This is a genomic window from Bifidobacterium porcinum, from assembly GCF_055378475.1.
This window is the reverse complement of sequence record NZ_AP029603.1, coordinates 576,714-634,384: the sequence shown is the minus strand read 5'-3', so window position 1 is coordinate 634,384 and position 57,671 is coordinate 576,714. Positions and strand designations below refer to the sequence as shown.

The following is a 57,671-nucleotide window of genomic DNA, read 5'->3' as shown; positions in this document are numbered from 1 at the left end:
GCACTTCGGCGAGCGCTTCACGGAAGCGGGCCATCTCGTCGTCGGTGCCCATGCACACACGCAGCCAGCCGTCCGGGCCGACCACGCGGATGAGGATACCGCGGTCAAGCAGCTCCTGGAAAATCCGCTCACGGTTGTCGAAATGCCCGCCGAACAGCAGGAAGTTCGATTCGGAATCTGCGACTTGAAGCGGGACACCCTTATAGGTCTGGCGTTTGAGCCATGCCGCGGTCTGGTCTCGTACTTCACGCAAGTGGGCTACACGGCTGAGCTGCTCGTCGGTGTGTTCGAATGCGGCGAGGGCCACGGCCTGAGTCACGGCGGACAGATGGTAGGGCATGCGCACGATGCGCACGCTGTCGATAATGCCCTTCGAAGCGGCGAGGTAGCCGACGCGTGCGCCCGCATAGGCGAAGGCCTTGCTCATGGTGCGGCTGACCGCGAGGTTCTCATGCTTGTTGATGAGTGTGACCGCGCTCGGCGTGCCCGGGTTGCGGAACTCCACGTAAGCCTCGTCAATCACGAGGATCGGGTGGACTCCGGGCGCCGCGCCGGCGACATCCGCCTGTTCGCAGGCCGCAAGCAGGCGCTCGGTGTCTTCGAGCGGCAGCGGCGTGCCGGTCGGGTTGTTCGGGCTGGTGAGCAGCACCATGGACGGCTTGATGTCGTTAATCGCCTCGATGGTGCGGTCCACGTCCAGCGTGAAATCGGCGTTGCGGTGGACGACCTTCCACCCGGTGAACGTGTCGCGCGCGTACTCGGGGTACATCGAATACGTGGGGTCGCAGCTCAGCGCGGTGCGGCCGGGGCCACCGAAGGCCTGGAACAGCTGGAGCATGATTTCGTTCGAGCCGTTCGCGCCCCACAGCTGGCTGATATCAAGACGCGCACCGGATTCCTTGGCGAGGTAGTCACTGAAGGCCTGACGCAGCTTGATATGCTCGCGATCCGGGTAGCGGTTGAGCGTGGGGGCGATATCGCGGACACGTTCGACGATGGTGTCGATGACGTCCGGATTCGGCGGGTACGGATTCTCATTGACGTTGAGGCACACCGGCACGTCGAGTTGCGGGGCGCCGTACGGCTCCTCGCCGATCAGGTCGTTGCGCAGCGGGAGGCTGGAGGGGATGGTGTTCTCGCTCATCGTAGTCCTGCCTGCTCTTCCTGCTGCTTGATGGTCGTCTTGTCGTACGGGTCGGCGATGAAGCGGCTCAGCACGCTCTCACCATGTGCGGGCAGGTCCTCAGAAACGGCGAAGGTGTTGATGCGGGCGGCGAGTGCCTTCAGGCCTTCCTCGTCGTATTCGATGACTTCGACCGGCTTCATGAAGGTGTGCACGCCTAGGCCGGAGGCGAAGCGCGCGGTGCCGGAAGTCGGCAGCACGTGGTTCGAGCCGGACATGTAGTCGCCCAGCGGGACCGGAGAATACGGGCCGCGGAAAATCGCGCCCGCATTCTTGATGCGCGGTACGACGGCATTCGGGTCGGCAGTCTGGATTTCCAGGTGTTCCGCGGCATACGCATTAGCGGCGTCGATGGACTGGTCGAGATTGTCGGTCAGGATGATGCCGGACTGGCGGCCGGTCAGGGAGGTGGCGACTCGCTCGGCGTGCTCGGTACGCGGGACGCGCTGGTCCAGGCTGGCCTGCACCTGCTTGGCGAAGTCCTCGGAATCGGTGATCAGGACGGAACCGGCGAGCTCGTCATGCTCGGCCTGACCAATCAAATCGGCGGCGACCCAGCTGGGGTTCGCGTCTTTGTCTGCGATGATGGCGATTTCCGTAGGTCCGGCGACTGCGTCGATACCGACGATGCCGGAGACCATGCTCTTGGCGGTGGCGACGAAGATGTTGCCCGGACCGGTGATCTTGTCGACCGGTTCGCACAGAATCTCGCCGTCCTGCGGCTCGGAGCCCTTAGCCCCGTAGGCGAACATGGCGATTGCCTGAGCGCCGCCGACCGCGTAGACCTCGTCGACACCGAGAATGGCGCAGGTGGCGAGAATCGTCTTGTCAGGCAGACCGTCGGCGGTCGCCTTGCTCGGCGGGGTGGCGATGGCAAGCGATTCGACGCCGGCCGTCTGGGCGGGCACCACGTTCATGATGACCGAGCTCGGGTACACGGCCTTGCCGCCGGGCACGTACAAGCCGACACGCTGGATGGGGATCCAACGCTCCGCAACACGGGCGCCGGGTGCCAAATCAGTGTGGAAATCTTGCGGCACTTGGGATGCGGACACCGCACGGCTGCGGCGAACGGATTCTTCGATGGCGGCACGCACTTCGGGATCAAGCTCGTCAAGCGCCTGCTTCATAGCCTCGGCCGGCACACGCAGATGCTCGGGACGCACATGGTCGAACTTCTCCTCGAAATCACGAAGGGCCGCAGCACCGCGGTCACGGACATCATCGAGGATCGGGCGCACCAGATCGGTGGCTTCCTTCGTGCCCATCTCGGCACGTGGCATCGCCGCCAGCATCTCGGCACGGGTGAGGCGCTTTCCGCGCAGGTCAATGATTCGCATGGTATTGTCGCTCATACCCTCACATGGTAGCAACGGGCGAAAACCTTGCACGGAAAAATCCCGGGGTGCTGTCACATGCTGAGATGACGGCCGGCGCGACAGGGCGTGACGGGACGCGTCTACGGCCAGCCCTTCCCCGCCGCCAACCCCATCACGTCTCCATGCGGCTCCCAAATCACACGGCAGACAGATACCTACCGACAGCCAGCCAAACCCCGGACTATCCCGTCACCGTGCGACACAAAGTCGCACCGCGCGCCGATACGCCAGCAACCACCCGGCCATCAACCGGCCGCCGCCCCTCAGGCGGCTGGCAGACAGCTCGGTCCGAAGAGAATCTTGATCTCCGCGAACAGCGAGGTGTCACGCTTGACCCGGAACCGGTCGCCAAAGGTCAGCACTTGCGCATCGCCCTTCTCCCCCATAATCGCCAGCTTCACCGGGCAATACCCCGGGTGGTTCATGAGCACATGTCCCAGCTGCATCACATGGTCCCGATCAAGCGCGACCGGCGGCAGAGTAATCACCACAGGCCGCGAATCGTCAGCTTCCAGCGACGGCACCTGCATTTCAGTGGCGCGCAGGCTCACTGTCTCGTCGCGCACCTCTACCTGTCCGCGTACCTGCACGACCTCGTCGATCGTCAATTGCGCGGCGGCGGCTTCATACACCTTGCCGAAGAACATGCACTGGATGGAGCTTTCCATATCCTCCACCGTCACGATGGCCCACGGATTGCCCTTCTTGGACACACGCCGGTCCACATTCGTGACGAGCCCGGCAATGGTGACCTGCTGGCTGTCGCCCATGGTCTTCGCCCGGTCAATCAGATGCGCAATCGACATTTCCCTAAGGTTCGCCAAGATTGCGGTCATGCCGCTCAACGGATGGTCGGACACGTACAGGCCGAGCATCTCGCGTTCAAAATTGAGTTTGGTCTTCTTGTCCCACTCCTCGATGTCCGGCACCACGACCGAAGCGTCGCCCATCATGTCCGCGCCGCCGTCATCGTCATCGGCGAACAGGTCGAATTGCCCTTCCGCCTGCTTGCGTTTGAGCCCGATCACCGAGTCGATGGCCGTTTCATGAATCTCATACAACGCCCGGCGATTCGGGTCAATCGAATCGAACGCGCCCGCCTTGATCAGCGATTCCACCAGACGGCGGTTCAAGGCGGTGACCGGCACGCGGCGGATGAAGTCCATGAAATTCACGTACTTGCCGCGCGCGGTTTCACGTTCGGCGATGATATCCTCAACTGCCTTGTCGCCCACGTTGCGGATGGCGCCCAGGCCGAAACGCACGACATCGCCGACTGCCGAATATTCGAGCCGCGACTCGTTGACATCCGGCGGCAACACCTTGATGCCCATGCGTCGGGCCTCGCCGAGGTACAGCGCGGTCTTGTCCTTATTCGTGCGTTCGTTCTGCAGCAGCGCCGCCATGAATTCGACCGGATAATGCGTCTTCAGATACGCCGTCCAGTACGAAATCAAACCGTATGCCGCGGAATGCGCCTTGTTGAACGCGTACCCGGAGAACGGAACCAGGATATCCCACACCGCCTGCGCGGCTTCCATCGAATACCCGTGCTCCTTCATGCCCTGGAAGAACGGGACTTTCTCTTTGGCCAACACTTCGGGCTTCTTCTTGCCCATCGCTCGACGCAGCACGTCTGCCTTGCCCAGCGAATAGCCTGCGAGGATTCGTGCAGCCGACTGCACCTGCTCCTGATACACGATCAGGCCGTAGGTCTCGCCGAGCACTTCTTTGAGCGGCTCGGCCACCTCCGGATGGATCGGAGTAATCTTCTGCAAGCCGTTCTTACGTTTCGCATAGTTGTTATGCGAATCCATATCCATCGGGCCCGGCCGGTACAGCGCAATCAATGCGGAAATATCGTTGAAGTTATCGGGCTTTAGAGTTTTCAGCAGCGATCGCATGCCGTCGGAATCAAGCTGGAACACGCCCAAGGTGTCGCCCCGGGCGAGCAGCTCGTAGGTTGGCTTGTCGTCAAGCGGAATCTTCGTGTAGTCAATCGGCTCTTTGCCGTTGTTGCGGATGTTCGTCAGCGTATCGCGAATAACCGTCAAGTTGGACAGCCCGAGGAAATCCATCTTCACCAGGCCGAGCGTTTCGCACGTATGGTATTCGAAGGTCGTGGTGATGGTGCCGTCGGTGCGTTCCAGCAGCGGAGACGTGTTGGTGATTGCCTCGGAACCCATGATTGTCGCACACGCGTGCACACCGGTCTGGCGGATCAACCCTTCAATGCCCTTGGCTTCCTCGGTGATGCGCTTGGCGTCCGGGTCGGCGTCATACAGTTCGCGGAATTCACGAGCCTCGGCATATCGCTTCGACGTTGGGTCGAAGATGTCGTGCAGACTCGCGTCCTTGCCGTTCTTGCTCGGCGGCAGGGCTTTGGTGATGCGCTCGCCCACGGAGAACTCGTAGCCCATGATGCGTGCGGAATCCTTGAGCGCCTGCTTGGTTTTGATGGTGCCGTAGATCACGCATTGGGCGACTTTGTCGTGCCCGTACTTGTTGGCCACGTAGTCGAGGACTTTCATACGCCCGTCCGGGTCGAAATCCACATCGATATCCGGCAGGGAGACGCGTTCGGGGTTAAGGAAGCGTTCGAAAATCAAGCCGTGCTTGAGCGGGTCGAGTTCGGTGATGCCCATCGCGTAGGCGACCATGGAGCCTGCTGCCGAGCCGCGGCCGGGACCGACCATCACGCCGTGCGATTTCGCCCAGTTGATGTAATCGGCGACGACGAGGAAGTAGCCGCAGAACTGCATCTGGCAGATGACGCCGCATTCGTAGTCGGCCTGTTTGAGCACTTCGATTGGCGGATTGCCGTTGTACCGGCGTTTGAGGCCCTCATCGACATGCTTGAGGAACAGTGAGGTCTCGTCCCAGCCTTCAGGGCAGTCAAAGCGAGGCATGAACGCGCCGTCCTCGTGATCGTCGAAGATCACGTTGCACCGGTCGGCGATGGCGAGCGTGTTGTCGCAAGCTTCAGGCAGTTCTTTGAACAGGTCGCGCATCTCCTGCGCGGATTTGATGTAGTAGCCGGAACCGTCAAATTTGAACCGGTCGGGGTCGTCGAGCCGCGAACCGGAGTTAATGCACAGCATCGCGTCCTGCGCATCGCGGTCCTCCTCATGCACGTAGTGGGAGTCGTTGGTGGCGAGCAGCGGGGCGTTCAGCTTCTTGGCGATGGTCAGCAGGTCTTTGGTGACGCGCTGTTCGATTTCCAGCCCGTGGTCCATGAGTTCGATGTAGAAGTTGTCTTTGCCGAAGATGTCCTGCATTTCGCCGGCGGCGCGCAGGGCCTCGTCGAATTGGCCGAGTCGCAGGCGCGTCTGGATGATGCCTGACGGGCATCCGGACGAGCAGATGACGCCCTTGTGGTAGCGCTGGAGCACTTCCTTGTCCATACGCGGGTAGCGCATGACGCGACCCTCGAGATTGGCGACGGACGAGGCTTTGATGAGGTTCACGAGGCCTTCGTCGTTTTCCGCCCACAGGGTGAGGTGGGTGATCAGACCGCCGCCGGAGACGTCGTCAGGATTGCGTTCGTGATGCGGCTGCGGCACCCAGTTGGTGTCCCAAGAGACGCGGGTTTTGTCTTGACGCGCGGTTTCCGGTGTCACATACGCTTCGATGCCGATGATCGGCTTGATGCCTTGGTCTACGGCGTTGCGCCAGAGCTCGTAGGCACCGTGCATATTGCCGTGGTCGGTGATGCCGACGGCCGGCATGCCGAGTTCCTTGACGCGCTTGACCAGATCCGGGATTTTCGAGGCACCATCAAGCAGCGAGTAATGCGTATGGTTGTGCAGCTGGACGAAGTTTCCGGAATCTGTCATGCCGTCCACTCTAACCAAGCGAGTTGACCGGCGGCGTGGCGTGCTTGGCTTCCAGCGAATCCAGCGCGTGTTGCAAATCCGCAGGGTAGCGCGACTTGACGGTCGTCCACACATGGGTGCGCGGATGACGGAATTCCAGTTGCATCGCATGCAGCCACTGGCGTTCGAGCCCCAGTTCCTTCGCCATCACCGGGTTCGCCCCGTACATCGGGTCTCCTACCAGCGGATGTCCGATGGACGAGAAGTGGACGCGGATCTGGTGGGTTCGCCCGGTTTCAAGATTGACCTTCACCAGTGTGGCTTCGCCGAAGCGTTCGAGCACATCCCAATGGGTGATCGCCTCCTTGCCGGTGGGGGTCACCGTAAAGCGGAAATCGGAGACTTTCGCCCGCCCGATTGGCGCTTCGATGGTCGCCTTGTCTTCCTTGAGATTGCCTTGGACGAGCGCATGATAGGTTTTCACGACTTCATGTTCGGCGAATTGCCGGCGCATCTCTTTGTAGGCGAGATCCGACTTGCATACGAGCATGAGCCCGCTGGTGCCCACATCCAACCTGCTGACGATGCCCTGCCTACCGGCAGCCCCGAGCGAGGTGATGTGCACGCCACGCTGCAACAGACTGCCGAGGACGGTGGGGCCGGTCCAGCCGACGGAGGCATGGGCGGCGACACCGACCGGCTTGTCCACCACGATCACGTCGTCGTCTTCGTAGACGACCGCCATGTCCTCGGCGAGAGGTTCAGGCTCTTTACGCTCCTCGACTATATCGAATTCGACGATATCGCCTTCCATGAGGGTGCTTGATTTGGCCATCTCACGGTTCAAACCGCGCACCTGGTTGGTTTCGATGAGTTCAGCAGATTTGGCGCGCGATATGCCGAGCATCTTGGAGACGGCGACATCAAAGCGCTTGCCGATCAGGGCGTCAGGAGCAGGTGCAAGACGACTCATCGGGCCTCACTCCCCTGGCCGTTCACCTCGCTATCCTTGTCGGCGGTTCCGGCGTTGTCGGCATGTTCGACGCGCAGTTCAACGTCCTTTTGGGTGCCGTCTGCGTATTCACCCTGCTGCGATGTTTGTCGCGGCATGACGACCGGCTCGTCATGGCCGGGCACGTCACCATCAGTGTCTTCGCTGTCAGGCTCATCACCCATGATGGCCTTGCGACCATCACGACCGCTGCGGAAGGCGACTCCGCGAAGCACAAGCGCGACGACGCCAATGCCGGCAAGGGTAAGGAAGATATCCGCGACATTGCCGACCGACCAACCATAGTCGATGAAATCGACGACGCGACCGTCAAGCCCATGCTGCGCGTACGCGACACGGTCAATCAAATTGCCGGCGGCTCCGCCGAACGCCGCTCCCAGCATGACCGCCCACTCGTGCGAATCGGTCTGAGCGGATGCGAACGCCAGCAACACGCACGCCACGATGGCCAGCACGGAGATGATCCATGTATGTCCCGAGCCAAAACCGAGCGATGCGCCCGGATTATGCACAAGCACAAACCTCAAGGCATGCGGGATAACCTCGATGATATTGCCGTCCGACAGCGTCTGCTTCGCCCACGCTTTTGTCCCTTGATCGAGGACGAGCACCATCACTGCCACAACAGCAAAGACGGCCACGTACTTGCTACGCGACCGTCTTGTCACTTTCGGTGGATGCATTGATTCCAACCCCGGAAACCGTTACCTGACCGGAACGCGATCAGTGGCGACGCGGGCTGGACTGGGACTGGTCCACTTTGCTGTAGTTGTTGGAATCGGACACCTGATTCATCAGCTGGCCAAGGAAATCAGTGAGGCGAGTGCGATACTCGGTCTCGAACTGCTTGAGCCCTTTGATATTGCCTTCGATGACCTTGACCTGGTTCTCAAGCTCATCGCGAACCTGCTTGGCGTAGTTGTCCGCACCGGAACGGGTCTTGTTGTCATAGTCGGCGGCACGACGCTGCACCTCAGCTTCGTAGTTGTCGGCTTCCTCACGCTTATTCTTCGCATACAGGTCGGCGTCCTGACGAGTCTTGACGGAGTAGCCGTCGGCGTCGGAGTGAACCTGCTTGTTGTACGCGTCGGCATCAGCACGAGTGGTCTTGTTGTAGTCGTCAGCCTCGGTGCGGGTACGGCTCGAGTAATCGTTGGCCTTAGTGACAAGCTCTTCGTACTTGGCTTGGCTCGCCTCGGTGATTTCCTTGGCCTTGGCCTTGCCTTTGTCGACGTACTGGTCGTGCAGCTGCATGGCCAGGGTGAGCATTGCGGTGGCACGCTCCGGCTCGCTGGAAGCGCTCTGCGCAGCGCCTGCGATCTTCTGGAGGCTGCCGGTTTCGGTGCTCGGCTCGACCTTCTCGATTTGCGCGCGAAGCTTGTTCTCACGCTCACGGGATTCCTCGAGCTGACGCTGGAGTTCCTTGACCTGCGTGCCGGTCTGCTGCTGGACGGCAAGCTGCTGACGTGCAGTGGCCAGTTCGCGGCTGAGGTTCTCCGTGTTGGCACGGAACTGGTCGCGTTCGCGGGTGACGGCATTCAGCTGCTCGGCGACGTCCTTGTTGCCGGCTTCCTTTGCCGCCTGCGCGGTAAGCTGGTCGACCTGCGTGCTGAGACGATCGACCTGGCTCTTGAGCTGGTCATTCTGGTTCTTGAGCTGTTCGCTCTGGGCCTTGGCCTGCTCAATCTGCTGGTTGAGCCCGTTGGCCTGCTCGGTGAGCTGGTCGTTCTCATGCTTGAGCTTCTGGGCAAGAGCGGTGGCTTGCTCGCTCTGACGCTTGAACTGATCGTTCTGCACAGCGAGTGCGCGGTTGTTCTCTTCAGCCTTGTGCAGCTGCTCGGTCGCGGTCTTCGCAGCCTGGTCCGCAGCAGAGGCATTGCCCGCCGTAGCTGCAACAGCCTTGAGATCGGTGTTTTCCTTCTTCAGGGACTCGATCTGGTTATTCAGCTCGGAAATCTTGGCGTTGAGATTCGCCACATCCTGGCCAAGAGGCTGCGTGGCCGGGCCGTTCTGCATCGCCTGCTTGCCGAGAGCTTCGACCGTCTCGGTTACCTGGTCAAGGAAGTCATCGACTTCGTCGACGTCATAGCCTTCCTTGAAGCGTACCGTTTGGAAGGTATGCTCCCTAATATCCTTTGGCGTCAAAAGAGCCATAAATCTCCACCTCGCTTTGAGTAATGCCTCGCTGTGACGGTATCTATATCGATGCTAGCACGACCCATATGAATTCCTGACCGATTTCGCGCTCTTTTTTCGTGTCTCGGTCATGATATCTGCGTTTCATCTGGCGAACCGCCAATCTGTCTTCAGCATTTACGAGGATGCGCAGGTACCCACGTTTCTTCGTATATGCTCGCAAACATTCGCATCAGATGAGCGCCCGCAGCAATCCGAGCGCAAAATACAGGACGATGAAGCTCAGGTCGATGGCGATTGGTCCCAACGGCAGCGGCGGGATGTAGCGCCGAAGCCACCGCAGCGGCGGCTCGGTCAGATCGTAAACCAAATTAATCAGATCACCGGCGATGCGCCCAGGACGCCATTGCGGGGCAAGCATGAACACCCAGTCAAGAATCATGCGGATGAACAGCACGGTGATGTACGCGTCGAGCAGCAGGTTGATCACGAAAATAGCCAAAGATACAAGCACAGGCCCAGCATAGCAGGAGGGTTTCGATGGTTACGCGCTCATCGAAGCCCTCATATGGTGACGGGTATTGGGTTCTGTGCTACCAGTCGGTGTCGATAGGTGCCAAGCCGTAGCGGCATCAGACTGCGTCAGACCGCGTCAATCAGCGAAGAGGTCGTGTCCGGCAGCCTTGGATTCAGGCTCCTCGACCTTGATGTTGATCTGCGCGGGGCTCAACAGAAAGACCCGCGGAGTCACGCGCTCGATGGATCCGCGCACGCCGAACACCACGCCCGCCGAGAAATCGACGATACGATAGGCGATCGCTTCAGGAACCCCGGTGAGATTCAGCACGACTGGCACGCCGTCGCGAATCGCACGGCCCACGAGCTGGGCATCGTCATAGGTTTTCGGGTGAATCGTAGTGATCCGGCTGACACGTGCCGGGAACTGGCTGGCTCCACGGCTCGGCGACGATGCCGACGAGCTTGTGGGCTGTGACGTTGACATCGGCGCCACCGTGTGGTCGGAATCAAAGGTTGATTCCTTGTCGTCTTCCTCCTGGTCGAGCAGGTCGTCATCGTCGTCGACGACATCGGACATGCCCAGATAGGACATCGCGTTCTTCATGAACCCAGCCATCTCAGCTCCTTTTACTTACTCGTGCCTTGCGCCGTTCACCGCAGGAAATCCGGGATGTCCAAATCGCCCGGATCGTTCGACGGCACAACGCGGTGCTCGGTGGTCGCATCTCCGTCATCGCCATACTGACCGTAGTTGCCATACCCGTAGTTGCCAGCAGCGGGATTCTGCTGAGGGGCGACGTAGGGAGCGGCAGCCGGGCGTTCAGGCGCCGGCGATGCCGGGTTCTGGGCGCCGGCGTCGATGAGGTTTCCGCTGGCCGGCTGCGCTTGCTGCGGCTGGGCTGCGGGGGTTGCCGCCGGTTGCGCCGGCTGTGCGTTGGCGGCAAGCGGCTGGGCTGCTGCCGAGGCACCCGCGTCCGCGGCTTCCTTGCCCGCTTTGTCAAATCCTGCCGCAATGACGGTGACACGCACCTCATCGCCATAGGCGTCGTCGAGGGAAAGACCCCAGATAATCTGTGCTTCGGGGTGGATGGCCTTCTTGACCAGTTCGACGGCGTTGGATGCTTCGAGCAGCTTGAGGTCGGTCGGGCCGGCGATGTTGACCAGCGCGCCTTGAGCGCCCTCGATGCTTTCCTCAAGCAGCGGCGAGCTGATGGCGATTTCCGCGGCCTGGGTGGCCCGGTCTTCGCCCCGCGCGGAGCCGATGCCAAACAGCGCGGTTCCGGCGCCACGCAGGATGGTGGTGACATCGGAGAAGTCCACATGAATGTACGGGTTGTTGGTCATCAGATCGGTGATGCCCTGCACGCCGGCGAGCAACGCGGTATCTGCGGTTCGGAACGCATCGACAATGCCGATGGACTTGTCGGACAGCTCGAGCAGACGGTCGTTCGGAATGACGATGATCGCGTCGACTTCCTTGCGCAGGTTCTCGATGCCCAGCTCGGCAGAGGCTTCACGACGCGGCCCTTCGAAGCTGAACGGCTTGGTGACCACGGCGATGGTCAGTGCGCCCTGCTGCTTTGCGGCGCGCGCGACAATCGGGCTGGCGCCTGTTCCGGTGCCGCCGCCCTCACCACAGGTCACGAAGACCATATCAGAGCCTTTCAAGGCCTCTTCGATATCAGACTGATGGTCTTGTGCGGCCTTCGCACCCTTCTCCGGGTCCGCACCAGCGCCGAGCCCACGGCTGGTGGCATCGTTGAGCGCGATCTTGATGTCGGCGTCCGAGCGCATCAGATCTTTCGCATCAGTGTTGATGGCCACGAATTCAACGTTCTGCAGACCTTCGACGATCATGCGGTTGACAGCATTGCCACCGGCTCCGCCGACCCCCACGACCTTGATATTGGTCTTGTCGTTGAAATTGTCTGTCTGGGCAATCTCGCTCACCATTGTCTCCTGTCACTTACGGTTATGCTCAACTGTAGCGCAAAACCAGTAACACATACGTTATTTCTTGGTATGTACCGCGATTTTTTCACGTGTCGCGGAGCAGCCAAGAGTTCTGTCAATAGCTTACGTCCATCGGATCGTCGCCGAACAGCGTTTCTCGTTGTTCGTGTGTAGTGGTCCTGGACTCAAGCCATCCATACGGCAGGTGTACCTTTTTCGCGTATCGCACACGACCACGCGGTTTGTCGATGATTCGCTGCGGGTACGGGGCTTGTGGATCGAGCGTATCCATGACGCGCTTGACATCCGCAATATTTTCACATTCCATGAAGGCTTTACGTGTCGTGCCACCGACCGGGAATCCTTTGAGATACCAAGCGATATGCTTACGCAGATCATGAACCGCCATGCGTTCGTCACCGTCGTAGAACTCGGTGAGCAGCCCGGCATGACGAAGAATCACCGCACACACCTGGCCGAGATTCGGGTTCGTCCTCTCGTCACTGCCTTCGAAGGCGTGTTTGATATCGGCGAACAGCCACGGCCTGCCCTGGCATCCCCGACCGATCGCTACACCGGCACAACCCGTCTCGCGCACCATCGCCAACGCGTCATCCGCGCCCCAGATATCCCCGTTACCGAACACGGGAATGTCCAGACGCTCCACCAATTCGCTGATACGGCTCCAGTCAGAATGGCCGCCATAATATTCGGCGGTGGTGCGGGCGTGGAGGGTCACGGCGGCACAGCCCTCCTCCTGAGCGATATGCCCGGCCTCAAGGAAGGTCTCGTGCTCGTGGTCAATGCCGACGCGGATTTTCGCAGTCACCGGAATACCTGCCGACCCGCACACGGACACCACGCGGTGGATGACCTCAGTGAACAGGTCGGTTTTCCATGGAAGCGCAGAACCGCCACCGCGCCGGGTGACCTTGGGCACCGGACAACCGAAGTTCAGATCGACATGGTCGGCCATATTGTTGTCAACGACGATGCGCGCCGCCTGCTCGACGATAGACGGATCGACCCCATACAATTGCAGGGAACGGATTTTCTCGCTCGGTGCGAAACGGCACAGGCGCAGGGCTTTGGGATTGCGAGCCACGAGTGCACGGGCGGTAATCATTTCGGCGACATACAAGCCGTCCGGCCCGTACTCTTCGCAGATCACGCGGAACGGCCAATTGGTCACCCCGGCCATCGGGGACAGCATGACCGGCGTCGGCACATGGATGCGCCCCAGGTCCACGGGATGAATCTGCACCGGACCGGCGGTCGCCGTGGAACGGGGATCTTCGCCGAGTCTGGAATCGCCACGCTCGTCGATGATGTCCTCGTCGTGCTTGCTCATACCCTTGGATTCCTTTCCCGTAAGCGCTTACTTCCCATCCCGGCGCACCCGCCAACTGATTGTGCGGGTGCACCCCTCCACCCGACACATCCACAAACTGGCTACGCTGAGAGGCTTCCCAGCATAACCAGTTTGTATAAAGATGGCGCGCGCGATAGCGATATCAGTACAGGCCGCCAGCCTCGGCGATCTTCACCGGCTGGGTCTCGTCGATGCCGCTTTCCTTAGAAACGTCCACGCCACCGTCGGCCGCCTTCACGCCAGTCACGCTGGCTGGGCCTTCCGGATAGCGCACGCGCTTCTCGCTGACACGGTCGGCAACATAATCGGCGACCTTGTCAAGGCTGACACGCTCCTGCTGCATGGTGTCGCGCTCACGAATTGTGACCGCGTTGTCGTCAAGCGTGTCGAAATCGACGGTGACGCACAGCGGGGTACCGATTTCGTCCTCACGACGGTAACGACGGCCGATGGCACCTGCCTCGTCGTAGTCGATCATCCACTCGTGCTGACGCAGGTCGGCGGCGAGGTTGTGGGCAATGGTCTGCAGCTGCGGCTTCTTGCTCAGCGGCAGTACCGCGGCCTTGACCGGGGCCAGACGCGGGTCGAGACGCAGCACCGTACGCTTGTCCACGCCACCCTTGGTGTTCGGAGCCTCGTCCACGTCGTACGCGTCCACGAGGAAGGCCATCAGGGAACGGGTCAGGCCGGCGGCCGGTTCAATCACGTACGGCACGTACTTCTCGCCGGTGGCCTGGTTGAAGTAGCTCAGGTCCTCGCCGGAATGCTTCGCATGGGCGGACAGATCGAAGTCCGTACGGTTCGCGATGCCTTCCAGCTCACCCCAATCGGAACCCTGGAATCCGAACTTGTATTCGATATCGACCGTGCGCTTCGAATAGTGCGCGAGCTTCTCCTTCGGATGCTCGTAATGACGAAGGTTCGCCGGGTTGATGCCCAAATCAAGGTACCAGCGGGTGCGGGTATCGATCCAGTACTGATGCCAATCCTCATCAGTGCCGGGCTCGACGAAGAACTCCATCTCCATCTGCTCGAACTCGCGGGTGCGGAAGATGAAGTTGCCAGGCGTGATCTCGTTGCGGAACGACTTGCCCATGTTCGCAATGCCAAACGGCGGCTTGGAGCGGCTCGCCATCATCACGTTCTTGAAGTCCACGAAAATGCCCTGCGCGGTTTCCGGGCGCAGATAGTGCAGCGAGTTCTCGTCCTCGACCGGGCCGAGATGAGTGCGCAGCATCATGTTGAAGTCACGCGGTTCCGTCCACTTGCCGCGCACGCCGCAATCCGGGCACACAATATCGGCCAGACCGTTCTCCGGCATCTTGTCGCCGTGCTTTTCTGCGTAGGATTCCTGCAACTTGTCGGCACGCTGGCGCTTATGGCAGTTGAGGCACTCGATGAGCGGATCGTTGAACACGGACACGTGGCCGGATGCAACCCACACTTCCGGCGGCAGGATGATGGAGGTATCCACGCCGACGACATCGCCACGGGTGACGACCATGGAGCGCCACCATTCACGCTTGATATTGTCTTTCAGCGCGACGCCGAGCGGGCCGTAATCCCACGCGGAACGGGTGCCGCCGTAGATCTCGCCCGCGGGGAACACGAACCCGCGACGCTTGGCGAGGGAGACGACTTCATCGAGTTTAGAACTAGCCACAATGCACCTTCTGGTTTGACGGTTTTGGGACGTATGACGGAAGTCAAGCTTACCGATACGTTCTGACACGAAGCCGGTGCCGGGTGCCGGGTGAGGATTGACTCACAAACCAGCCGCCGGGACAACCAGAAACGGCCACCAGCCCCGATAGAACTGCCACCATGTGAGGATTGGCTCCCACACCGACCACCGGGACAGCAGGAAACGACCATCAGGACGGATAGAACCGCCACCGTGTGAGGATTCGCTCACACAGTGCCGCATCGCGTGCAGTCAGTGCGTTGCCGCAAGCCATTTGGGGCAGGATTTCAGTCACCACCAGAAATACAGCGAGGCGGGCGGGAACCCACTCAATAGGTTTCCGCCCGCCTCGTTCACAGAGCAGTCAAACCGGACGGTCCGACCCGCAAAACCAGTCAAACCAGACGGTTTAACCATCCAAGTCAGTCAAACCAGCTCAACCAGCCGGTCCAACCGACCAAGCCAGCCCAGAGCCAACAGCCACACCGTCTGGCGGCCGCTCTCGGCTCAGACGCCCCGCAGCACCACTCTCGTAGCACCACTTCCGCAGCGCATACTTGGACACGCCGGAGGTCGCGTTCTCGATCGCATCGGAGGACGCGTTGGTCTGGGTGGACCCGGAGCTGAGAATCGCGAGGATGTTGCTGTTGATGGTCACGGTGCTCTGCGAGTCGTCATCGGCGACCGAGTAACTCACGCTGGTCGGCACTGCGATGCGGTCGATGCGCTGCATCTGGTCGACAAAGTTGCGCAGCGCGTCATACCCGCCTTGTGCACTGATGGTCACCGGCACGGCAACAACTTTCTTCGCACTGATTTGCACGGACGCGTCACTCGGCAAGGTGGCAGCGGCAGCGGTTCCGAAGCTCACGCTCTGGATGGTGGTTCCGGAGCTGGTCACCGCACCGTCGAGCGATGCGATGAACGCCGACTGGTCGTAGCTGGTCGGTAACCACGAGCCAGTTGACTTCGCCGTACAGCGCAGCGACGCGCGCCACGTTGATGTCGTAGGAGGCGACGAGCACGTCCTGGATTCCCTTGAATTCCGCCTTACGAGCGGTCAGGGTGGTCTGCTGGAGCCGTGCGTCGTCGGTTTCGCCACGTGCCGCGACAACGAACTGGTTGGCAACGAGTCCCGCGATGAAGCACAGCACCAGCACGCCGACGGTCACGAAGCCCATGATCTTAGCGATCCGACGGTCCTTGTTGATCGCCGCAACCGACTTCGGCAGGAGGTCGACGCTCAGGCTCCACTGGTCGGGAGGGGGTGAGCTTGCCAGTCTTCTTGGACTTGCCGAGGCTGGACAGGTCGACGTTGAGGATGTCCCCTTGGCCTTCTTGCCATCCTTCTGGTCATTGTTCTTGTCTTGGCGGCGCGGCGCGGACTTTTCGCCTTTGCCGCTGTGGCTACCTTTGCTGAATGCGCTCATCGTGGCCTCTTTCCTAGTGCAAGCCCGAGGACCGCCGCATATTCGGGTCCGTGGACGTTGATGTTCTGCCGCTTGGCGTCCTCTCCGACGATGAAGTGGGTGAAGGGGTCGCCGATGGTGACGGTCTTGTTGGTGGAGCTGACGAGCACGGGCGGGAAGCCGGCGAGCATGGAGCCCGCTCCGACCAGGACGATATCGTCGGCCACCATTGCCGGGGGTCGGTGTTGTACACGTTCAGGGTGTTACGAATACCGACAATCAGCTGTGCCGTGGTGTCACGGATGATTTCCTCGGCTTTTTCGAGTCGTTCATCGCCGATGACGTTCTGCAGGCTGATACGGTTCTTGATTTCGAGTGCGCCTTCGAACAGGATGTCGAGTGCCTTGTCCACGGCCTGAGTGATATCGTCTGCACCGGACGGTACGGCTCGCAGCGCGACCGGGTGCCCTTGCAAGAGGACGATGACATCGGTGCTGTTGGAACCGACATTGACGACAGCGATGGCCTTGTCGCATGATTGGTCGCGGAAGATGCGTGCCAGCGAGAACGCGCTAACGTCCACGGACCGCACCGCGAATCCTGCATTCTGAATCGCCGTGGTGGTCCTCTCGGCGCCGGTGTGCAAGGTCGCCACGACCATGCCGTGGAGCACGGCGCCTTGCGCCTGCTCTTCACGGGTGAGCGGCACGAAATCGATGATGGAATCGTCGACGACCGCGCCGGTCGGCAGGACGATCGTGCGGTATTGCAGTATCTACGGCCGTTCCGTGTAGGGATTGGCGATGACGGCCGCGCGAATCGCGTCGTTCGGCAGCGACTGTGTCGTGATTGGCTTCATGGCTTTCTCCTTTTCCTTTCTCTTTCCTGTGGACTAGTTAAGCCCGCAAATCGTTAGGTACCAGTTGGCGATTGGCGCGCCTACGTAGATGCCGATCCACGCTCCGATGAGCATGTACGGCCCGAACGGGACTCCGCCTTTCATGTTGATGCGTTTGCGCGCCACCTGGATGAGCGCGAAGGCTCCCCCGACGATGAACGCTGCGGACGCCCCGACGATGAGCTGCCTCAAGCCGAGCCACCCGAGGATGAGCCCGACGATAACGGCGAGTTTCGCGTCGCCCAGCCCCATGCCGTTCGGCCAGATAAAACCGAGCAGTACGTAGAAGGCTGCGAGAGCGACCGCGCAGATGACGGCACGCAACAGTGGCGTCCATGAGCCTGTCCCCCATGAGGCAAGGGTGAGCAGGGCGAGTATCAGCAACATGGACGGATACGTCATGATATCGAGGATGAGTTGCACGTCGATATCAATGAACGCGATGACGATGCTCAGCCATGCGAAGTAGATGGCGGCAGGGAGCAGCCACACCGGATACAGGTGGAGGGCCGGGCCGAGTACGGCGAGCATGGTCATGAACCCGCCGAGCAGTTCAACCAGCGGATATCGCCCGGAGATCGGCTCTTGGCAGTCACGGCATTTGCCGTGCAGCACCAGGTACGAGATGAGGGGTATGTTGTCGTGCCAACGAATCGGGGACTTGCAGTTGGGGCAGAAGCTCCGCTTTGGGTTGACCAGGCTGATGCCGTTGGGCACGCGCCAGATGACCACGTTGAGGAACGAACCGATAAAGCACCCGATCACGAACGCGACGACGGCCAGCACCACGGTGGTGACACCGTCGCCGTACGCGCTCGTGTCCAGATGCGGTACACCATAGCCGACCAGAACATCACCGGCGGCAAGGATGGAGGAAGTCAACACTACCGATCACCACTTCTAGTTCGCAGCGTCCACATACTTGCTGAATGCGTAGCTGATGGAGGCATTAGCCGTTACATTATACGAGGTACCGATTCCCGTCTTATCCGCTGGAGCTATCCTTGTCAGGTGCGTCCAACGTTGTGGGTAATACTTTGCGCCAGTCGCATCGTACATAGCTCCTCGACACTTCTGCAGTTGAATCCTGGGATTTTTCTGGTTGTCCGGAAGCCCTTTCGTCTCTGTTAAGCATAGTGCTCTAGGGCTCACCAAGGTCGCTTCTCATCTGCCACGGATGAAGCAAGGACAAACGTGTAATTAAACTTTGCCTTTTCCGGTTCGGCTCCTTCATCAGCGACCTTTTCATAACGATAGAAGGTCGCTCTATCGTCAGAAGTTGTACAATTGCCAAATTTGGTCACTAACTTCGAGCCTTCGCTCGTACCATTCACAACGAAACAACCAACACCTGTATTTGCTGTGAACATTAAATTAGTCTTGCTCGAAGCTGCTGATTGAGCCAAGCCCGTGGCGGTATCGATAACCGTTTCCCCGCCTTTTGCATAATCAGCATAGTCGTTTTGCCATGAATTATCACCTATGTTCTGCCAAGATTCGTCTCCAGATACTAGCGGGCACTGCGGCTCACTGGCACGCTGCATAGGTGATCGACGCTGAACCCGTGGCGCTTGACGCCGCAGAATTCCTCGAACTGAATGTCACCTGGGTATTCAATGTAACCAGTTTGCTACCCGAATACTGGCCGACACTCGCACTGGCCGCACCGGAATCATTGCCGGACGACGGCGCCGAATAAATCAACACCGTGTTCTTGTCGGCGGAACCGCTGCTGCCACCCGTCGTGGCATATCCAATCGAGTTGGAATACGTGACGAAACGCTCAAGCCGCTGGGTTGCCATCATTACCGTAGACGCCGATTGAGCACGCACCGCAGTCGAATTTGTAGACCGGAGGTACTGCATGACACTGGCAGTGAACACTGACGAGAACAAGAGGAATATACCGAGCGCCACCATGAGTTCCGTCAGAGAAACGCCCTTTTGCTTATCGGTGTTCCTCAGCTTGCGCCAACGAGATGCAAACTTTCCTGCTGATCCTTCATGCTTTGCATCACAAGATCTGCTTCGCATGCTTACTGTTGTCGCCGGCTGTTCAACATTGCTCATACCACTATCCATACTGTTCACCGCCTCACTTGCTCTTCAGGGTGTCGTCATTGCTGCCATCGAAAATCGCGGCAGTGCTGTACCAGCAAGTCTTGCCTTGATGCTGGCTGTCCGGCCAAGTGACGAGCACAACCACGCGGGGCATCGGCGAATAGGTCGGACTAGAAGCGGTACCAGTGTTGAACGGGCCGGTCGGGAACTTCGTGGCGTCCGCGATGGATGCTGCATCAACGGCTTTGTTGCCTTCGCCGACATATTTGTACGCACCGACAGCGCCGGATGAAGTCACCAGACCTTGCTTCGACGCGGACAGGCAGGAAGCCTCGGCAGACAGGCGATAACATTTGCCGACAACCGTGCATACGGTATACGTGGCGCCTTCCCTGCTGGTCGTTGGTCTCGACCTTGGCCTGGATCGCCGTGGCGCTCGGAGAATCATTCCACCCCAGATCCATGGTATCTGAAGCGTTCTCAATCACATTGAAATCGGTAGCCGCCTTGAGCGCCCCCTGCGCCCCCGACTTGGACATGCCCGACGTGAGCGTAGAGAAAATCGTGTTGCCTTCTTTGCCCTTCACGCTTTCCTGTACCTGCTCCAACCCGATTCGGCAAGACCAACCGCGATGGCACGCTGCTGGTGTGCGTAAGAAGAATGCACGACGGTGACGGCGAACTGGGCAGCCGCCAGTCCGACGAGCGTCAACATGCCAATCGCCACGATGACCTCAACCATGGTGAAGCCGCGCTGCATACGTTTGAGCAGCGCCCGCCTCCTACCGTATGTATGGCCCACGGTTGTTCCCCTCTCTTATGCCGGGCGTCAACCCGTGCCGGGAACTTGTTTTCTCTCTCGTTTTCCGTATTACCCTGCTGCCAGTCAATGACCGCCAGATAATAGGTGAGCCCCGCAAAGCCTCAACCCTGCAGGGCGAATTGATGTCACGGCTTATGCGGATGCCATTCCAAAGCGCCTGTGGTGCTCTCGTGCTTGTATTCGGAATCACCCAAATCGCTGCCCCCTCGACGGTGTAGCAATCACCGCCGTTGGTGTCGCTGTAGCTGATGGTCACCTTGATGGTGTTGTCTTTGGACACTGTAATGGGGATGCCGCTGATGGTGCCGCCGGCCTGCGTAAATGTGCATTCCTTGTCGCTGCATGTCGTCGAAGAATCATTGGTCTTCATCGTCAGCTTTTCGCCGTCTTTGAGCTTGGTCATGGCGGTGGCGATGGTCACCTGGGCGTTGTTGCACATCGTTCTGCACGGATGAACGCCATGCCGACTTACGCTGATTCAGATAAATAGGGACCGCCACCCATACGAAGAAGACCGCCGTCACCAGTTGAATGCTTTTTATTCCCCACTCGTATGGGACGCCGAGACGTGCTGGAATCGCGAGCAACAGCCACCACAACGGCGGGTGTCCTTCGTAATGCGGGCGTACCAGCAAGAGATCATGCCATGAGCAGTCGCAGGCGATCAACCATGATTGCGCCTCATCGAACCAAGGTTCGTGGAAGCACATCACCACGATGACAACGACTGCGTACACAGCCAACACGACCCATTGTCAACAACGCGACTGGCCGTTTTTCATCTTCACCGCCAGATGATGCATGAAGTCCTTCTCCTCTCAGTTTGCCCGGCCGTAGCGAGACGTGCGCGTTGCAACGTCGACCCCGATAGTGTGATCGCAATCCGAGCGAGACCGATCTACACCAACCACACATCCACGCCGGCGCAAGGCGACCGAAAGACAACCGTGTCAGTGTCCCGGGAGATTCAGTGCTGTCAGCAACGCCTGGAAAAGACCTACGTCATTCGGACTCGGCAGGACATACGTAATCTCTTAATATTATCCGGAACCCTGAACCTCAGCGGCGTGCAATCTGCACGCGCCAATCCGCCCCGAATCCACCCCGTGTCCTCGGGCGTCCATACGATGGCTCACATAATCCAATGCAGGGGAGCCTGCCGCAAGGCAAGGCTGAGAAAGGCACCGTGCCTGACCCTTAGAACCTGTTGGTTAGAACCAGCGTAGGGAGCAATGATGAGCACAGACGCATCACCAGATATCACCGGCAGTACCAGCGCAGCCCTGAACGGAACACCGTTGCCAGCGGACGACCCCGAGCGCCAGCTGATTGCGAAGGCTGTGCGCGAGGTGAAGGACACCACGCCGCTCGCCCAATCATTCACGAACTTCGTGACCGTCAACCTTGTCGCCAACGCGCAGCTCGCGGCAGGCGGCACCGCGGCGATGAGCTACCTGCCGGACGATATCATCGACACCGCGGCAATCGCCAAGGCCACCTACATCAACGTCGGCACCCTGCTGCCGTTTTTCAAGGACGCGCTCGGCAACATCGCGCGGTCGCTGCAAGCCATGCACCACCCGTGGGTGCTTGACCCGGTCGCCGCCGGCATCGGACGCACCCGTTCCGCCATTCTGTGGGCATTCCGCTCCGCTCCTCCGACCATCGTACGGGGTAATGCATCGGAAATCATCGCGTTAGCGGGAATCTGGGATCTCAACGTCCCATCCGCTGGTTCCGATACAGGAGCCAAGGAGGGAACCACACGACCGGCAGGCGTCGAAGCTGTCGATGACGTGGACAGCGCCACAAACGCCGCAATCGTGATGGCGCGATATTTGCGCAGCTACGCGCCAAATCACCGTGCCGCTGTCGCCGTGTCCGGCGCCACAGATCTTGTCACCGACGGAGACACCGTGTACCGGTTGCCCGGCGGCAGCTCGATGATGACGAAAATCACCGGTGCCGGATGCTCGCTCGGCGGGGTCACCGCCACCTATCTCGCCGTAGCCGATCCGCTTACCGCCGCGCTGGCTGCGAGCGCACTGTACAACCGTGCCTCCGAGCAGGCTGCGGAAGGCTGCACCGGACCAGGAAGCTTCCAAACCCGATTCCTTGACGCGCTGTGGAACGTCACCGCCGAAGACATCGCCGCATCGCCAATCATCGTGTCACATGTCCCTACGTCGCAAAACAGCGTATCTCCAGACACCGCAGGCACGGCCTGACAAGTCGCAATCGAACCGCGCCAAGCATGTAGACGTTGCTCCATAGCCAAGGAAACACATCCGGCATGCCCGCAACGCCGTCGCGGTGAGACCAGCGGCGAGCAATGCATACGCAAACGTAATCATCCCATCGCCATATTTAGGTGAGATATCGCTGATATTGAGCGAATGAATCGTTTGCATAATATCAATGCATTCGGCAGTAAGCCCCAGCACGATACTTCAGAACTGCAGAACCAAGGGTCACAATCGGCCCAATAACAGAAAGAAACACCATGACCAACTACCCCTACGCCTCCATGCGGGACACCTTCGACTTGACCGCCTACTGCATCCTCGGGTCGCAAGATACCAAGGGACGCCCGATCGGCGATATCGTCGATGACGCGCTGCAAGGCGGCGCCACCTTCATCCAGCTGCGTGACAAAACCGCAGATGCCAAACAACTGACCGAAACCGCACGGGATATCGCGCAGATCATCGAAGACAACGACAAGTCCGACACGGTCGCCTTCGTCATCGACGACCGTGTGGACGTCGTCTGGCAGTGCCGCAATCTGGGTATCAAGGTCGACGGCGTGCATATCGGGCAGGACGACATGGACCCGCGCGAGGCGCGACAGCTGCTCGGCGACGACGCCATCATCGGCCTGAGCGCGGAAACCGAAAGCCTCGTCAAACTCATCAACGAACTGCCGAGCGGCTGCATCGACTACATCGGCGCTGCGCCGCTGCATCCCTCCACCACCAAGCCTGATGCCATCGTCGTCGAGGATGACGGTAGCAAGCATTTCCTGAGCATCGACTTGATCAACACCATCTGTACTGCCAGCGATTATCCGGTCGTCATCGGCGGCGGCGTGACACTTGCCGATATGCGCGATCTGGCCGCATCCAAGGCAGCCGGCTGGTTCGTAGTCTCGGCAATCGCCGGGGCTGAGGACCCGAAAGCCACCACCCAAGCGATGGTGGATGCGTGGCGCAGCGTACGCGGCAGCGGACATCACGGATACGCGGCGCGCACCATCTCGAGCGCACCGGCAACGGGGACAACATCTGTGGGGGACGCCAATGAGGTGACGGACGGCAATCCGCCCGCCACCTCACTCAACTGTTCACAAGCCGCCAAATCCGGCAACTTCACCAACGCAAAAGCTGCAAAGGAAGCCGCACGACTCGCCAAACAGCAGCGCGTCGACATCGCCGCACGCGGCTGCACACAACGCGACAAGGCGCACATCCGCAAAACCGAGCGCATCCATTTCGAGAACGAATCAGGCAGCTACGACCTCGACGTGCCCTACACCGAAATCAAACTCTCCGACACCCCCGGCGTCGGCCCGAACCCGCCGTTCCACGATTACAACACCGAAGGCCCCTCATGCGACCCGAAAGAAGGGCTCGCGCCACTACGTCTCGACTGGATCCGCGACCGAGGGGACGTCGTCGAATACGAAGGCCGCGAGCGCAACCTCGCCGATGACGGCAAGCGCGCGGTCCAACGCGGCAAGGCGACCAAGGAATGGCGCGGCCGCAAACACAATCCGCTCAAGGCCTCAGGGCATCCGGTCACGCAGATGTGGTATGCGCGGCACAACATCATCACGCCGGAAATGCGGTTCGTCGCAGCCCGCGAGCATTGCGACACCGAGCTGGTCCGTTCCGAACTCGCCGCCGGCCGTGCGGTCATGCCGTGCAATATCAACCATCCGGAAGCCGAGCCGATGATTATCGGGTCGAAATTCCTCACCAAACTCAACGCGAATATGGGCAATTCCGCCGTGTCGTCGTCCATTGATGAGGAGGTCGACAAGCTCACGTGGGCCACGAAGTGGGGCGCTGATACCGTGATGGACCTGTCCACCGGCAACGATATTCACACCACGCGCGAGTGGATCCTGCGTAACTCCCCCGTTCCGATTGGCACGGTGCCGATGTACCAGGCGCTGGAAAAAGTCGAGGATGATGCGACCAAGCTCAGCTGGGAGCTGTTCCGCGACACTGTAATCGAGCAGTGCGAACAGGGCGTGGATTACATGACCATCCACGCTGGCGTGTTGCTGCGGTACGTGCCGCTGACCGCGAACCGCGTGACCGGCATCGTCTCGCGCGGCGGTTCAATCATGGCGCAATGGTGCATGCAGCATGAGCGGGAAAGCTTCCTGTACACGCATTTCGACGAATTGTGCGAGATTTTCGCCAAATACGACGTGGCGTTCTCCCTCGGCGACGGCCTGCGACCCGGAAGTCTCGCCGACGCGAACGATGCAGCCCAAATCGCCGAACTCATGACGCTCGGCGAACTCACCCAGCGCGCATGGGATCATGACGTGCAGGTCATGGTCGAAGGACCGGGGCATATCCCCTTCGACACGGTGCGTATGAACATCGAAATGGAGCAGGCGATCTGCAAGGGCGCGCCGTTCTACACACTCGGCCCGCTGACCACCGACACCGCGCCCGGCTACGACCACATCACCTCGGCGATCGGCGGCGTGGAAATCGCACGCTACGGCACCGCCATGCTCTGCTACGTGACACCGAAAGAGCATCTGGGACTGCCGAATAAGGACGATGTCAAGCAGGGGGTCATCACGTACAAGATCGCCTGCCACGCGGCGGATATCGCCAAACACCACCCGCACGCGCAGGACCGTGACCTCGCGATTTCGAAGGCGCGTTTCGAATTCCGCTGGCTTGACCAGTTCAACCTGTCGTATGATCCGGACACCGCCATCGCCTACCATGACGACACGCTGCCTGCGGAACCTGCGAAAATGGCGCATTTCTGCTCGATGTGCGGACCGAAGTTCTGCTCGATGGCGATTTCGCAGAATATCCGCAAGAAGTACGGGAATGCTGCGGCCCAGGAACGAATCGTGGCAGGGGTTGACTCGCGCGGCGGCGCGGCAGGCGTGCAGGTTGGCGCGAATGTGAGCGGTATGAAAACTGCTGACGATGGTGATGGTACTGTTCTGACCGCCGCCGGTGCCGCCGCACCGACCGGCGCCAGTGCCGCTACCGGTGCGGAAGGAATCCACGCATGAGTGACACATTGCCGGTGCAAGCGCCTTCGCATGATTCGCTCAGCGGATCAGCGAAGCATGCAACCGAGACCCTGCCGGCCGTTCTCACCATCGCCGGCAGCGACTGCTCCGGCGGCGCAGGCATCCAAGCGGACCTGAAAACCATGCTCGCGTGCGGGGTCTACGGCATGAGCGCCATCACATCCATCACCGCGCAAAACACCCAAGGTGTCAGCGCGGTCGAAGACGTGAGCCCCGGTATCCTCGCCGCCCAGTTGGATGCTGTATACACCGATATTCCGCCTGCCGCTACAAAAATCGGCATGGTATCCAACGCCCGGCTCATCGAAGTGATCGGGGATGCGCTGCGAACGTATCAAGCCGCAAACGTCGTGCTTGACCCCGTCATGGTTTCTTCCAGCGGAACACGGCTGCTCGACGAGAACGCTGAAAGCGCCTTGACCGGCCTGTTCGGACTGTGCCGGCTCATCACCCCGAACATTCCCGAAGCAGAAGTACTCTGCGAGCTGGCTGCCGGCTCAATCGACACCCCGGATGCGATGGCGGACGCCGCCAGACGCATGGCTGCGCGCTACGGATGCGCGGTCTTGGTCAAAGGCGGGCACAGCGTGCAGGGCGCAAACGACGTGGTGGCCGAACCGGACGGTGACGTGACTTGGTTCCGCGGCGAGCATATCGACAATCCCAACACACACGGGACTGGATGCACGCTTTCGAGCGCGATTGCGAGCGCACTGGCACGAGGAGAGACATTGACGTCGGCGATTCGCGACGGCAAGGCTTACCTGACCGGTGCCATCGGCGCGGGACTGGATTTGGGTCACGGTTCGGGGCCTATGGATCACGCGTGGCGATGGCGGTGACAGCGGAAGTGACGACAGAGGTGCGACAAGCGTGATCTGACAGTGACAATGACGATGATGGTGACGATGACCGCGGCTGTGGTCTCGGCAATGTCCTCGACAGTGGCGAACGTTCCTCGTCATCGTGACCGGAGATAATCGATGTCGACAATAATCAACAACAATCAGCCGTGAATCCGCGCAGCCCCAGAACGACTTCTTGCGGATTCCCATGAGAAAGGACGAATCATGACCCTCGATCGCAATGCGGAACGTCAGCAAGTACCTGTCGATCCCGAAACCGGCAAACCATATATCAACACCGTTGCCGCCGTCGCTATCAGTCCCGCCGGGGCAAGCCCCGAAAAATCGACGTATGTGGCGCAAGCGGTCGATGTCATCCGCCAATCCGGGCTGCCCAACGAAACCAACGCCATGTTCACCAATATTGAAGGCGACCTCGATCAGGTGCTCGCCACCATTCGCGATGCGACCATGAAGCTCGCTGGGCAGGGATACCGCACTGATGTGGTCATCCGGCTGGACATCCGCCCCGGATTCAGCGGGCAGATTCACGCCAAGCAGGAACTCGTCAACGAAATCCTCGACGGGAAGGCCGAACAGGCGAAGTGACAGCGATCTTGCCGTGGTGTGACAGTGGCGTCGCACCACGGCGAGATACCGACCAATCCGGCAATGCCACCCGAGATATCCAGCCGGGGTACAACGCAACAATCACACCGCAGCAAAACACCAACCAATCCAACGCCGCAGCCGGACATATCCCACCGCCACGCAACACAACAGTCGCACCGCAGCAAGATTCGCAATACCCCGCGCACAGCGAATTTGACAACACATCGCTTACAATGGTCGCCGGTAGCAACAGCAAGAAGAAAGGCCAAGCTATCCATGACCACCATGCAGGACGTCGCTGACATCGCAGGAGTGTCAAAAGCCAGCGTATCCCTCGTACTCAACGGCCGTGACGCCGGACACGTCAAGCCGCAGACCGCGGAACTCATTCGACAGACCGCCGCAAAGCTCGGCTATCATCCCAACCAACTGGCGCGCAGTCTACGCACCAGCCGCACGCATATGCTCGGCTTCATCAGCGAAGAAGTCGCCACCACCCCATACGCAGGCGGCATCATCCTCGGCGCGCAAGACGCGGCCAGCTCATACGGGTACGTGCTTCTCACCGTCAGCACCGACGGCATGGCAAACGAAGAGCAAGAGCTCACCGCACTCCGACGGTACGGTGTCGACGGATTCCTGTATTCGAAAATGTCCAACCGCATCACCGACGTACCTCAAACCCTCACCGATTATCCGCTGGTTCTTCTCGACGCCACCGACCGCAACAAACGATTCCCCAGCGTCGAACCCGACGAATTCCGAATCGGATACGACGCCACCAAACGGCTGATCGACGCAGGATGCAAACGAATCGCATACGTCGGGTGCTCGGAGCCGCTCATCGCACAACCCCGACGCCTGCGCGGATACCAGGCCGCGCTCAGCGACGCCGGGATGCCAATCGACGACGCGCTACACGTCGACGTGCTCAACAACGGGCCGGCATTACGAGCAGTCAGCAAACTGTTCGACGAGCAGCAGCCGGACGGGTTCTTCTGCTTCAACGATGCCCGCGCATGGTACGTGTATGAATGCGCGGCGCGACGGGGGCTGACCGTGGGACGCGATATTTCCGTGGTCGGTGTGGATAACCACCGCGTGTTCGCCGAAACCCTCGAACCGCTCTTGACCACAGTCGAACTGCCGCATTACGAGATGGGGTATTGGGGGGCGTGTCGGCTGATTTCCATCATCGAAGGGCATGACGTCGACACCTCGGTGTGGCCGGAGACGACCGCTCCCCTGCCGCCGCTCGACGCGCCAATCCCCGCGACGATCCACTGCAAGCTCATCGACAAGAAGTCGGTGCGCGAGTAGTGCGCATGGTCGCGGAAGGCGGCGATACGGTGGGCGAGATTGTTGCGATCGGCTGTCATATCCGTCGATCGCGCAGTGGCAAGATACCAAATCAACTACCAATGGAACCCGGCCAACCACGCCGTAGCGCGACCGTCCGGTCACACCACGACAAGATGCCCCCTAATCACCCTAAACCGAACGGCATCACCATGCCGTGCGGCCGACCGGTCACACCACAGTGAGATATCCGATTCCCCGGCTGCGTCTCGTCACACCTCCGGCCACACCCCGGCTACACCCCCGGCTACACCCCTCCGAACATGCCGCCGGCCACGCCGCACCGCACTCCATTCCGCCGCATCGCAGCGTACCGTTTCTCCACAAGTTGCACGCACAAGCCGCACGACACGCCGCACGTAAACCGATTGACGTAAACCGTTTTACCCCCTATTGTTATCCATACAGCAAAGCGCAGCAGCCTTGCCAAACCAGCTCGCTACTGGCACCGACAAATCAACATCAATACAAGCCAAAGGACAATGACGCAACCGCATAGCAGCGGAATCTACCAGAAAGAGACCATCATGGATAAGACACACACCAAGAAATCGCCATCGACATGGAGCAATCCCTCCTACTTGCAAAGCTCGTTCGGCATCTTCATGTTCTTCTGCTCGTGGGGCATCTGGTGGTCCTTCTTCTCCCGCTGGCTCACCGATCCCACGCACGGACTGGGCATGACCTCTGCACAGCAAGGTGAAATCTACTCGATCAACTCGCTGGCGACGCTCATCATCATGTTCGCCTACGGCACGATTCAAGACCAGCTCGGCATCAAGCGCCGCCTGGTTGTTGTTGTTTCGGCGATCGCGGCATGCGTCGGCCCGTTCGTGCAGTTCGTGTATGCGCCGATGCTCAACGCCGGCGGCACGGTCCGCATGATCGGCGTGCTGCTCGGCTCGGTGGTGCTGTCCGCCGGATTCATGGCGGGCTGCTCGCTCATCGAAGCGGTCACGGAACGCTATTCACGCCATTTCGGCTTCGAATACGGCCAGTCACGCGCCTGGGGCTCCTTCGGCTACGCGATTGTCGCCTTGTGCGCCGGCTTCCTGTTCAACATCAACCCGATGCTCAACTTCTGGGTCAGCTCGCTGTTCGGGGTGGGTATGCTGTGCGTCTACCTGTTCTGGGTTCCTTCCGAGCAGAAGGATGAGCTGCGCAAGGAAGCCGACCCGAATGCCGCTCCGACCAACCCGTCGCTCAAGGAAATGGTCTCCGTCCTCAAGATGCCGACCCTGTGGGTGCTCATCGTATTCATGCTGCTGACCAACACCTTCTACACCGTGTTCGACCAGCAGATGTTCCCGAACTATTACGCCTCCCTGTTCCCCACCACGGAAATCGGCAACGCGACATACGGCACGCTCAATTCGTTCCAGGTGTTCCTCGAGTCGGCCATGATGGGTGTCGTTCCGATCATCATGCGCAAGATCGGCGTGCGCAACGCGCTGCTGTTGGGCGCCACGGTGATGTTCCTGCGCATCGGCCTGTGCGGCGTGTTCCACGATCCCGTCGCCGTGTCCATCGTCAAGCTGTTCCACTCCATCGAGGTGCCGCTGTTCTGCCTGCCTGCGTTCCGCTACTTCACCTTGCACTTCGACACGAAGCTGTCCGCGACCCTGTACATGGTGGGCTTCCAGATTGCATCCCAGGTCGGTCAGGTGATCTTCTCCACTCCGCTGGGCGCGCTGCATGACCATTTGGGTGACCGTCCGACCTTCTTCACCATTTCGGGCATTGTGCTCGCGGCGTTGATTTACGGCATCTTCGTGATCAAGCGCGACGATCAGGAAGTCGGTGGCGATCCGTTCTACACCGACAAGCAAAAGCGTGCAATGGAGGCGGCAGCCGGTTCTCAGAGCTGACGCTCGGTCTGACATGCAGGACAGGTGTCGGTTCAGGACTGACGTCATTCGGTACCGACGTTCAGAACCGACATCTACGCCGAACGGCCGTCTTCCCCTTCGCTCCAGAATCCTTTGATTCCCGACTCCTTCTCTGACCGCTTCCGCAAGCGGCACGCTTCCCAAGCCATCGCCCGTCTTGCGGAAGCGGTCAGCGCCACACAACCACATCATCAATCACAACAATCACATCAATTACATCAATCAAATCAAGGATGATTATGACCAACACCACTCACACCGAAGGCTCGCAGAACACCGCGACGACCTTCGCTTCCGGTTTCACTCCAGCGCAGCCAGTGCTCACACCCATCCGCGACCATGCACTGCAGCTTGAACAAGCGGAGGCGGGCGTCCGCAAACTCGCCGCAACCCGCAACGACCGCTGGTACCCCCTGTTCCATATCGCTTCCAACGGCGGCTGGATCAACGACCCCAACGGGCTGTGCCACTACAAAGGCCGCTGGCATGTCTTCTACCAGCTTCACCCGTACGGCACGCAGTGGGGCCCCATGCACTGGGGACACGTTTCCTCTCCCGACATGCTGCATTGGCGGCGCGAACCGATTATGTTCGCCCCGTCGCTCGAGCAGGAAAAAGACGGCGTGTTCTCCGGTTCGGCAGTGATTGGCGATGACGGCAAGTTGCGCTTCTACTACACCGGGCATCGTTGGGCCAACGGGCACGACAACGCCGATGGCGACTGGCAGGTGCAGATGCTCGCCGAGGCCGACAACGATGAGCTCACCCACGCCACCAAGCGCGGCATGATCATCGATTGCCCGCTCGACCGCGTCTCGCACAACTATCGCGACCCGAAAGTGTGGAAAACCGGTGACACCTGGTACATGACCTTCGGTGTGACTTCCAAGGAGCATCGCGGCCAGATGTGGTTGTTCTCTTCGCATGACATGGTGCGCTGGACCTACGAGCGCGTGCTGTTCGAACACCCCGACCCTGACGTGTATATGCTCGAATGCCCTGATTTCTTCCCGATTCGCGACTCTCATGGGCGGGAACGTTGGGTCATTGGTTTCTCCGCGATGGGCGCCAAGCCGAACGGATTCATGAATCGCAACGTGAGCAACGCCGGATACATCATCGGCGACTGGACACCTGGCGAGGCCTTCGAGCCGGACAGTGAGTTCCGTCTGTGGGATTGGGGGCACAACTTCTACGCCCCGCAATCCTTCGTCGACGGCGACCGGCACATCATGTACGGCTGGATGAGCCCGTTCACTCCGCCGATCCCCATGGAAGACGACGGTTGGTGCGGCAATCTCACCCTGCCGCGCGAGATCACGCTCGGTGACGATGGCGATCTGCACACCACTCCGGTGGCGGAAATGACGGGGTTGCGCGAACACACCACCGAATTGGGCCCGACCCGGCTGGATACCAACGAGCTGAAGACCATCATGACCGATGCACAAGCGGTGGAAATCGAAATGACCATCGACCTGCGTGAAACAACCGCGGAGCGCGCGGGGCTGCGTGTCCACGCGACCGATGACGGCGCATTCACCGCAATCGGCTACGATGCGCAGACGCAGCGAGTGGTCATCGACCGTCAGGCGGCGGCGCGAGGCGATCGCGGGTACCGTGCCGCGCCGCTGAGCGAGCAGGAACTGACGTCGGGATTGCTCAAGCTGCGTGTGTTCGTCGACCGCGGTTGCGTCGAGGTGTATATCAATGACGGCCGTCAGGTGATGAGTTCCTACAGCTACCCGTCTGCCGGGCCGCGGGCGGTTATGCTCGCCACCGAATCCGGCGGCATGGTGGTGCGCGACCTCACTGTGCACACCCTCGCATCGATCGGGCTTGCCGACAAGCGGTGATTTGCATACTGTAATCAACAATCAACTGCGGGTATTGGCGCGCGGTGCGATGACTCAGCCGCACCGCGCGCCAATACCTTTTGTTCCACCCGCGCAACCAGCGGTATCTCGCCGCCATGCAACCGCCCCGCCGCACCACGGCGGGATATCCCCCGGTCCGACCAAGAAACCCGGCCAACCACATCACTCAGCGACCAACCAGTCGCACCGCGGCGAGATATTGCTGTTCCCTCTCCTGTCCAGTCCGCCACGTTCCCCTATCTCGCCAATCTTGCCTATCTTGCCCATTATTTCCCCAGCGATTTCTGATATTCCGCGGTTGTTGCTCACCTGAACGGTTAATCCTGCGTACAATGGGGGGTATGGTCACCATGAAGGATATTGCAGCAAAGGCGTGCGTATCAATCTCCACAGTCTCACTGGTCATCAACCACCGCGACAAAGGTCGCGTCAAACCCGACATTGCGGCGACTATTTGGAAAGTCGCCGAAGAACTCGGATATCATCCGAACGCCATGGCCCGCTCATTACGCAGCGGCCGGACACACACCATCACTTTTATCAGTGACCAAGTCGCCACCACCCCGTACGCGGGCGAAATCATTCACGGTGCCGAAGATGCAGCCCGCCAACTCGGGTACATGATGTTCATCATCGATGCCGACGACGAACGCGACATCAGCGGCGACATCGACCGCATGCTCAGCTGGGGCGTGGACGGTTACATTTACGCCAAATTCGCCAACCGGTACATCAGCGTGCCGCCGACACTCGACGATATGCAGGTCGTCGTCGTCAACGCCGAGGAGCGCACCGTCATCCACCCGCGAATCGAGCCGGACGAATTCTCAATCGGATACGACGCCACAACACGACTGATCCACGCCGGATGCCGCCGCATCGCATACATCGGCTGCGATGAGCCTGCCATCGCCCAAGTCGGACGGTTCAAAGGGTATCGTCAGGCGCTGAAAGACGCGGGAATACCATTCGACAAGCGGCTGACCAGCAGGGTCTCCCACGGTCGCCCCGCTCTCGAAGCCGTGTGCAAACTGCTGGACGACACGCATCCGGACGGCGTGTTCGCGTTCAACGACGCGCGTGCGGTCTACGTGTATGATTACGCGTTCCAGCATGGGCTGACCATCGGCGAGGACCTGTCAGTCATCGGCGTGGACAATCATGAAGTCATCTGCGATACCACCGTACCGACGTTAACCAGCGTGGAACTGCCCCACTACGAAATGGGCTTCTGGGGAGCGTGCAAAATCATCTCCATGATCGAAGGCACCGACCCGATCGCGCAGAATCGTGTCACGCCATCATACAATGCCGCGTCCATGCCGCCGTTGGATACTGACGGTCCTGCGCGCATTCATTGTGCCATCGTTGAAAAGGAATCCATCGTCGGCGGCCCGCGCACGCACGACGATTCCGAACCGGCGCAGACCGCTGGGAGCAACGCGAATCCGAGCTCATCTGCTCCTGCCGACGGCTCACGACTCACTCAGCGTCGATAGAAGCCTCTGCCGACACTTACGACACCCTGAGCATCGGCAGGAGCAGACATAGGTCACCCGGCATCGGCACACAGTTGATGATTGTGACGCGGATCAACACAGACGCCGGCACCAAACAGACCAACTAGGCGGGCCAAGCTTTACTTCTTCACTCCACCGAACCGACGATCACGATGAATGTAGTGATCAATCGACCGCCAGAACGCCTCACGCCCATAGTCAGGGAACAATTCCGGCACAAAATCGTATTCCGCGTAAGCCGCTTCCCACGCAAGGAAGTTCGAGGTACGCTGCTCCCCCGACGTGCGGATCACCAAATCGCAGTCAGGAATATCCGGGTTATACATGTGCTCGGCGATCATCTTCTCAGTCACACGATCACCCTTGATTTTGCCCTCGCGCACCTCACGCGCGATATCCGCACACGCGTCCGCGATTTCGGCACGACCGCCATAATTGATGCAGAACACCACGTCGATGACCTTGTTGTTCTTCGTGCGTTCCATCGCCATCTCAAGTTCATCAATCACCGACTTCCACAACCGCGGACGACGGCCAGCCCAACGCACGCGCACACCCCACTCGTCCATCTGGGCGACACGACGATGGATGATATCGCGAGAAAAGCCCATCAGGAACCGCACTTCCTGCGGCGAGCGCTTCCAGTTCTCCGTGGAGAAGGTGTACAAGCTCAAATATCTGACGCCACATTCAATTGCGGCAGCGATCGTGTCGAACACCACCGGTTCGGCAGCCTGATGGCCATCGGTGCGGATCAGCCCGCGCTGCTTCGCCCAGCGGCCATTGCCGTCCATAATCACGCCGACATGACGCGGCACCTTGTCCTTCGGGAAATCCGGGATGATTGATGGGTCAGAGAATGGGGCCGCCGGCACATCCAGCGACTTGTAATCCACATGTTCGAAAGCCATGATTACGAATCTAACAAGCGCAGCGAACGAATCGGCCGTTCCATATAGTATTCTCCCCATTCCTCGACAAGTTTGCGCGTGTCGGCACGTTCCGCGAGCGTGTCAAGAATCGCCCAATCACCCTCCACCAACGCCTGAAGCTGTTCGCGTGTATCCAGCGTGATCCGCCACGAGCCAGGGACATGATCTTTCACGCACATCACGCCGCCCGCGGGAACAGAGAAGAAATCCAGATCATCACGTCCGCCACATACCACGCACGCATCAAGACGAGGCGTCCAACCGGCGTGCGACAACGCGCGCAACACATACGAATCCCCGATCGCCGCACACGGGTGCGCATGACGGGACAGCGCATTCAACGCCCCCGCCAACAGCAGATACTGGGCGGCAGAAGGCTCATTCTCCGTGGAAATCAAACGGTCGGCGGTCTCGACTATCTCGCATGCAGCCGCATACGCTTCAAAATCGCCGACAATACCCGCAGCATACGTTGAAATCGAAGCCGCCTGCGACACCACGTCGAGAGAACGGCCTTCAGCGATCAACAGGTCATCGCGCATAAACGGCTCGAGTCTGCCGCCGAATCTTGATTTGACACGACGGACGCCTTTCGCCACCGCCCGGATCTTGCCATGGTTGCGCGTGAGAATAGTGACGATGCGATCCGCCTCGCCGAGCTTGATGGTGCGCAGCACCACGCCCTCATCACGATACAGGGGCATAACGCCGACCTTCCGCTGCGCGACATGCCGTCCGACAGGCGACGCGAACCCGACACCGCACGCGATATCTCATCCGTTGCATTTCAGTTGATGATCTTTCAGTACATAAACCTTCAGTAGATGATCGTTCAGTAGATGAACAATCCCCAGAACGCGAAGAACAGCAGCACATGGAACATGGCGAACGCCGTCACCCAGAACAGCACCCGGGCGAAGCGCTTCGAAGCGAGCACCGGTTCACGGCCGCTCACCACATCGCCAATCGCGCCTTTGCGCGGAGGCAGCTGCGCAAGACCGCGGGTTTTCGCGACTTCAATCAGCCGTGTGAACACGCGCGACCACGCCCACACCACCAATGTGCACACCACTTGGATGACTGGCCAACTCCAATACATCATGCCCGGATCCTCCGCCGGCGCGCCACCCCACGCGAGTTGCACAATACCCATCACCACTTGGCCGAAGCCGCCGCAGAATAGGAGGAACGTGGCGAGCGTGGTAATCGTCAGACTCAGGAGAGCCCCACCGAACCCGTATTTGAAGCCGAGCGCGGGCCCTTTCCCGCGAATCATGAACACGATTTTCCGTATCAACGCCACTATGCCGATTATCAAGGTAAGCAGCAGCGTGACCAGCATCGCGATATGAATCCAAGCCCCGTACAGGGTCAGACCGCGATCGGCGTGCAAATCCTTCGGAACAGCAATCGACTGGTAGAGTGTCGTTCCCGCCGCCCGTTCACTGGTCTGTTCAAGCCCGGCAGCGGTGCCGACCATCCAAGAAACCATGTCTTTGACATAATCGTCCGCGAATCCGGTGCCGGAATCCGCCTCATTGCCCAATCGCAGGACATGATTCGCCACCGGATAGCTGCGAATGGTCACATCCCAATTGCCCGACCGGTGCGCCAAATCGAGAATCTCCCGAGCCCCTTCGACCTGAGCGGTCATCACATCCTTCGAACCATAGGCGACGAAAGTGGGGATGGAATAGGCGGCAGGCTGTTCGATGTCGAGATCGAAATTCTTCAAACCGAACAGGGTGCCGTCCATATCGAACACACGGCGCACGATTGACTGGTATCCGCTATGCGCACCGACCAGAGTGAAATCTTGTGAAGCGAGGAAGCCGAGCGACTGTCGCGGGGAGAACACCATCGGGCTGAGCAGCACCTGGAACGCGATCTTCGGATCCAGCCGCAACAGGTACGAGCTGATCCATGTGCTTTCGGATGTCGCATAAATGCCGACTTTGGCGGCATTGACTTGTTTCAGCGATCGCAGATAGTTGATTGTCTGATCGTAGATTTTCGCGGAGGCCGGATAGTCCCGGGTGATGTCTGTCGTTGACCATATCGGTTTGTCGATGACCGCGGTCACGAAACCGGCCGATGACAACGAATAGGCGACATCGCCGAACGAGTTGTCACAGGTTCCGTACCCGGCGCCGTGCATGAACACGACACCTGGACGGTTCGACCCGGCGCCTTTCGGCTCGCGGATCAGCACGCGTATATGCTGGATTTCGCCCGTGGATGGGCGTTTCGCATCGAGGGTGATATAGCGCTGAGTGACCTTGTAGGTGCCGACCGACGGCAAGGCATGGCCTGTGGTGTTGTTGAACGTGACTGATGTGTCGCCGGTGAGCATGGACATGGTTTGCCCAGTCGGCTGGATGTTCGCGCTGACGGCGGTGATATGGGAGACGCCTACGAGAATGCCGAGCAGAATGATGAAAATGGGAACGCTGACGGCGAGACGATGTCCGCGGGACCATGCGACGGGCTCCTGCTTGGGCTGGCGGGCGCGCTCGGCAGTTGTGTCGGTGGGTAGCGTCTCAGCGGGTAGTGTGCCGGTCTGGCGAGCAGTCGGTTCAGCGGCATGCATATCGGACCGATGGACGGCTTCTTGGCCGGTTGAGGAGCTGCTCTGGCGTTCTTCCTGATTCGACACATCAACTATTCTAACGAGAACCATGGCCGTTCAGCCGGTCGCAAGAACCAGACCGGAATCACCTAAATCGGCAATCCCGCGCTCCCCCTCAGCTTCTGCCGACGCTCAGCAGTGCCTCAGTGTCGGCAAAACCTTCTACCGACACTCACAGCACCCTCAGCGCCGGCAGAAACAGAACCACAACCCCCTGCCGACACTCACAGCACACTCAGTGTCGGCAGAAGGTGGGGGTCGACGGTGTGTTGGGTATGCGACTGGGACGCTCCATTCACTTACGCGTTAGGGTGGGTCCCGCCGGTAATCGGGACGACAACCGGGCCACTTTTCGCGACGGGCGTGCCGCTTGCTGCACTTTCGATCTCCATCCGTCCAGCGATCTCGCGCGCATGCTCGAGCAACGTCGGAACAATCTGGTCTTCCGGTACGGTCTCGATGACCTTGCCCTTGATGAAAATCTGCCCCTTGCCATTGCCAGAAGCCACGCCCAAATCAGCCTCGCGCGCCTCCCCCGGACCATTGACGATGCAGCCCATGACCGCAACACGAATCGGCGCTTTGATGTCCTTGAGCCCTTCCGTCACCTGCTTGGCAAGCTCAATCACATCAACCTGTGCACGCCCGCAACTCGGGCAGGAAATAATGTCGAAATGCCGTTGGCGAAGCCCCAGATACTCGAGAATCTTGCAACCAACCTTGACTTCCTCGACCGGAGGCGCGGACAGGGACACGCGAATCGTGTCCCCGATGCCTTCCGCGAGCAGCGCACCGAACGCAAGGCATGACTTGATAGTGCCCTGCCACGCAGGCCCGGCCTCGGTCACGCCCAGATGCAGCGGCCAATCGCCCTTGCTGGCGAGCAGACGGTACGTCTGGACCATGGTGACTGGATCATGGTGTTTGACGGAAATCTTGAAATCGTGGAAGCCAACATCCTCGAACATGCGGGCTTCCTTTAACGCCGAAGCGACGAGGGCCTCAGGGGTCGGCCCGCCGTATTTCGCATACAGCTCCTTGTCAAGCGAGCCGGCGTTCACACCGATACGCAGCGAAATGCCCGCATCCGTAGCCGCCTTGCAAATCGAAGGCCCGACCTCGTCGAACTTGCGGATATTGCCCGGGTTGACACGTACCGCGGCGCACCCGGCGTCAATCGCTTGGAACACATATTTGCTTTGGAAATGGATGTCGGCAATCACCGGAAGCGGGGATTTCGCGACGATGGCGGGCAACGCGTCCGCATCATCCTGACTGGGTACTGCGACGCGAACGATGTCGCAACCCGCCTGCGCGAGCTCACCAATCTGGCGCAACGTGGCGTTTACGTCCACCGTCGGCGTGTTGGTCATCGACTGCACGGAAATCGGAGCCCCGCCACCCACCGGCACCGGACCGACCATGATGCGGCGGGACTTGCGCCTCGGATGCAACGGGCTTTCGCTGATATCAGGGGCTCCTGTCTTGCGGAACCCCGTCTCGCCGCTTGCGGTCAATTCATCGTCTTGAATGCTGATGCTTTCCTTCACACCTGCTTGTTTATCAAAACATCGGCACGTTGGCGCGCTTCATGCTCAACTTGCCCCATTTCCTCCACGGATGCGAACAGCGGATTGCCGCGAAGCTCCGCATCCATCTGATCGATCACCGCCTTGACCGTGTCCACAATGCCCAGATACGGCAGCTGGCCGTCGAGGAACGCATGAACAGCCTGCTCATTCGCCGCGTTCAGCACCGCTGTATGTTTCTCGGAGGCGGCGAGGCACTGCCGGGCGAGGTTCACCGCGGGGAACGCCTCGTTGTCCAACGGTTCGAATGTCCATTGCGCAGCTTGCGTCCAATCGCACGCAGCAGCCACGTTTCCGAGACGCTCGGGCGCGGACAGTCCGAGCGCAATCGGCAGGCGCATGTCCGGCGGCGACGCCTGGCAAATGGTCGCGCCATCACAGAATTCGACCATGGAGTGCACGATGGACTGAGGGTGTACCGTCACCTCGATGCGTTCTGGCGGAATATCAAACAGCCGACTCGCCTCAATGACTTCCAAGCCTTTGTTCATCAGGGTCGATGAATTGATCGTCACCACCGGGCCCATATGCCACGTGGGATGGTTCAACGCCTGTTCAGGGGTGATTTCGGTCATATCCTCGCGGCGCATCCCGCGGAACGGCCCACCTGAAGCGGTGACGATAAGCTTCGAGACTTCGCTGTGGCGCCCCGAACGCAACGACTGCCAAATCGCGGAATGCTCAGAATCAACCGGGTTGATCTGCTGGTCACGCACCTGGGCGCTGAAGAGCAGATGACCGCCTGCGACCACGGATTCCTTGTTGGCCAACGCCAGTTGCGATCCCGCTTGCAATGCAGCGATGGACGGCTCAAGGCCAATGGATCCCGTGATGCCGTTGAGCACGGTATCGGCTCCGCACCCGGCAAGTGCGATAACCGCCTGACGCCCGGCGTGAATGGCCGTATTCGAGGCACCAGCCTGTTCGAGCGCTTCACGCAGCGTCCCGACCTTGGATTCGTCCGCAATCGCGACCTGCGGGACGTGGAATGCCGCCGCCTGCTTGGCCAACAGGCCGATATGTCCGCCTCCTGCGGCAAGACCGGTCACCGTGAACCGGTCCGGATGGCGGGCGATGACGTCAAGCCCCTGCGTGCCGATCGATCCTGTGGATCCTAACACGATGACAGTGGATTGTCTGATCACAGTGGTGCTTCCTACTCCTCACGACCGGCTCGAAGCTCCATGTTCGGCGCCAGCAGGTCGGTATTCGCCTCCGGGAGCACACGACTCCCCTACCGCTTCACATGATACACTCAGACGGCCATCAATCAAGGATTTCCAACGGAGGCGCGGGATGGTGGGCATGGGATTACGAACAACGCAGTCACTCCATCACCGCCCGCAAACCAATCCAAGGATGTGTCATTCCTGATATTGTCGATCAGAATACCCCATCCCTGATTGGCTCACGGTATCTCCGCAATGCATCGCGGATTGCCTTCACTTTACTTGCGACGAATACGAATTCCTGCGCACCCGGTTCGATGAACGAATCCGGGATTCTCGTTACTCCTGCTTGCTTCCCGACTGGCCGTCGTCACCCAAGGACGGGAACGACAAATCGGGGATATCGAAGCCGAAACCCGATGCTGGTCTAGTACCGTGGGAATTTTCTTCACCAGCATCCGGGAACAGATTCACGGAAGGCGCAGGCGTCGCGGTTTCAGCATGGTCATCGGTTTGAGGCGCTGCAAACGATGCTGGAGTCCCAGCTGCGTGCGCCGCAGGAGTCTGTGTCGGGGCCGCAGCAGCGGTCGGCGCGGGTTCGAAGGAAGAAGAAGGCGCTGCCGACGCTGGTGTCGAAGCGGCTGCACCGGAGAACACACTCGGCTGTGCAGCAGACTGCGATTGGGTTCCTGCTGAGAAATCCCCTACCGGGAAAGCCGGAATTGTGGAGGATGATGCACTTGCGGATGCCGGGGCAGCAGCGGAAGCACCGCCAAAACCAGAGGCATTCCCGGATGGGAATATCGAGGGAGCCGGCGTGGGCTGCGCGGAAGGAACCGAACCGGCTGCAGCGGCATATGCATCAGACGGCTGGACAGAGCCAGAAGTCTGCTGGGCAAACTGATCCGCCGACGGCGACGTCGGTTGGAATGACGGCGGTACGACTGCCGGAGAATCGGTATATGCCGATGCCGGATTGCCCTGCTCGGCGGGCGTCGCGGCAGGGACCGCCTGCTGCGTGTTCTGGGAGAAAATCGACTGGTTGCTGCTGGCCAACGCCGCCAATGACGGGCTGCCTTGGGCGTTCACGGATGCAACGGCTTGAGGCGCAGGGCTTGCCGTCGCACCGAACAACGAGCCGTTGGTCTGCTGCGTGCCCGCCTGCTGCCCTGCACCGGCGGGAGCATTCTGCTGGTCCTGAGGCGTGACCGGGGACACCGGCGTTGCCGATGCTCCCGCGCCGAAAGCCGGCTGATCAGTCTGGCTTGGAGTGAAAATAGCCTGTTCGGCTTGATGCAGCGCGTCAAACGACTGCGGGGTCGCGGACGCGGCAGCATATGCCGCGGCGCCTGAGCCGGGGGCGAATTGCGGCAGAGCGGCATCACCCTGCTGCGCGAACAACGGCTTGACTCCGCCATCAGATCGCGGCTGGGCGGCCTGTTCTTCCGACCCTCCCACATAATCCGCGACACGGGCGTAAGACTCAATGCGGCTGAGTAGCTGAACGCACGCGTTGATGTAATAATCCACCTGTCGCTCGTCATACCCGCGCTTGCCGCGACGCTGGGTGAAAATCACGTTCGCGACACGCTGGGCGTTCAAATCGATGTCTTTCTTGGACTGATCACGATCGGCACCGTCAACGCCAAGCTCTGCAGCGGCTTTGTCGACGATCTGGTCGACTAGGCGATCCACCTGCTTGCGGTCATAGGACGGCTGCTTGCCTTTCCCCGCGGCGAAACGTTTACGCTCAGGCCGCTGCGCATGCGTGGCGATCTGGCGGTACAAATCTTCCGTCTCAGCTTTCCACGCCACACGGCCATGCTGGGTGATTTCCCACGTCGTCTGCTTGTCGACAACCGCACGCTCAAGCCGCGCCAGCGCGGCGTCCACCTGGGCGATCGCATAGCCGCCCTTGCGCATTTCGAAGGATACGTTCTGAATGTCCTTCTGCGTCAGCTGCATGCCTTCGCTGTCATACAGCTTGTGCGCACGCTCAAGAAACTCGTCGACCTGGGGCACGTCATAGCCCCACTTGCGCTTGCTTACGAGCGCAATACCTGACGCACCCTGTTCGGTTTCAGGTTTCTTAGCCATTGACTACCGACCTCCTAGACGTATATTCCTAGGCTCAACTGTACGTGATTGTTTAGACTCTTTTGCTGGAAAACCCATAAACCATACCGAAAAGCGCGTTATTTCGGCACGCTCCCAGCGGTGCGTCCGGACGGGAACACGCCGGGATGCGGCGCTCCCGGCGTATCATGCAGTAGAGTGGAGATTTGCGGGCGATTAGCTCAGTTGGCTAGAGCGCCACCTTTACACGGTGGATGTCGGGGGTTCGAGCCCCTCATCGCCCACTTTCCCGCAGCCATTGCAAACATTGGGATTGCATGATTTGCGGATTTCCATCTCCCCGCGTCGGTAGAAGCTTCTGCCGACGGTCAGAACGCTCTCAGCGTCGGTAGAAGCAGGAGGAGAGACATGAACAAGCGCCCGGGAACGGTCAGCTGACAAGCAATTCCAAGAGCAGGGCACACACCCACGTATCATCCCCACTTCCACAAACTAGCTACGCTCAGGACACCGCCAGCGTCACCAGATAGTATGAATCCACAAACCAGCTACGCCAAGGCCCTCGCCAGCGTAACCAGTTTGTAGAGGAGTACGAATCAGCTATGACTAAGACGCCGCCGGCGTAGTTGCTCGCTAGGGATCAGTGGGAGGAGCCTTTGCCGAAGGCACGCAGCTGAATGCCGTTCCAGTCCTTGCTGACCGTCAACGGAGTAGCGGCATTCATGCCCGCGGTCTGCGCGGCGGACTGCACCGTGCTTGCATTCGGAGCGCCTTCACGACCTGGCTTCGGGCACAGCACCCACATCGGGCCGTCATCCCCCAGCACCGCGTACGCATCGACAATCGTGTCGGCGAGCTCGTCCTCGTCGTCACCGTCACGCCACCAGATGATGACCCCGTCAACCGCGGAATCATAATCCTCGTCAACGAGTTCCTCGCCCGTCAACTGTTCGATCTTCTCACGAATCGAATCGTCGACGTCATCATCCCACAGCCATTCCTGCACGATGTCCCCGGAACGGAACCCGAATTCTTCAGCGTTTTGAAATGCCGTTTCAATCACGTTGCACAATATAGCAAGACACGCGAACTTATTGGTTACTTACGACTGTTTTTGGACACTTTATCTGCCAAGTCACCTGCCATGTCACCGCACATCGCAGCTCACACCGTGCAACGCGGCAGGCTGTTCCCCTTGCCTTCACCGATGGCGACAAGCGCCTTGTACGCCTCGTCGAGCGTGGACACCTTCACATCGCGCAGCCCCGACGGCACATGGCCGACGACCTCGTCACAGTTGGACGCGGGAGCAAGGAACCACATGGCGCCGTCACGCTTGGCACCCTGCATTTTCAACCGGATTCCGCCAATAGCACCGACTTTGCCGTTACTTTCCATGGTCCCCGTCCCCGCAATCGTCTTGCCACCCGTCTCATCGCGAGCTGTCAGCTTGCTGATTACACCGAGCGTATACATCATGCCGGCGGACGGACCGCCGATATCGTCAATATGCATATCAACGTTGACACCGGAAACATCCACACCGAGTTTCTTGGCATACGCGAGCGCCTGTTTGGTGGCCGCTTTCTGCGACGAGGACATCTCTTTATTGGCTTCCTTATCGTATTCCTCGGAGGTCTGGCCGGGAGTGAACACCGCCTCGCTTGGTAGCACGGTCGTGTCGGGGCGGAAATACATGACAAGCGTCGCGATATTGGGTACCGGATACCCCGGCACACCGGAAGCGTTGACCGTTACCATGAGTAGTTTGCCCGACTGCTTGTGTGTGCGAGCGCCGGATATCGCGATAATCTGCTTGCCTGACGACGTGCCAAGCACGTTGCGTGTAGGACCGGGCGTTTCAATCACATACGGACTGGGCATGAGCAGGACAAGCCCGCACAGCAGAACGCAGAACGCGCCTGCATAATAGCCGAGGCTGCGTCGGTCGAAATCGTTGCGTGCGCGGCGCAGGAACGCTGCGGCGGCTTGAATGGCGCGTGTGAAACTCATACCGCCATACTAGCCAGTCACCTGCCGTCATGGCCATATGAGGGCGGCATGGCAGGCAATTGCCATTGCCAAACGCCGGCCCCTCCACCGACCACCATGAATTGCTGTCATCACCGTCCGCATGGCGGCATTTCACAGCTCTCGCCACAATCCGCTCACCATCAGCGAACAATGAGGCGGCTGACTGTATCATTAGGGGTACTTACGCGCCCACTCTCAACCGAAGGATGACAGGTCATGGACGAACACGCGATACACCAGTGGCTCATCGATTGTTTTGGCCCGATCCAGGGAGAGATGGCTTGGCAGCAGCTTTCCCAACTGCCGCAGGAGGTCCGGGACCAACTGGCGCAGCAGGATCCACAGAAGCTGCCGAAGCCTGACGAGGTGCGGGCGATGATGAAAGCCTTCACCGAAGGCGGGCTGAATTCTTTGGCCGAAATGCAGCAGACCGTCGAACGCGGCCCGATCAACGTGAAGCTCGCGGCCACCATCGCGCTCGACCGCGCCAACGACGAATCATCATGGCAATCCGTCAACGCGCAAGACGCCGCCAGCGTACGGCGTGCCACCAGCGAGGCGAACCTGTGGCTGGACAGTGCCTGTGCATTCGACCCCGCCCCGGGCGAAACCGAAGTGCTCACCCGCGCCGACTGGGTCAACGGCACGCTTGATTCATGGGCGAAATTCGCCGCGCCGGTCGCATCCGCGATGAACGAGGCTCTGGCATCGGTGGTTTCTGAACGGCTCGGAGACGCATTCGACGGCGATATCGCCGGTATTTACGCGGGCCCTATTCCGCTGCCGATTCCAGAAAATCTCAAGAATCCGTCACAAATTGTCAAACTGCTGGCGAACACGTCATTCGCCATGCAATTGGGCCATGCCGCCGGCGATTTGTCGCATGAAGTCCGCGGCAGTTTCGACCAGGGCGTGCCGCTGCTCAATAATCCGGCGGGCGGGTTGATCGCGCAAAACGCCATTGAATACGCACGTTCGCTTGATATCAACCAAAGCGAGGTGCTCGCTTTCCTCGCGTTGCAGGAAGAAGCGCATGCCAGGCTGTTCGCTTCGGTTCCTTGGCTTATGCCTCGATTCGAGGCGCTGATCGGCAAGTACGCACGCGGAACGCGCATTGATTTGGACGCGATGGAAGAGCAGCTGCGCGATGCGGAAATCATGAACCCGGATTCCTTCTCCGGCGCGGTGAACCTCACCAACGTGGCCATCCCCGATACACCGGAGCAGCGTGAGGCGCTGGCAAGCCTCGAGGAGCTGTTGACGCTCGTGGAGGGCTGGACCGATTGCGTCACGTGGAAGGCCGGTATGGCGCACCTGCCGCATTTGGATCAATTGCGTGAAATGATGCGTCGCGAACGCGCGGTCGGTGGGCCGGCGCAACGGACTTTCGAATCGCTGCTGGGATTGCAGCTGCGCCCCAAGCGCATCCGGGAAGCGGCGGATCTGTGGGCGCGAATCGACGCGGATTTCGGGATGGAACGCCGTGACGCGAAGTGGTCGCACCCTGATCTGCTGCCGAAACTACCCGGCGAACATGCCGGCGACGAAGGTACGTCGGGTGCCACGGCTTCCGGCGCTGATGCGGATGCTGCCAGACAGACGGGTGCTCAAGGAGCTGAGAGCACAGGAATCGATTGGGATGCGGAACTGTCCAAACTGTTGGATGAGGACGCGCGCAGCCAGAACGAATCCGAAGCGGGGTCGGACGCGGAATCCGCCCAGAACAATCAGCACAGCCCAAATGGCGAGGATGGCCAGAATCCGGGGCATCCGGCCCAGGACAGCGGCAATCACATGGATGATGCCGGCGAGGGTGACACTGCTCAAGGCGGTGATGCTCAAAGTGGTACCGCTCAAGGCAGCGCCGACAATGGGAATGGCACCGGCGAGGACGACTAATTCCTAAGACTCCGACGACCATAACGACAGACGGGATGATGTTGCCACTTGCGGTCACAGCCCACCGCTAGACCGTTCTGCGGCATCATCCCGTCAAACCTTGAGGCGTCATCAACCTTTACCTGACGCAGCTGGTCAGCCGCCGGTCGTCTAAATTCATATGTCGGCAGTCACACCAGAAAACGGCTCGGGCGTCGCCGTGCGCCGGTATCGCTCGACTGCCGGGATGCAAACGACAAGTGCAATGTATCCTCAGCACGAGTGACCCCCACGTACATCAACCGACGTTCCTCCTCAAGCGCTTCACCGGGCGCCGGAGACCCGTACGGCAACAGCCCCTCCGAGCAGCCGACAATGAACACGTGCGGGAATTCCAGACCCTTCGACGCATGAATCGTGGATACCGTTACAGCAGAGGAATCCTTCACAATCCCCTTGGCCTCAAGCAGCGCCGCTTGTTCCTGCGTTTCATCGGCAAGCGGCGACGACTGCCAACCGGCATCACGACGCACACGGAACCGCAATCCTTGCGCTCGCAACGCGGCACATACATGCGGCTGTTGAGCGTTGATGCGCGTCAGCACCGCGATATCAGATGCCGACACGCCTTGCGCGACAAGCCTCGCAATCCGGGCGGCGACACCCTGGGCTTCCTGCTCGTCGTCGTCGTATTGGGTGCGAACCACGCGCACCCCTGCACCACGGCCGGATTCCAGACGCAAGTAGTGCTCGCGTTCGGGAGAAGCGGCAAGAATCCGGTTCGCATACCCCACAATCTGCGGTGTCGAGCGATAATCAGTGCGCAAACTGATATCCGCAGCGACAGGCGAGAATTCCTCGGTGAAATGCAACAGGTCATAACTGCTCGCCCCGGCGAACGAGTAGATGGTCTGTGCCGGGTCCCCCACCACGCAGATGTTCCGGTTGTCACCCAGCCAGCGGGTCAGCAGACGATGCTGAAGCGGCGAAACATCCTGATATTCGTCAACGGTCAGCCACCGGATCGAACGGCGTATGGCACGCGCGGCATCCGCGTCATCGTCAATCACATGACACGCCATGAGCAGAATGTCATTGAAATCAATATGCCCTGTCGCCGATTTCTCCTGTTCATACGCTGTATATACGTCAGCAAAACGGTCAGGTTCCAAGCCGATAGGCGGCTGCCGGTGAGTGGCGGCACAAACCCTGCCATAATCGTCGGGTGCGATGAGCTGCACTTTGCACCAGTTGATTTCAGCGAGCACATCGCGTACTGCGGGCAATCCGGTCTGGGTGGGGTCAAGACCTTCTGGATTCACCGTGCGACGCAACGCCCGCGCGGTAAGCTCCTGCGGGCGGTCGGTGACATGAGGGAACGGCGCGCCGCAGACATCCGGCCATACGCGACGAAGCTGGTGGAGGGCGGCGGAATGGAATGTCGCCGCGGTCACGTCATCGCCGACACCAAGCGTGCCGAGCCGGGCACGCATCTCGGCGGCGGCTTTCACGGAGAAGGTGACGGCGAGGACTCCTCGGGCATCCCAGGCGCCCGTTCGGCAGCCGTAGGCGATGCGCCGCGTGATGGTACGCGTTTTACCGGCGCCGGCGCATGCCACGATCCGCACCGGGCCCTCCAACGCCGTGGCGGCTTCGCGTTGCGCGTCATCGAGGCCTGCGAGCGCATCATCCTTAACCGAACCATTCATACCTCGCTATTGTGTCAGCCGGCGGGCCCGCGTGCAAACTTGACACGGATGGCAGGATAGTGGATGGTGTCCCTGCTTGGTGTTGCACATGGCGATTGCGAGCTGGCGCACGGCGGGCGGTGGGAAGCCAAGAGTCGAAGCGGCGCTCAGTTGGAATCTTGGACTATACCGGTTGTCGAATGCCAATCAGCGATTCAGTCCGGGCAGCAGGGCGCAAATCGTCGGATATGGGAGCGCTGCCCCCCAGGAAATGGCGGAATACCAAGAGATGAGATCCACCGGTTATTCCATGCTAGGACATGCGCCAGGACCAAATCCGAAATCGGCGGCCGAGCATGAATCCAGCCCGCAGAACAGGGCACAAACCGGTATGCGCGAGAATGCCGGACATAGGAAAACGGCGGAATACCAAGAGATGCAACCCATCGGTCATCCCGCAGCAGGGCATACTCCGGACCCAAAACCGAAATCGAGGCTCAAACATGGATCCAGTCCCGCGAGACCCGCGGACACGGGAGTACAGAACCGTAAGGAATGGCGGAATACCAACAGATGAAGCCCGCCGGCCATTCCGCGGCAGGACATGTATCAGGACTGAATCTGAAATCGGCGGCCGAACATGAATCCAGTCCGCAGAAACAGAACGGAACCCATACATGTAAGGCATCCGACTTGAAAAAATGCCGGAATACCTAGGCGAAGCCCAGCCGAATGACCATCATCGATGCATACTCGGCCGAGCCGACAGACCGCAATTGAGCCATACCACGCCAAACCGGACTTTACCGACAATCGCCATCAAGTCATTCCATCCATGCCACGCCCGTATTCCTGTACACGGTTCTTCCGCCCAACATGCCGAATCCTGCTCGATTCAGGCGATTGTCTGTATTACTGTGGAACTGTGAATCAGCGAAGCGATTTTATGCTGGCGGCCTTGGCGTCGGCCGTCATGCCGGACATTTCCGTGGCAGGCGTACGCGCCAGCAACCAAGGCAACGCCACCGACGAAGCCCGAGGCATCGACCATGCCGTCGTACAGGATTCCTCAGGACGTCTGTATGACGTGCATGCCAGCGACACCGAAGCGGGTCGCAAGCATCTGCGCGGGCGTATCAAGGCAGCCCAGGCGCTGCAGCGGGCGAAGGAGCCTGCTGCGCTCGGTTTCGCCGTCGACCGTGTACTCGCCAGCTCCGACGGGGACGATGAGCATGGTCCAACCGGCACGACCGCGGTCATGGTTTCGCCGCATTTCGATGGCATGTCACGGCCACTTGACCTGCTGACCTTGGATGATTGCGCCAGCGTCGGCACGGCGATCGGCGCGATTCACCGACTCAATCCGGCGTTCATTCCGCAAGAGCATTATCCAGCGTATGCAACGGGCCAAATCAGGGCGCAACTGGTCGCGTGGATCAAGCGTCTCAGGCAAGCCGGGCATATCCCCCAGGAAATCACGTCAAGCTGGACGGCGGTACTCGACACGGATGGCCTGTGGTCGTTCTCAACATGCCTGGTGCATGGCGGCTTCCATGATGGTGACATTCTGTTCTCAGGCTCGACGATCACCTCGATCGTCAACTGGCAGGATATGCAAATCAACGATCCGGCACGCGATCTTGCATGGATTTTCGGCAAGCTTGACGAACCGCACCGCAATGCGGTGTTGGCGGCATACGGACGTATGCTCGGTTCGCGTCTGGATAGTCTGATCATGTTGCGGGCGAATCTGTGGCTGCAGATGGAGCAGGTCGGCGAATTCATTCAGGCGCTCAGCGATGCAGACAGCCAGAAAATCATCCAGTTCAAGGCTCAAGTCGAGCGGCTCGCCCACCAGCTGAGCCTTGCGACCGGATCGCGGTCCCCTGCCGCATCAATCCACCGTTCCGACGGCAAGCCGCCGAGCACCATCACAGTCGGCACTCTGCTGGATGCCGGGGAGCGGCGTGACGCGATGCTGCGCGAGGAAGCCCGACGCAAGGCCGCTGCGCAGGAAACGGACAACACCAATGATGCTTCGGCACAAGCCGGGAACGCCGGCAACGGTAGCAACGGCGAGCCGAACGACCAGACCAATGAGACCGACCGCACCGGTTCGGCGCAAATCGCGCGTGCGACCATCAAACGCGACGAGACGGCGGACAGCACGAAATCTTCACCGGTACACGCAGAGAACGCCGGAAACGCCAGAAACGGTAGCGAAGACAGCGGCGACAGCACGGCAAGCCGCCCTGCTACCAACCCGCACAGCGAGGCGCCGACGATTGCCATCAAACCGCCGAGCTTCGCAATTCGCGGCATCCAGGTGAATAACGCGTCGGGCACCATCCAGACCATCGACGACGACACACGCAGCGAGACAATCACGGTTGCAAACGCCCAGGGCACGCAAAGCGTTGCCCGAGACGATATCCAAGCCGGAACTGCATACCAGACGAACGATGGCGGCACTGATGTAGCACGCCCGGAGGAAGGCCGTGGAGGGCAGTTGGCACAGCCCTCCGCACGCAGTGCGCAATCAGCGCAGTTTCAAGTGCAGGAAGCGACCCGGCACATTGGACAGAACGGCAATGTGATCAGCGAAACGCAGTCGTATGTTTCCGCCCGCGTCCGCGTGCGCAAAGACAGTGATGCCAACGTCGAAGGGTTCGCCGACAGCGACGCCGAAACCGTGGCGTTCCGGGCCGCCGAACAGCAGTCCGACGGGCAGGATGACAGGCAGAACGGGCAGCCCGGCGACGATGAGCATGCTCCGGAAACCATTCTCATCCCCCTGCTTGAGCGTGAAGAGCGCGCGATGCGGGACGCCCGGGAAAGCCTTGAGGCCGCGTCCCGTCAGCAACGCCACCGCGACGAAGCATCCGATGCCTCCGACAATCCACAAGATACCGGCGATCAGGTGTCTGACGGGCGATCGGATGCTCACGACAACGGTGACGGTCACAGCGAATCCGTTATTTCAAGCGGCGCAGACGACAGCCATGGCCATGCCGACCAGGCAGACAAAGCTGATCAGGCCGAGCAGGAATAGCGCGATCAGCAAGACCGCCCAGCCGGGCAATCGACCGATGCCAACCGTGGCGAAGGGGCTGCCGCCGGGCAGTCCGACACCACGCCGAAAGCGTAACCGCACGCCAACGGGCACAATAGAACACAAGAATCACAGGACATAGCCGCACGACACCCCGGTTTCCTTCCGGGAAGGCACAGGATGGGCGCGCGGATCAACGACAGGAGCAGACATGGACATCGAACTGGGCATCCAGAACGTGGCACGGCCGGTGAGCTTCACTTCCGATGACACCGCCGAACATATCAGCGCGATCATCGACGACGCGGTCGCCAATGGCAAGATCATCGACCTCGTGGACACCAAGGGCCGGCATATCGTGGTTCCGGGCGCGGCGCTCGGCTATGCGCTGATCGGTTCCGAGACCAAGCACGCGGTCGGTTTCGGCGCGCTGTGACTTCGCGCCGGAGCATGAGACGCGCGTAGTTTCTGGATGTACGTGAGCTGCGCAAGGCATGTGATTGCACAATTCACGTAGGCATACGGTACGCATTCTGTTGTGTGACTGGACTGCTGCTGCGGAGCCTGTGCAGGGCTTCGCGGACTGAGTTATGTGACCCCCGTTGCGCGGACGGTATTGCGCAGACCGTGGTCGCACAGCAACGACAACAATGTCCGACCTCCTCACCGGGAGGCCGGGCATTGTCATTACCGTACGTTGTCGCCTCGCATCATTGCGTTACATCGTTGTTTTCCCGCCATCCTGCCGTCGAATTGAATCGGACGTTGGATTTGATCGCCACGGGCAACAGGCATGCTGCCATTGCCCCCGACACTCTGGACCACGAATCAAATCAGCGGAATTGCGCCTCGCTCAACGATGCTCCTGACTGTTTCATCATCGGTCAGGTTCTCCCCCAATCGGTTCGGTTTGCCACCTTGCCCGTGCCAATCGGAGCCGCCGGTGACGAGCAGATGGTGGCGTGAGGCAATATCCAGCAGGCGCCGACGCTGCTGGGGCGGATTGCCACGATGCCACACTTCAAGCCCGTCCAGTCCGGCATCGATAAGCTGCTCGATCTGGTCGTCCGACAACAGCACGGCATTACGGCTGGGATCACCGGCATGCGCAATGACACTGACTCCCCCGGCTTGTTTGACGGCACGAACCACATCAGCGGCATCCGGCGACGGAGTGGGAATGTAGTAAGGGCTGCGCGAACCGACAGCGCCGTTGAACGCCGCCGAGCGATCCGGATACGCCCCCGCAGCGACCAACGCATCCGCAATATGCGGCCGGCCGACCGTCGTCTCATCGCCTTCGCGAATCTGAGCGAGCACATCATCCCAAGTAATCGGGTAATCCTTGGAAATCAGCCCGACCATGCGCTTCGTGCGCTCAAGTCTGGCCTGACGAAGCCTAGCGAACAATCCACTGATCTCGCGATTGTGTGGATCGTACTGGTATGCGAGCATATGAACCGACACGCCGTCCGCGTCTGCCGTCACTTCAGTGCCCCGCACCAGATGCAGGCTGCACTCCGTGGCAGCCGTTGCCGCATCATTCCAACCTGCGGTGGTGTCATGATCAGTGATCGCAACCCCGTGCAACCCCAATGCGCACGCTTCACGAACCATATCCGCAGGTGTCTGCCGCCCGTCGGAGAAGACGGTGTGACAGTGCAAATCCCACCCTTCGGATGGTGGATTATCAGCGATATGTGCAAGAGTCATATCACCATCGTAAGCTGGATATTCGCAACCGGCCAACGACACGCGCAGAAGCGCGGCGCGCACGGCACATCGGTAATCAGCGTTACCAGCGAGGAAGGCGGCATCGTGAGCGAACAGACGACACCAAAGCCACAACAGCAGCGGAATTCGAACGCTTCGGCAGAGCAGAATGCGGTGATTCCCGGCTGGCGACACGGCAGCACATGGACGTATCTGATTATGCTGCTCGCTTCTGCGGCGGCTCTGTTTGTTTCGTTCATGCTGTCCGCCGAGACGCTTCGACTCGCACGCCGGCCGAATCAGCTGCTCGCCTGCGATATCAACAATGTGGTTTCCTGCTCGCAGGTCGCGCAATCCTGGCAAGCGGAGCTGGTGAAACTGGGCGATTTGAGCTTCCCGAACGCCTTCTTCGGCATTGCGGCGGAAAGCGTGTTCGTGACCATAGCAGTGATTGGTCTGGCTCGTGTGCGCGTGCCGCGCTGGTTCGCGACTTGCACGTGGCTCGGCGGGCTTGCCGCGCTGCTGTTCTCCTACTGGCTGACCACGCAGTCGTTGTTCGTGATCCACGCATTGTGCCCGTGGTGCTTGGCTCTGATGTTCTCGACGACCATCCAATTCATGGCGTTGAGTCATGCGACGGTTACGGTGCAGGATATTCCCCATGGCAAACGCGGTTTGCGCACCTATTACCGTCTGAATTATGACCTGATGGCGGATGTCGTGTGGGTGCTGGCGATTATCGCGCTGATTTTGGTGAAGGACGGCAGCGCAATTTTCAGGTAAGCTGAGCCGCATTCGGCAGTATCGCACGGTGGGTGGGCACACGGGCCACCCCAATCTCAAGCGTGCGTGCTGAATGCGCCCTATGATTGCGTCCGCTCGTTGCGAGGATTAGAGGAGCACACCAAGCGAGTTACAGCAGATCGATGCGACCGACCAGTGTCGCCGAACCGGTGAGGAACACCCGGTCGTCGTGGACATCAACTTGCAGGGTGCCGCCGCGCACGGTAATCGTCCAATGGTGGATGCCGGTTTTGGCCAACAAGGTGATGCCTGTGGCGCACAACCCGGTTCCGCATGACAGGGTCTCCCCTACTCCGCGCTCGTTGACGCGCATGGTGGCCTTGCCGGTATCCGTACCGGCGTCTTGGGAATCGATGCGGACGAATTCAGCGTTCTGATCGGACTCAAGTACCGGAGCCACCACCGGTTTGGTAGCAAGATCCAGCGCTTCAACCGCTGGCAGGGTGGATTCCCCGTCTTCAAGCACGCTGACCACGTGTGGATTGCCCATATCCACGAATGTTCCGCATGCTGACCCGTCAGTCCCAGGAATCGTCACGTTGAAAGCATCCGTCTCCCCGCGTTTCCACGGGCCCATGTCCACACGGAACACATCGTGACCGCATGGGGCCATATCGCCGAGCGAGACGAGCGTTTTCACCCCAGCACGGGTTCCCAGACGGAATGGCTCGCCGCCTACACCTTGCGCATATCCGAGCCGTTGCGCGAACAAGGCCGTGGCACGCGTACCGTTGCCGCACATTTCAGCGAGGGAACCATCCGCGTTGCGGTAGTCCATAAACCATTCAGCGCCTTGGGCATGAAGGTCTGCTGCGGTATCAGCGGAAACGTCTCCCACATGCTCGGGGTGGGTCAGGCGCAGCAGGCCGTCTCCGCCGATGCCGAAATGCCGGTCGCACAGGAAACGGACCTCGTCTGCCGTCGGCTCGAATTCGCCGTCGGGATCAGCGTATATGACGAAATCATTGCCGGTGGCGTGCGCTTTGTATACCGTGTGTGGAATGCTCATGCCATCACTGTAGCGTTTTGACGCGAGGATTGCTGACAGCGCATCGCATAGCGGGCGGATGCGGATGTTGATGAGCATAGGCAGACGAGAAGCACTGCAGCGTCGGCCGTCACAACGGTTGCCGGTCGGTAATCTCAGACGACGTGGATTTCATTCACAGTCCCTGCGTACCCCGCGCCCATCGCAATGGTTGTCACAATCCAACAATCGAGAAGCGAGCAACTTCAGGAATACGACATACCGATCATTCATGGCTCGCGAGTTTCGCCTTGAATTTGTAGACAATCATGACGACTTCGGTGGCCCCTGCCGCAGTAACGGTCATCGCCGTGCCGTCCGGGAACAGCGAGGCAGGCAACCCGGTCGCCTGGACACCTTCGACGCACCAGTCCTCCTGAAGAATGGTATGGCTGGAGCCATTGGCATCCTCCACCCCGATGCTCACCGGCTTGTTCATGGTCTGCTTGCACATGAATACCGCGTAATACATTTCATCGTCGGCAACGTCTTGCGAAAATCTAATGGAACCGTTGCCCCGAAACTTGCGCGAACCGAGTTCGGTGTGCGGACGATACTCGGTCATCATCTTACTTTCCGCATAGCTGCGTAACCCGGGAACGGTGAAGTCCGCATAGGTTTTCAGATAATCCGGCTGCACCGGCTCCGATGAGGAAGCGTCGGTAGACGCGGACGTGGTACCGTCCGCGGACGATGCTCCGCCCGGACTGCATGCCGTGGAGCACAACACCATGCAGAGGCAGCTTGCCACCGCAACGATGATTTTCAAGGCGTGCATGCTTGCCGACTGGTATGCTCCCTTGCTGTTCATGACAACCTCCTTGTTGTCGGACGGCGCCTTCAGAAGGCTCCTGTTCCAATTCCGCGAGAATCCTCGGTGATTTCCGCGATACCATTCAGCATAGCCCGCAGTATCGCGCCATGTAAACACCACCGGCTGCCGTTTTCGACCATGCAACCGGTACAACCTGTTCGAAGCTGTCCGACAGGGAGCCGAATCCGAGTACACAGCGCAAGCCTGTAAGCCGATCATCGGGGTTTGCTATCCTCAGATGCCGGCAGCTGGTATCGTTCAACCGTTCCAGCGGCCCGGCGAATACCGCATGTCGACAGGCTGGGCTGCCGGCCCCTGCAACCGCCAAGTTCTGGCGACAGTGGTTCTTGCGATAGTGGTAATGGTCAAACGCGCCGGACCCCTGTGAGCAGGCGGGCTAGCGGTCTTGCCAATGTCACGCGTGTTCGAGTTCGCCGCGCTTCTTGCTTTGTGCGTACATCACACCGATTTTGCGCGCGTACCAGATGAGCGCAACCGTGCCAGCGAGCGCTACAACGATCAGCACCAGCATTGATGCACTGATACCGGTTTTCGCCAAAGCCCCTGCAATGCCACCGGGCGTTGATGTGGCAGTCTTCTTAGTGCCGGAAGACGCAGCACTTCTCTTGCCGTTGCTCGTTGTGGCGGACGACGGAGCAGCCGTCGCAGCGGCGTTCACTGTGCCTTTCGATGATGTCTTATTGTTTGGCGCGTTTTCGCGATTGACCATCGCGTCAGCGGCGATCTTGTTTGTCGCCGCTTGAGCGAGCGCGGCTTTGGCTTTCGCCAACTGTTCCCTGCTCTGCGCTAATGTCGCAGCACTCTTGACAAGCTTGGCATCGGCATCGGCCTTTGCTACGGTGGCATCTGTCAGTTCAGCTGCTGCCGCACGCAGCGCGGGTGCGTCGGCGTCCCTCTGGCTGTCCGCAGCGCGCTTGGCAGCCAGTGCCGCATCATTGGCGGTTTGTGCGGAATCACGATTCTGCCTTGCCTGCTGCAATTGGGCATCCGCCTGCTTCACGGCATCGCTGTCCGCGGCATTGTTCCGCCTGACTACGGCATCATTGGCCAAAGCCCGCACATACGCGGCTTCGGCGCTTTGCAACGCAGCCGCCGCGCTCGCCAGCGACACCGCGGCTGCGGCGGCTTGCCTCTGCCCTGCGCTCGCGCTGGCAACCGCTTTTGATGCGGCAGTCACACGCTGTTGCGCGGCATCTGCGGCTTGTTTCGCATTCTTATTGTCAGTAACTGCTTGATCATAAGCGCTCTGGGCCTCGGTCAAGTCATGTTTCGCAGATTCATAGGCGCTGTCCGCGGCTTTGGCGTTGCTCTTCGCATCTGATGACGCGCTCTCCGACGACACACTCGATGACGGCTGAACTGCAGAAGTTCCCTTGCTTGCCTTTTCTCCGAATCCCGCTGCGAACGCAGTTCCCGGCAGCATGCACGCCATGGCCGCGACAACTGCGATAACGTACCCGATACGCTTCATCTTTCCCCCTATCACTTGCCGGCGAGAATGTCTTCACCCGGCAATGTCCTGCTCTGTCACCCATTATGGCCCGGATGCGACGACATCCGAAAACCGATAATTCGACAATATCAATGCGACACGCCCAGAGTTGCACTTGTATCGAAGGTATTCTCGCTACATGCGAAGCCGGGTCCACTCATCTGCGCATATCCATACGCTTTTGTACCGAGCGGCATCGTCCAATCCGCCCATATCATCAGACGTCAATTACAACACGCCGTTGGGGAACGATGCTACTATCTGCGGTAGCGCGTGCAGTTCGGATTGCGGACACGCGGCATCGTCGTTGAATGAATCGTTGAGGAGGAGCCATGACTTCAACTGCACCGATCGGCGTGTTCGATTCCGGGTTGGGCGGCATCACGGTTGTGCGTGAAATCGCGAAAGATCTGCCGAATGAGCAGGTCCTGTATTTCGGCGATTCCGCAAACGCCCCGTACGGCACGAAAACCCCAGAACAGGTGCGGAAACTCGCATTCGCCATTGTCAATAACTTCATTCGCGAAGGCGTCAAAGCCGTGGTCATCGCTTGCAATACGGCGACATCCGCCGCGGTCGATGCGCTGCGGGAACAGTTCACCATCCCGATTATCGGCATGGAACCGGCGTTGAAGGTCGCATGCGACCGTGGGCACGGCGTTCCCCAGCATGTCATCGTGGCCGCCACCCCACTGACCTTGCGTGAACAGAAGTTCGCCAAACTCATGGCTAGGTTCAACTCGACCAACGTCATTTACAAACAGCCTTGCCCGGCGCTGGTGGAGATTGTGGAGCACGGGCAGCTTGACGACAGCGAGCTGGTCGAACGTACACTGCACGGGTATTTTGACAGCTATGACCTCGAGACGATTGATTCCGTGGTGCTCGGTTGTACGCATTTCCCGTTCTTCCGCGAGTACTTCCGTCGGTTCATGCCCAGCAGCACGGCGATCATCGACGGAAATGTGGGAACCGTGAACCATTTGCGCGTGGTGCTCGAAGCACTCGGCCAGCTCGCCCCCGAAGACGCGGAAGGCACAATCGTGCTGTCCAATTCCGACCCGAGCGAACGGATGACCACGTTGATGCATCAACTGTTGACACGGTAGTC

The 57,671-nt window shown here is 59.9% G+C and carries 44 protein-coding genes, 1 tRNA gene, 4 pseudogenes and 1 riboswitch (1 of these 50 only partly in view); of the genes and pseudogenes, 14 read left to right on the top strand and 35 right to left on the bottom strand.

Features of this window, described 5'->3' with window-relative positions:
* The 22 genes and pseudogenes from ACZ41G_RS02300 to ACZ41G_RS02195 form a co-directional block, all read right to left on the bottom strand.
* A protein-coding gene (locus ACZ41G_RS02300) for a histidinol-phosphate transaminase (RefSeq protein ID WP_412171236.1) crosses the window boundary here: on the bottom strand, window positions 1-1,144 show its 5' portion. It extends 23 nt beyond the left edge of the window; the window shows 1,144 of its 1,167 coding nt (coding positions 1-1,144); the start codon lies at window positions 1,142-1,144; its stop codon lies beyond the left edge, outside the window.
* Window positions 1,141-2,538, bottom strand: coding sequence for a histidinol dehydrogenase (hisD, locus tag ACZ41G_RS02295; protein WP_464145713.1), 1,398 nt, complete (start codon window positions 2,536-2,538; stop codon window positions 1,141-1,143). The genes ACZ41G_RS02300 and hisD overlap by 4 nt, the downstream gene beginning before the upstream one ends.
* 287 nt (window positions 2,539-2,825) lie before the next feature.
* A complete protein-coding gene (dnaE, locus tag ACZ41G_RS02290) occupies window positions 2,826-6,398 on the bottom strand; it encodes a DNA polymerase III subunit alpha (RefSeq protein ID WP_033505074.1) in 3,573 nt (1,190 codons plus the stop codon).
* Between the two features lie 10 nt (window positions 6,399-6,408).
* Window positions 6,409-7,350: an RluA family pseudouridine synthase gene (locus ACZ41G_RS02285; RefSeq protein ID WP_015450111.1), complete on the bottom strand. Its 942-nt coding sequence runs from the start codon at window positions 7,348-7,350 to the stop codon at window positions 6,409-6,411.
* A 233-nt stretch (window positions 7,351-7,583) separates the two neighbouring features.
* A pseudogene (locus tag ACZ41G_RS02280) lies at window positions 7,584-8,072 on the bottom strand (signal peptidase II); the annotation flags it as partial.
* 40 nt (window positions 8,073-8,112) lie between these two features.
* A complete protein-coding gene (locus ACZ41G_RS02275; protein WP_033505073.1) occupies window positions 8,113-9,543 on the bottom strand; it encodes a DivIVA domain-containing protein in 1,431 nt (476 codons plus the stop codon).
* A gap of 214 nt (window positions 9,544-9,757) precedes the next feature.
* Window positions 9,758-10,039: a YggT family protein gene (locus ACZ41G_RS02270; protein WP_033505072.1), complete on the bottom strand. Its 282-nt coding sequence runs from the start codon at window positions 10,037-10,039 to the stop codon at window positions 9,758-9,760.
* Window positions 10,040-10,177: 138 nt separating this feature from the next.
* On the bottom strand, window positions 10,178-10,660 hold the full coding sequence (locus tag ACZ41G_RS02265) for a cell division protein SepF (RefSeq protein ID WP_033505071.1): 483 nt from the start codon (window positions 10,658-10,660) through the stop codon (window positions 10,178-10,180).
* 35 nt (window positions 10,661-10,695) lie between these two features.
* Complete coding sequence (ftsZ, locus tag ACZ41G_RS02260) at window positions 10,696-11,997, bottom strand: cell division protein FtsZ (RefSeq protein WP_033505070.1); 1,302 nt, start codon at window positions 11,995-11,997, stop codon at window positions 10,696-10,698.
* A 115-nt stretch (window positions 11,998-12,112) separates the two neighbouring features.
* Window positions 12,113-13,348 carry a tRNA dihydrouridine synthase DusB gene (gene dusB, locus ACZ41G_RS02255; RefSeq protein WP_081966460.1) on the bottom strand — a complete coding sequence of 412 codons (1,236 nt, stop codon included), beginning with the start codon at window positions 13,346-13,348 and terminating at the stop codon, window positions 12,113-12,115.
* A gap of 163 nt (window positions 13,349-13,511) precedes the next feature.
* Window positions 13,512-15,032 (bottom strand): glycine--tRNA ligase, encoded by a 1,521-nt coding sequence (locus tag ACZ41G_RS02250; RefSeq protein WP_015450103.1) that lies wholly within the window; start codon window positions 15,030-15,032, stop codon window positions 13,512-13,514.
* Window positions 15,033-15,489: 457 nt separating this feature from the next.
* Entirely contained in the window at window positions 15,490-15,924 is a 435-nt protein-coding gene (locus ACZ41G_RS02245; protein WP_464145708.1) for a hypothetical protein, read from the bottom strand.
* Window positions 15,884-16,483 carry a hypothetical protein gene (locus ACZ41G_RS02240; protein ID WP_464145706.1) on the bottom strand — a complete coding sequence of 200 codons (600 nt, stop codon included), beginning with the start codon at window positions 16,481-16,483 and terminating at the stop codon, window positions 15,884-15,886. The genes ACZ41G_RS02245 and ACZ41G_RS02240 overlap by 41 nt, the downstream gene beginning before the upstream one ends.
* Window positions 16,480-16,653 (bottom strand): hypothetical protein, encoded by a 174-nt coding sequence (locus ACZ41G_RS02235; RefSeq protein WP_273302952.1) that lies wholly within the window; start codon window positions 16,651-16,653, stop codon window positions 16,480-16,482. Before ACZ41G_RS02235 ends, ACZ41G_RS02240 begins: the two co-directional genes overlap by 4 nt.
* A gap of 212 nt (window positions 16,654-16,865) precedes the next feature.
* Window positions 16,866-17,135: pseudogene (locus tag ACZ41G_RS02230) on the bottom strand (type IV pilus assembly protein PilM); the annotation flags it as partial.
* Window positions 17,136-17,354: 219 nt separating this feature from the next.
* Window positions 17,355-18,245 carry a prepilin peptidase gene (locus ACZ41G_RS02225; RefSeq protein WP_464145704.1) on the bottom strand — a complete coding sequence of 297 codons (891 nt, stop codon included), beginning with the start codon at window positions 18,243-18,245 and terminating at the stop codon, window positions 17,355-17,357.
* 263 nt (window positions 18,246-18,508) lie between these two features.
* Window positions 18,509-18,904: a hypothetical protein gene (locus ACZ41G_RS02220; protein WP_464145702.1), complete on the bottom strand. Its 396-nt coding sequence runs from the start codon at window positions 18,902-18,904 to the stop codon at window positions 18,509-18,511.
* Entirely contained in the window at window positions 18,888-19,430 is a 543-nt protein-coding gene (locus ACZ41G_RS02215; protein WP_464145700.1) for a PulJ/GspJ family protein, read from the bottom strand. Before ACZ41G_RS02215 ends, ACZ41G_RS02220 begins: the two co-directional genes overlap by 17 nt.
* Before the next feature lie 25 nt (window positions 19,431-19,455).
* A complete protein-coding gene (locus ACZ41G_RS02210; RefSeq protein ID WP_464145698.1) occupies window positions 19,456-19,719 on the bottom strand; it encodes a hypothetical protein in 264 nt (87 codons plus the stop codon).
* 285 nt (window positions 19,720-20,004) lie between these two features.
* Window positions 20,005-20,181, bottom strand: coding sequence for a type IV pilus modification PilV family protein (locus tag ACZ41G_RS02205; protein WP_464145696.1), 177 nt, complete (start codon window positions 20,179-20,181; stop codon window positions 20,005-20,007).
* Between the two features lie 22 nt (window positions 20,182-20,203).
* Window positions 20,204-20,647, bottom strand: a complete 444-nt coding sequence (locus ACZ41G_RS02200) for a hypothetical protein (protein ID WP_464145694.1) — start codon at window positions 20,645-20,647, stop codon at window positions 20,204-20,206.
* Between the two features lie 94 nt (window positions 20,648-20,741).
* Window positions 20,742-20,954, bottom strand: a pseudogene (locus tag ACZ41G_RS02195) (hypothetical protein); the annotation flags it as partial.
* 428 nt (window positions 20,955-21,382) lie between these two features.
* Window positions 21,383-21,490, top strand: a riboswitch (TPP riboswitch).
* Here ACZ41G_RS02195 and thiM point away from each other — a divergent pair.
* The 8 genes from thiM to ACZ41G_RS02155 all read left to right on the top strand — a co-directional run bounded on the left by thiM (window position 21,480) and on the right by ACZ41G_RS02155 (window position 33,621).
* Window positions 21,480-22,472 carry a hydroxyethylthiazole kinase gene (thiM, locus tag ACZ41G_RS02190; protein WP_464146184.1) on the top strand — a complete coding sequence of 331 codons (993 nt, stop codon included), beginning with the start codon at window positions 21,480-21,482 and terminating at the stop codon, window positions 22,470-22,472. (Overlaps the previous riboswitch by 11 nt.)
* A gap of 275 nt (window positions 22,473-22,747) precedes the next feature.
* Window positions 22,748-25,519 (top strand): phosphomethylpyrimidine synthase ThiC, encoded by a 2,772-nt coding sequence (gene thiC, locus ACZ41G_RS02185; RefSeq protein ID WP_464145692.1) that lies wholly within the window; start codon window positions 22,748-22,750, stop codon window positions 25,517-25,519.
* Window positions 25,516-26,382 carry a bifunctional hydroxymethylpyrimidine kinase/phosphomethylpyrimidine kinase gene (thiD, locus tag ACZ41G_RS02180; protein WP_464145690.1) on the top strand — a complete coding sequence of 289 codons (867 nt, stop codon included), beginning with the start codon at window positions 25,516-25,518 and terminating at the stop codon, window positions 26,380-26,382. Before thiC ends, thiD begins: the two co-directional genes overlap by 4 nt.
* 228 nt (window positions 26,383-26,610) lie before the next feature.
* Complete coding sequence (locus ACZ41G_RS02175; protein WP_101451928.1) at window positions 26,611-26,994, top strand: thiamine-binding protein; 384 nt, start codon at window positions 26,611-26,613, stop codon at window positions 26,992-26,994.
* 279 nt (window positions 26,995-27,273) lie between these two features.
* Window positions 27,274-28,317 carry a LacI family DNA-binding transcriptional regulator gene (locus tag ACZ41G_RS02170; RefSeq protein ID WP_321046952.1) on the top strand — a complete coding sequence of 348 codons (1,044 nt, stop codon included), beginning with the start codon at window positions 27,274-27,276 and terminating at the stop codon, window positions 28,315-28,317.
* 566 nt (window positions 28,318-28,883) lie between these two features.
* On the top strand, window positions 28,884-30,224 hold the full coding sequence (locus ACZ41G_RS02165; RefSeq protein WP_464145687.1) for an oligosaccharide MFS transporter: 1,341 nt from the start codon (window positions 28,884-28,886) through the stop codon (window positions 30,222-30,224).
* Window positions 30,225-30,484: 260 nt separating this feature from the next.
* Entirely contained in the window at window positions 30,485-32,101 is a 1,617-nt protein-coding gene (locus ACZ41G_RS02160; RefSeq protein ID WP_464145685.1) for a glycoside hydrolase family 32 protein, read from the top strand.
* Between the two features lie 362 nt (window positions 32,102-32,463).
* Complete coding sequence (locus ACZ41G_RS02155) at window positions 32,464-33,621, top strand: LacI family DNA-binding transcriptional regulator (RefSeq protein WP_464145683.1); 1,158 nt, start codon at window positions 32,464-32,466, stop codon at window positions 33,619-33,621.
* A 140-nt stretch (window positions 33,622-33,761) separates the two neighbouring features.
* On the opposite strand, the gene ACZ41G_RS02150 is transcribed toward ACZ41G_RS02155, so the two are convergent.
* From ACZ41G_RS02150 to ACZ41G_RS02125, 6 genes are all read right to left on the bottom strand, one after another.
* Window positions 33,762-34,553, bottom strand: a complete 792-nt coding sequence (locus ACZ41G_RS02150) for an isoprenyl transferase (protein WP_033505063.1) — start codon at window positions 34,551-34,553, stop codon at window positions 33,762-33,764.
* Between the two features lie 2 nt (window positions 34,554-34,555).
* Window positions 34,556-35,278, bottom strand: a complete 723-nt coding sequence (recO, locus tag ACZ41G_RS02145; protein WP_033505062.1) for a DNA repair protein RecO — start codon at window positions 35,276-35,278, stop codon at window positions 34,556-34,558.
* 128 nt (window positions 35,279-35,406) lie between these two features.
* Window positions 35,407-37,164, bottom strand: coding sequence for an alpha/beta hydrolase family protein (locus ACZ41G_RS02140; protein ID WP_464146182.1), 1,758 nt, complete (start codon window positions 37,162-37,164; stop codon window positions 35,407-35,409).
* 338 nt (window positions 37,165-37,502) lie between these two features.
* Window positions 37,503-38,753: a flavodoxin-dependent (E)-4-hydroxy-3-methylbut-2-enyl-diphosphate synthase gene (ispG, locus tag ACZ41G_RS02135; RefSeq protein ID WP_152570291.1), complete on the bottom strand. Its 1,251-nt coding sequence runs from the start codon at window positions 38,751-38,753 to the stop codon at window positions 37,503-37,505.
* Window positions 38,750-39,934, bottom strand: coding sequence for a 1-deoxy-D-xylulose-5-phosphate reductoisomerase (gene dxr, locus ACZ41G_RS02130; RefSeq protein ID WP_464146180.1), 1,185 nt, complete (start codon window positions 39,932-39,934; stop codon window positions 38,750-38,752). Before dxr ends, ispG begins: the two co-directional genes overlap by 4 nt.
* A 366-nt stretch (window positions 39,935-40,300) precedes the next feature.
* Window positions 40,301-42,058, bottom strand: coding sequence for a DivIVA domain-containing protein (locus tag ACZ41G_RS02125; RefSeq protein WP_464145680.1), 1,758 nt, complete (start codon window positions 42,056-42,058; stop codon window positions 40,301-40,303).
* A gap of 189 nt (window positions 42,059-42,247) precedes the next feature.
* Here ACZ41G_RS02125 and ACZ41G_RS02120 point away from each other — a divergent pair.
* A tRNA-Val gene (locus ACZ41G_RS02120) sits at window positions 42,248-42,321 on the top strand.
* A gap of 356 nt (window positions 42,322-42,677) precedes the next feature.
* On the opposite strand, the gene ACZ41G_RS02115 is transcribed toward ACZ41G_RS02120, so the two are convergent.
* Entirely contained in the window at window positions 42,678-43,109 is a 432-nt protein-coding gene (locus tag ACZ41G_RS02115; RefSeq protein ID WP_205827695.1) for a DUF3052 domain-containing protein, read from the bottom strand.
* 92 nt (window positions 43,110-43,201) lie between these two features.
* A complete protein-coding gene (locus tag ACZ41G_RS02110; protein WP_464145678.1) occupies window positions 43,202-44,050 on the bottom strand; it encodes a YlbL family protein in 849 nt (282 codons plus the stop codon).
* A gap of 237 nt (window positions 44,051-44,287) precedes the next feature.
* Here ACZ41G_RS02110 and ACZ41G_RS02105 point away from each other — a divergent pair, with 237 nt between their 5' ends.
* On the top strand, window positions 44,288-45,970 hold the full coding sequence (locus tag ACZ41G_RS02105) for a zinc-dependent metalloprotease (RefSeq protein WP_464145676.1): 1,683 nt from the start codon (window positions 44,288-44,290) through the stop codon (window positions 45,968-45,970).
* Window positions 45,971-46,140: 170 nt separating this feature from the next.
* Here ACZ41G_RS02105 and ACZ41G_RS02100 read toward each other — a convergent pair whose 3' ends face one another.
* The gene (locus tag ACZ41G_RS02100; RefSeq protein WP_464145674.1) at window positions 46,141-47,658 is read right to left on the bottom strand and encodes an ATP-dependent helicase; all 1,518 of its coding nucleotides are present in this window, start codon (window positions 47,656-47,658) and stop codon (window positions 46,141-46,143) included.
* A 925-nt stretch (window positions 47,659-48,583) separates the two neighbouring features.
* Here ACZ41G_RS02100 and ACZ41G_RS02095 point away from each other — a divergent pair.
* Together ACZ41G_RS02095 and ACZ41G_RS02090 are read left to right on the top strand one after the other, a co-directional pair.
* Window positions 48,584-49,834: pseudogene (locus ACZ41G_RS02095) on the top strand (phosphotransferase); the annotation flags it as partial.
* Window positions 49,835-50,900: 1,066 nt separating this feature from the next.
* Window positions 50,901-51,125 carry a DUF3107 domain-containing protein gene (locus ACZ41G_RS02090; RefSeq protein WP_015450064.1) on the top strand — a complete coding sequence of 75 codons (225 nt, stop codon included), beginning with the start codon at window positions 50,901-50,903 and terminating at the stop codon, window positions 51,123-51,125.
* A 392-nt stretch (window positions 51,126-51,517) separates the two neighbouring features.
* Here the strand turns inward: ACZ41G_RS02090 and ACZ41G_RS02085 are convergent, their stop codons facing one another.
* Window positions 51,518-52,402, bottom strand: a complete 885-nt coding sequence (locus ACZ41G_RS02085; protein ID WP_464145672.1) for a PHP domain-containing protein — start codon at window positions 52,400-52,402, stop codon at window positions 51,518-51,520.
* Window positions 52,403-52,576: 174 nt separating this feature from the next.
* On the opposite strand from ACZ41G_RS02085, the gene ACZ41G_RS02080 reads away from it, so the two are divergent.
* Entirely contained in the window at window positions 52,577-53,185 is a 609-nt protein-coding gene (locus ACZ41G_RS02080) for a vitamin K epoxide reductase family protein (protein ID WP_026650605.1), read from the top strand.
* Window positions 53,186-53,315: 130 nt separating this feature from the next.
* Here the strand turns inward: ACZ41G_RS02080 and dapF are convergent, their stop codons facing one another.
* From dapF to ACZ41G_RS02065, 3 genes are all read right to left on the bottom strand, one after another.
* Window positions 53,316-54,215 (bottom strand): diaminopimelate epimerase, encoded by a 900-nt coding sequence (gene dapF / locus ACZ41G_RS02075; protein ID WP_441481701.1) that lies wholly within the window; start codon window positions 54,213-54,215, stop codon window positions 53,316-53,318.
* A 244-nt stretch (window positions 54,216-54,459) separates the two neighbouring features.
* Complete coding sequence (locus ACZ41G_RS02070) at window positions 54,460-55,044, bottom strand: hypothetical protein (protein ID WP_464145669.1); 585 nt, start codon at window positions 55,042-55,044, stop codon at window positions 54,460-54,462.
* A 418-nt stretch (window positions 55,045-55,462) separates the two neighbouring features.
* Complete coding sequence (locus ACZ41G_RS02065) at window positions 55,463-56,539, bottom strand: hypothetical protein (protein WP_441481573.1); 1,077 nt, start codon at window positions 56,537-56,539, stop codon at window positions 55,463-55,465.
* 353 nt (window positions 56,540-56,892) lie between these two features.
* Here ACZ41G_RS02065 and murI point away from each other — a divergent pair, with 353 nt between their 5' ends.
* Window positions 56,893-57,669 carry a glutamate racemase gene (gene murI, locus ACZ41G_RS02060; protein WP_464145667.1) on the top strand — a complete coding sequence of 259 codons (777 nt, stop codon included), beginning with the start codon at window positions 56,893-56,895 and terminating at the stop codon, window positions 57,667-57,669.
* Window positions 57,670-57,671 lie beyond the last annotated feature (2 nt).

Bases quoted from the DNA above. Each gene is read 5' to 3' on its own strand.
- hisD (WP_464145713.1), bottom strand. From the start codon at position 2,538: ATGAGCGACAATACCATGCGAATCATTGACCTGCGCGGAAAGCGCCTC.
- dnaE (WP_033505074.1), bottom strand. From the start codon at position 6,398: ATGACAGATTCCGGAAACTTCGTCCAGCTGCACAACCATACGCATTAC.
- ACZ41G_RS02285 (WP_015450111.1), bottom strand. From the start codon at position 7,350: ATGAGTCGTCTTGCACCTGCTCCTGACGCCCTGATCGGCAAGCGCTTT.
- ACZ41G_RS02275 (WP_033505073.1), bottom strand. From the start codon at position 9,543: ATGGCTCTTTTGACGCCAAAGGATATTAGGGAGCATACCTTCCAAACG.
- ACZ41G_RS02265 (WP_033505071.1), bottom strand. From the start codon at position 10,660: ATGGCTGGGTTCATGAAGAACGCGATGTCCTATCTGGGCATGTCCGAT.
- ftsZ (WP_033505070.1), bottom strand. From the start codon at position 11,997: ATGGTGAGCGAGATTGCCCAGACAGACAATTTCAACGACAAGACCAAT.
- dusB (WP_081966460.1), bottom strand. From the start codon at position 13,348: ATGAGCAAGCACGACGAGGACATCATCGACGAGCGTGGCGATTCCAGA.
- ACZ41G_RS02240 (WP_464145706.1), bottom strand. From the start codon at position 16,483: ATGAGCGCATTCAGCAAAGGTAGCCACAGCGGCAAAGGCGAAAAGTCC.
- ACZ41G_RS02235 (WP_273302952.1), bottom strand. From the start codon at position 16,653: ATGCTCGCCGGCTTCCCGCCCGTGCTCGTCAGCTCCACCAACAAGACC.
- ACZ41G_RS02220 (WP_464145702.1), bottom strand. From the start codon at position 18,904: ATGCAGCGTGCCAGTGAGCCGCAGTGCCCGCTAGTATCTGGAGACGAA.
- ACZ41G_RS02215 (WP_464145700.1), bottom strand. From the start codon at position 19,430: ATGAGCAATGTTGAACAGCCGGCGACAACAGTAAGCATGCGAAGCAGA.
- ACZ41G_RS02205 (WP_464145696.1), bottom strand. From the start codon at position 20,181: ATGCAGCGCGGCTTCACCATGGTTGAGGTCATCGTGGCGATTGGCATG.
- ACZ41G_RS02200 (WP_464145694.1), bottom strand. From the start codon at position 20,647: ATGACCAAGCTCAAAGACGGCGAAAAGCTGACGATGAAGACCAATGAT.
- thiM (WP_464146184.1), top strand. From the start codon at position 21,480: ATGAGCACAGACGCATCACCAGATATCACCGGCAGTACCAGCGCAGCC.
- thiC (WP_464145692.1), top strand. From the start codon at position 22,748: ATGACCAACTACCCCTACGCCTCCATGCGGGACACCTTCGACTTGACC.
- thiD (WP_464145690.1), top strand. From the start codon at position 25,516: ATGAGTGACACATTGCCGGTGCAAGCGCCTTCGCATGATTCGCTCAGC.
- ACZ41G_RS02175 (WP_101451928.1), top strand. From the start codon at position 26,611: ATGACCCTCGATCGCAATGCGGAACGTCAGCAAGTACCTGTCGATCCC.
- ACZ41G_RS02170 (WP_321046952.1), top strand. From the start codon at position 27,274: ATGACCACCATGCAGGACGTCGCTGACATCGCAGGAGTGTCAAAAGCC.
- ACZ41G_RS02165 (WP_464145687.1), top strand. From the start codon at position 28,884: ATGGATAAGACACACACCAAGAAATCGCCATCGACATGGAGCAATCCC.
- ACZ41G_RS02160 (WP_464145685.1), top strand. From the start codon at position 30,485: ATGACCAACACCACTCACACCGAAGGCTCGCAGAACACCGCGACGACC.
- ACZ41G_RS02155 (WP_464145683.1), top strand. From the start codon at position 32,464: ATGGTCACCATGAAGGATATTGCAGCAAAGGCGTGCGTATCAATCTCC.
- ACZ41G_RS02150 (WP_033505063.1), bottom strand. From the start codon at position 34,553: ATGGCTTTCGAACATGTGGATTACAAGTCGCTGGATGTGCCGGCGGCC.
- recO (WP_033505062.1), bottom strand. From the start codon at position 35,278: ATGCCCCTGTATCGTGATGAGGGCGTGGTGCTGCGCACCATCAAGCTC.
- ACZ41G_RS02140 (WP_464146182.1), bottom strand. From the start codon at position 37,164: ATGCATGCCGCTGAACCGACTGCTCGCCAGACCGGCACACTACCCGCT.
- ACZ41G_RS02125 (WP_464145680.1), bottom strand. From the start codon at position 42,058: ATGGCTAAGAAACCTGAAACCGAACAGGGTGCGTCAGGTATTGCGCTC.
- ACZ41G_RS02110 (WP_464145678.1), bottom strand. From the start codon at position 44,050: ATGAGTTTCACACGCGCCATTCAAGCCGCCGCAGCGTTCCTGCGCCGC.
- ACZ41G_RS02105 (WP_464145676.1), top strand. From the start codon at position 44,288: ATGGACGAACACGCGATACACCAGTGGCTCATCGATTGTTTTGGCCCG.
- ACZ41G_RS02100 (WP_464145674.1), bottom strand. From the start codon at position 47,658: ATGAATGGTTCGGTTAAGGATGATGCGCTCGCAGGCCTCGATGACGCG.
- ACZ41G_RS02090 (WP_015450064.1), top strand. From the start codon at position 50,901: ATGGACATCGAACTGGGCATCCAGAACGTGGCACGGCCGGTGAGCTTC.
- ACZ41G_RS02085 (WP_464145672.1), bottom strand. From the start codon at position 52,402: ATGACTCTTGCACATATCGCTGATAATCCACCATCCGAAGGGTGGGAT.
- dapF (WP_441481701.1), bottom strand. From the start codon at position 54,215: ATGAGCATTCCACACACGGTATACAAAGCGCACGCCACCGGCAATGAT.
- ACZ41G_RS02070 (WP_464145669.1), bottom strand. From the start codon at position 55,044: ATGAACAGCAAGGGAGCATACCAGTCGGCAAGCATGCACGCCTTGAAA.
- ACZ41G_RS02065 (WP_441481573.1), bottom strand. From the start codon at position 56,539: ATGAAGCGTATCGGGTACGTTATCGCAGTTGTCGCGGCCATGGCGTGC.
- murI (WP_464145667.1), top strand. From the start codon at position 56,893: ATGACTTCAACTGCACCGATCGGCGTGTTCGATTCCGGGTTGGGCGGC.